51 protein-coding genes (1 of these 51 cut by a window edge) are annotated in these 55444 nt (G+C 73.0%); 22 read left to right on the forward strand and 29 right to left on the reverse strand.

Annotated elements, in window-relative coordinates; all coding sequences use genetic code 11:
• Nucleotides 1-375 precede the first annotated feature (375 nt).
• The 3 genes from allE to WFI16_RS23685 all read right to left on the reverse strand — a co-directional run bounded on the left by allE (nt 376) and on the right by WFI16_RS23685 (nt 2524).
• Entirely contained in the window at nt 376-1176 is an 801-nt protein-coding gene (gene allE / locus WFI16_RS23675; protein WP_419900323.1) for a (S)-ureidoglycine aminohydrolase, read from the reverse strand.
• Nucleotides 1177-1252: 76 nt separating this feature from the next.
• Entirely contained in the window at nt 1253-2116 is an 864-nt protein-coding gene (locus WFI16_RS23680; protein ID WP_419900324.1) for a fumarylacetoacetate hydrolase family protein, read from the reverse strand.
• A 57-nt stretch (nt 2117-2173) separates the two neighbouring features.
• Nucleotides 2174-2524 (reverse strand): winged helix-turn-helix transcriptional regulator, encoded by a 351-nt coding sequence (locus WFI16_RS23685; protein WP_419900325.1) that lies wholly within the window; start codon nt 2522-2524, stop codon nt 2174-2176.
• Between the two features lie 103 nt (nt 2525-2627).
• On the opposite strand from WFI16_RS23685, the gene WFI16_RS23690 reads away from it, so the two are divergent.
• Entirely contained in the window at nt 2628-3641 is a 1014-nt protein-coding gene (locus WFI16_RS23690; protein WP_419900326.1) for a zinc-binding alcohol dehydrogenase family protein, read from the forward strand.
• Between the two features lie 46 nt (nt 3642-3687).
• On the opposite strand, the gene WFI16_RS23695 is transcribed toward WFI16_RS23690, so the two are convergent.
• Nucleotides 3688-4548, reverse strand: coding sequence for an isocitrate lyase/PEP mutase family protein (locus WFI16_RS23695; protein WP_419900327.1), 861 nt, complete (start codon nt 4546-4548; stop codon nt 3688-3690).
• 20 nt (nt 4549-4568) lie between these two features.
• On the reverse strand, nt 4569-5531 hold the full coding sequence (locus tag WFI16_RS23700; RefSeq protein ID WP_419900328.1) for a tripartite tricarboxylate transporter substrate binding protein: 963 nt from the start codon (nt 5529-5531) through the stop codon (nt 4569-4571).
• A 112-nt stretch (nt 5532-5643) separates the two neighbouring features.
• Between WFI16_RS23700 and WFI16_RS23705 the strand changes: the two genes are divergently transcribed.
• The 3 genes from WFI16_RS23705 (at nt 5644) to WFI16_RS23715 (ending at nt 7887) form a co-directional block, all read left to right on the forward strand.
• Nucleotides 5644-6681, forward strand: a complete 1038-nt coding sequence (locus WFI16_RS23705; RefSeq protein WP_419900329.1) for a LacI family DNA-binding transcriptional regulator — start codon at nt 5644-5646, stop codon at nt 6679-6681.
• A gap of 119 nt (nt 6682-6800) precedes the next feature.
• Nucleotides 6801-7631: a MetQ/NlpA family ABC transporter substrate-binding protein gene (locus tag WFI16_RS23710; RefSeq protein ID WP_419900330.1), complete on the forward strand. Its 831-nt coding sequence runs from the start codon at nt 6801-6803 to the stop codon at nt 7629-7631.
• A 28-nt stretch (nt 7632-7659) separates the two neighbouring features.
• Nucleotides 7660-7887, forward strand: a complete 228-nt coding sequence (locus WFI16_RS23715; protein WP_419900331.1) for a carboxymuconolactone decarboxylase family protein — start codon at nt 7660-7662, stop codon at nt 7885-7887.
• A gap of 75 nt (nt 7888-7962) precedes the next feature.
• Here the strand turns inward: WFI16_RS23715 and WFI16_RS23720 are convergent, their stop codons facing one another.
• The 7 genes from WFI16_RS23720 to WFI16_RS23750 all read right to left on the reverse strand — a co-directional run bounded on the left by WFI16_RS23720 (nt 7963) and on the right by WFI16_RS23750 (nt 14922).
• Nucleotides 7963-9042 (reverse strand): c-type cytochrome, encoded by a 1080-nt coding sequence (locus tag WFI16_RS23720; protein WP_419900332.1) that lies wholly within the window; start codon nt 9040-9042, stop codon nt 7963-7965.
• A complete protein-coding gene (locus WFI16_RS23725) occupies nt 9039-9650 on the reverse strand; it encodes a cytochrome c oxidase assembly protein (protein WP_419900333.1) in 612 nt (203 codons plus the stop codon). The genes WFI16_RS23720 and WFI16_RS23725 overlap by 4 nt, the downstream gene beginning before the upstream one ends.
• Complete coding sequence (locus WFI16_RS23730; RefSeq protein ID WP_419900334.1) at nt 9650-10057, reverse strand: hypothetical protein; 408 nt, start codon at nt 10055-10057, stop codon at nt 9650-9652. Before WFI16_RS23730 ends, WFI16_RS23725 begins: the two co-directional genes overlap by 1 nt.
• Nucleotides 10058-10069: 12 nt before the next feature.
• Nucleotides 10070-12583: a cytochrome c oxidase subunit I gene (gene ctaD / locus WFI16_RS23735; RefSeq protein WP_419900335.1), complete on the reverse strand. Its 2514-nt coding sequence runs from the start codon at nt 12581-12583 to the stop codon at nt 10070-10072.
• Nucleotides 12580-13569, reverse strand: coding sequence for a cytochrome c oxidase subunit II (gene coxB, locus WFI16_RS23740; protein ID WP_419900336.1), 990 nt, complete (start codon nt 13567-13569; stop codon nt 12580-12582). The genes ctaD and coxB overlap by 4 nt, the downstream gene beginning before the upstream one ends.
• Nucleotides 13570-13644: 75 nt before the next feature.
• Entirely contained in the window at nt 13645-14223 is a 579-nt protein-coding gene (locus tag WFI16_RS23745; protein WP_419900337.1) for an HD domain-containing protein, read from the reverse strand.
• 3 nt (nt 14224-14226) lie between these two features.
• Nucleotides 14227-14922, reverse strand: a complete 696-nt coding sequence (locus WFI16_RS23750; RefSeq protein WP_419900338.1) for a FadR/GntR family transcriptional regulator — start codon at nt 14920-14922, stop codon at nt 14227-14229.
• A 148-nt stretch (nt 14923-15070) separates the two neighbouring features.
• On the opposite strand from WFI16_RS23750, the gene WFI16_RS23755 reads away from it, so the two are divergent.
• A complete protein-coding gene (locus tag WFI16_RS23755; protein ID WP_419900339.1) occupies nt 15071-16045 on the forward strand; it encodes a Bug family tripartite tricarboxylate transporter substrate binding protein in 975 nt (324 codons plus the stop codon).
• A gap of 12 nt (nt 16046-16057) precedes the next feature.
• Nucleotides 16058-17263 (forward strand): mandelate racemase/muconate lactonizing enzyme family protein, encoded by a 1206-nt coding sequence (locus WFI16_RS23760; protein ID WP_419900340.1) that lies wholly within the window; start codon nt 16058-16060, stop codon nt 17261-17263.
• 1 nt (nt 17264) lies between these two features.
• Here the strand turns inward: WFI16_RS23760 and WFI16_RS23765 are convergent, their stop codons facing one another.
• The 4 genes from WFI16_RS23765 to WFI16_RS23780 all read right to left on the reverse strand — a co-directional run bounded on the left by WFI16_RS23765 (nt 17265) and on the right by WFI16_RS23780 (nt 22889).
• Nucleotides 17265-18251, reverse strand: coding sequence for a Bug family tripartite tricarboxylate transporter substrate binding protein (locus WFI16_RS23765; RefSeq protein WP_419900341.1), 987 nt, complete (start codon nt 18249-18251; stop codon nt 17265-17267).
• Nucleotides 18252-18359: 108 nt separating this feature from the next.
• A complete protein-coding gene (locus tag WFI16_RS23770) occupies nt 18360-19466 on the reverse strand; it encodes a Kelch repeat-containing protein (protein WP_419900342.1) in 1107 nt (368 codons plus the stop codon).
• A 35-nt stretch (nt 19467-19501) separates the two neighbouring features.
• Nucleotides 19502-21658: an HWE histidine kinase domain-containing protein gene (locus WFI16_RS23775; protein ID WP_419900343.1), complete on the reverse strand. Its 2157-nt coding sequence runs from the start codon at nt 21656-21658 to the stop codon at nt 19502-19504.
• A 181-nt stretch (nt 21659-21839) separates the two neighbouring features.
• Entirely contained in the window at nt 21840-22889 is a 1050-nt protein-coding gene (locus WFI16_RS23780; protein WP_419900416.1) for a lipoate--protein ligase family protein, read from the reverse strand.
• Between the two features lie 218 nt (nt 22890-23107).
• Between WFI16_RS23780 and WFI16_RS23785 the strand changes: the two genes are divergently transcribed.
• A complete protein-coding gene (locus WFI16_RS23785) occupies nt 23108-23689 on the forward strand; it encodes a YceI family protein (protein WP_419900344.1) in 582 nt (193 codons plus the stop codon).
• A complete protein-coding gene (locus WFI16_RS23790; RefSeq protein ID WP_419900345.1) occupies nt 23667-24221 on the forward strand; it encodes a cytochrome b in 555 nt (184 codons plus the stop codon). The genes WFI16_RS23785 and WFI16_RS23790 overlap by 23 nt, the downstream gene beginning before the upstream one ends.
• Here the strand turns inward: WFI16_RS23790 and WFI16_RS23795 are convergent.
• From WFI16_RS23795 to WFI16_RS23815, 5 genes are all read right to left on the reverse strand, one after another.
• Complete coding sequence (locus WFI16_RS23795; protein WP_419900346.1) at nt 24218-25714, reverse strand: M81 family metallopeptidase; 1497 nt, start codon at nt 25712-25714, stop codon at nt 24218-24220. The two genes, WFI16_RS23790 and WFI16_RS23795, sit on opposite strands and share 4 nt — an antisense overlap.
• Nucleotides 25715-25729: 15 nt before the next feature.
• Entirely contained in the window at nt 25730-27319 is a 1590-nt protein-coding gene (locus WFI16_RS23800; RefSeq protein WP_419900347.1) for an ABC transporter substrate-binding protein, read from the reverse strand.
• A gap of 78 nt (nt 27320-27397) precedes the next feature.
• Nucleotides 27398-28405 carry an amino acid ABC transporter substrate-binding protein gene (locus tag WFI16_RS23805; protein ID WP_419900348.1) on the reverse strand — a complete coding sequence of 336 codons (1008 nt, stop codon included), beginning with the start codon at nt 28403-28405 and terminating at the stop codon, nt 27398-27400.
• 30 nt (nt 28406-28435) lie between these two features.
• On the reverse strand, nt 28436-29779 hold the full coding sequence (locus tag WFI16_RS23810) for an aspartate aminotransferase family protein (protein ID WP_419900349.1): 1344 nt from the start codon (nt 29777-29779) through the stop codon (nt 28436-28438).
• Nucleotides 29776-30648: a MurR/RpiR family transcriptional regulator gene (locus tag WFI16_RS23815; protein ID WP_419900350.1), complete on the reverse strand. Its 873-nt coding sequence runs from the start codon at nt 30646-30648 to the stop codon at nt 29776-29778. Before WFI16_RS23815 ends, WFI16_RS23810 begins: the two co-directional genes overlap by 4 nt.
• 70 nt (nt 30649-30718) lie before the next feature.
• Here WFI16_RS23815 and WFI16_RS23820 point away from each other — a divergent pair, with 70 nt between their 5' ends.
• Both WFI16_RS23820 and WFI16_RS23825 read left to right on the forward strand, forming a co-directional pair.
• Nucleotides 30719-31351, forward strand: a complete 633-nt coding sequence (locus tag WFI16_RS23820) for an aspartate/glutamate racemase family protein (RefSeq protein WP_419900351.1) — start codon at nt 30719-30721, stop codon at nt 31349-31351.
• Nucleotides 31348-31734: a cupin domain-containing protein gene (locus WFI16_RS23825; protein WP_419900352.1), complete on the forward strand. Its 387-nt coding sequence runs from the start codon at nt 31348-31350 to the stop codon at nt 31732-31734. The genes WFI16_RS23820 and WFI16_RS23825 overlap by 4 nt, the downstream gene beginning before the upstream one ends.
• On the opposite strand, the gene WFI16_RS23830 is transcribed toward WFI16_RS23825, so the two are convergent.
• Complete coding sequence (locus tag WFI16_RS23830; protein ID WP_419900353.1) at nt 31626-32486, reverse strand: AraC family transcriptional regulator; 861 nt, start codon at nt 32484-32486, stop codon at nt 31626-31628. The two genes, WFI16_RS23825 and WFI16_RS23830, sit on opposite strands and share 109 nt — an antisense overlap.
• Before the next feature lie 95 nt (nt 32487-32581).
• Between WFI16_RS23830 and WFI16_RS23835 the strand changes: the two genes are divergently transcribed.
• Nucleotides 32582-33217, forward strand: coding sequence for an MSMEG_1061 family FMN-dependent PPOX-type flavoprotein (locus tag WFI16_RS23835; protein WP_419900354.1), 636 nt, complete (start codon nt 32582-32584; stop codon nt 33215-33217).
• Here the strand turns inward: WFI16_RS23835 and WFI16_RS23840 are convergent.
• Nucleotides 33211-33918: a GntR family transcriptional regulator gene (locus tag WFI16_RS23840; protein ID WP_419900355.1), complete on the reverse strand. Its 708-nt coding sequence runs from the start codon at nt 33916-33918 to the stop codon at nt 33211-33213. The genes WFI16_RS23835 and WFI16_RS23840 overlap by 7 nt on opposite strands.
• 93 nt (nt 33919-34011) lie before the next feature.
• On the opposite strand from WFI16_RS23840, the gene WFI16_RS23845 reads away from it, so the two are divergent.
• Both WFI16_RS23845 and WFI16_RS23850 read left to right on the forward strand, forming a co-directional pair.
• Nucleotides 34012-35160 (forward strand): amidohydrolase, encoded by a 1149-nt coding sequence (locus WFI16_RS23845; protein ID WP_419900356.1) that lies wholly within the window; start codon nt 34012-34014, stop codon nt 35158-35160.
• Between the two features lie 23 nt (nt 35161-35183).
• Entirely contained in the window at nt 35184-36761 is a 1578-nt protein-coding gene (locus tag WFI16_RS23850; RefSeq protein WP_419900357.1) for an ABC transporter substrate-binding protein, read from the forward strand.
• Between the two features lie 19 nt (nt 36762-36780).
• Here WFI16_RS23850 and WFI16_RS23855 read toward each other — a convergent pair whose 3' ends face one another.
• Nucleotides 36781-37521 carry an SDR family NAD(P)-dependent oxidoreductase gene (locus WFI16_RS23855; RefSeq protein WP_419900358.1) on the reverse strand — a complete coding sequence of 247 codons (741 nt, stop codon included), beginning with the start codon at nt 37519-37521 and terminating at the stop codon, nt 36781-36783.
• A gap of 186 nt (nt 37522-37707) precedes the next feature.
• Here WFI16_RS23855 and WFI16_RS23860 point away from each other — a divergent pair, with 186 nt between their 5' ends.
• Nucleotides 37708-38061 carry a hypothetical protein gene (locus WFI16_RS23860; RefSeq protein WP_419900359.1) on the forward strand — a complete coding sequence of 118 codons (354 nt, stop codon included), beginning with the start codon at nt 37708-37710 and terminating at the stop codon, nt 38059-38061.
• Nucleotides 38062-38186: 125 nt separating this feature from the next.
• Here the strand turns inward: WFI16_RS23860 and WFI16_RS23865 are convergent, their stop codons facing one another.
• The gene (locus tag WFI16_RS23865; RefSeq protein WP_419900360.1) at nt 38187-38552 is read right to left on the reverse strand and encodes a response regulator; all 366 of its coding nucleotides are present in this window, start codon (nt 38550-38552) and stop codon (nt 38187-38189) included.
• Between the two features lie 30 nt (nt 38553-38582).
• On the reverse strand, nt 38583-40025 hold the full coding sequence (locus tag WFI16_RS23870) for an ATPase domain-containing protein (protein ID WP_419900361.1): 1443 nt from the start codon (nt 40023-40025) through the stop codon (nt 38583-38585).
• Between the two features lie 292 nt (nt 40026-40317).
• Here WFI16_RS23870 and WFI16_RS23875 point away from each other — a divergent pair, with 292 nt between their 5' ends.
• Complete coding sequence (locus tag WFI16_RS23875; protein ID WP_419900362.1) at nt 40318-42564, forward strand: M48 family metallopeptidase; 2247 nt, start codon at nt 40318-40320, stop codon at nt 42562-42564.
• Nucleotides 42565-42636: 72 nt separating this feature from the next.
• On the opposite strand, the gene WFI16_RS23880 is transcribed toward WFI16_RS23875, so the two are convergent.
• Nucleotides 42637-43983 (reverse strand): dicarboxylate/amino acid:cation symporter, encoded by a 1347-nt coding sequence (locus WFI16_RS23880; RefSeq protein WP_419900363.1) that lies wholly within the window; start codon nt 43981-43983, stop codon nt 42637-42639.
• Between the two features lie 270 nt (nt 43984-44253).
• Between WFI16_RS23880 and WFI16_RS23885 the strand changes: the two genes are divergently transcribed.
• The 7 genes from WFI16_RS23885 to WFI16_RS23915 all read left to right on the forward strand — a co-directional run bounded on the left by WFI16_RS23885 (nt 44254) and on the right by WFI16_RS23915 (nt 54486).
• Nucleotides 44254-46071, forward strand: coding sequence for an ATP-binding protein (locus WFI16_RS23885; RefSeq protein WP_419900364.1), 1818 nt, complete (start codon nt 44254-44256; stop codon nt 46069-46071).
• Nucleotides 46071-47429: a sigma-54-dependent transcriptional regulator gene (locus WFI16_RS23890; protein ID WP_419900365.1), complete on the forward strand. Its 1359-nt coding sequence runs from the start codon at nt 46071-46073 to the stop codon at nt 47427-47429. The genes WFI16_RS23885 and WFI16_RS23890 overlap by 1 nt, the downstream gene beginning before the upstream one ends.
• Before the next feature lie 178 nt (nt 47430-47607).
• Complete coding sequence (locus WFI16_RS23895) at nt 47608-49785, forward strand: DUF3141 domain-containing protein (protein ID WP_419900366.1); 2178 nt, start codon at nt 47608-47610, stop codon at nt 49783-49785.
• On the forward strand, nt 49782-50744 hold the full coding sequence (locus WFI16_RS23900) for a phosphate acetyltransferase (RefSeq protein WP_442970732.1): 963 nt from the start codon (nt 49782-49784) through the stop codon (nt 50742-50744). The genes WFI16_RS23895 and WFI16_RS23900 overlap by 4 nt, the downstream gene beginning before the upstream one ends.
• A complete protein-coding gene (locus WFI16_RS23905) occupies nt 50741-51940 on the forward strand; it encodes an acetate/propionate family kinase (protein ID WP_419900367.1) in 1200 nt (399 codons plus the stop codon). The genes WFI16_RS23900 and WFI16_RS23905 overlap by 4 nt, the downstream gene beginning before the upstream one ends.
• Entirely contained in the window at nt 51934-52716 is a 783-nt protein-coding gene (gene fabI / locus WFI16_RS23910; protein ID WP_419900368.1) for an enoyl-ACP reductase FabI, read from the forward strand. The genes WFI16_RS23905 and fabI overlap by 7 nt, the downstream gene beginning before the upstream one ends.
• Before the next feature lie 48 nt (nt 52717-52764).
• Entirely contained in the window at nt 52765-54486 is a 1722-nt protein-coding gene (locus tag WFI16_RS23915) for a GMC family oxidoreductase (RefSeq protein WP_419900369.1), read from the forward strand.
• Here the strand turns inward: WFI16_RS23915 and WFI16_RS23920 are convergent.
• Nucleotides 54483-55124, reverse strand: coding sequence for a 2-dehydro-3-deoxy-6-phosphogalactonate aldolase (locus tag WFI16_RS23920; protein WP_419900370.1), 642 nt, complete (start codon nt 55122-55124; stop codon nt 54483-54485). The genes WFI16_RS23915 and WFI16_RS23920 overlap by 4 nt on opposite strands.
• Nucleotides 55121-55444: the 3' end of a 2-dehydro-3-deoxygalactonokinase gene (locus WFI16_RS23925; protein ID WP_419900371.1), read on the reverse strand. It continues 645 nt past the right edge of the window; the window shows 324 of its 969 coding nt (coding positions 646-969); its start codon lies off the right edge, out of view — the gene reads right to left on this strand; it ends in the stop codon at nt 55121-55123. The genes WFI16_RS23920 and WFI16_RS23925 overlap by 4 nt, the downstream gene beginning before the upstream one ends.

Below are 55444 nucleotides of genomic sequence, written 5' to 3' on the forward strand. Positions count from 1 at the left end.
ACGACAGCGCTCTGCTCATCACCACCGGCCTCCTCCCGGCCAACAGGGTGAATCAGATTTCCAGCCGCCCGGGAATCCCCGTCCGAGTCAAACAGGTCGGATCATGCTCTAACTCAGCCGCCTCAGCTGAAATCGAAAAACCGGCCTCGGAAGTAGCCTAGGCATCTGCAGGTTGGCGCAGGGGCAGGGGTGGCTGGCTTGTTCTCGATCCTTATCTCGGTAGGTTCCTCAGCGCGCAGCTGCTCACCCTACCGCTCGTTATCGTATAGAAATAAAAATGAACAAAGATAGAGTCAAAGCGAGAAAACATTAATTGTCATGAATCCTAGTGACCTGAGTTGGGGCGAAGTGGCTGGACGACGCGTGAATCCTAAGTCACAGATAAACATCACGATTCATGTCCTTGTAGAGCAGGTAGGCGGCCTCGTCCGGCCCGGTCGGGTAGAATTGCTGCGGGCAGAAGGCGCCCATCCAGATGAAGTCGTCCTGCCAGATCTCGTGCCACTCGGTGCCGAGCAGGTAGAGGCCCTGGCCCTGCAGCATGTAAAGGCCGTGCTCCATGATGTGGGTCTCAACGGCGGGGAAGAAGGTGCCGGGGCCGAACCACATCAGGTTCATCTCGAAGTCGAAGGCCAGGTCGCCGAAGGGCAGCAGGTGCTGGAAGCCGCGGCCCTCCAGCCCGGTGTGGTTGGTGCGCGGCACCTCGCCTGTGTGCGACAGGATCGGCCCCGGCGGCGCCACGCCTTCCAGCGCCTGGTAGCGCTTGCGCAGGCCGAGCACCCGGGCCGGCGCCGCGCCCGCGTTGCGGAGGGTCAGCGGCAGGCCGGGCGGCGCGTAGAGGAAGCCGCCGACATCGACGGTTTTCGGGCCGAGATCGCCGACACTGAGAGAAACCTCGCCGGACAGCACGTAGTAGAAATGCTGGATGCCGGCTTCCGCCACGGGCCGAAGGCTGCCGCCGCCGGGCTCGATCTCCAGGATGAACTGCGCGAAGCGGGCGCCCAGCGCCGGGGCGGCGAGGAAGCGTGCCGCGGTCTTCTCGTAGTTCGGCAGGCGGCTCTTCAGCACGCCCTCGGGCGGCAGGAAGGCGTAGTTCGGCCGCACCACGCCGCGGTTCAGCCCGACCGCGCCCGGCAGCATCCGGCCGGGGGGCAGCTTCAGGGCATGTGGCTGCATCGGGCTTTCTCCATGCTGTGCCGGGGCATGGAAGCATGGCGCGGGGCGGCGCGACAGCCACCCCGTGCGGCCAGGCTCAGGCTTCGTCTTCGACCGAGTTCGACAGGATGCCGATGCCCTCGATCTCGATCTCCACCGTGTCGCCGGGCTGCATGAAGACCGGCGGCTGGCGCGGATAGCCGACGCCGCTCGGCGTGCCGGTGGCGATGACGTCGCCAGGCTCCAGCGTCATCACCTCCGTCAGGATCGCCAGGATCCGCGGCACCGAGAAGATCATGTCGGCGGTGTTGCTGTCCTGCAGCGTGCGGCCGTTGATGCGGCTGCTGATGCGCAGCGCGTTCGGCCCCTGCGGCAGCTCGTCCGGCGTGACGATCTCCGGCCCCAGCCCGCCGGTGCGGTCGAAATTCTTGCCCATGCTCCACTGCGTCGACTTGCGCTGGAAGTCGCGCAGCGAGCCCTCGTTCATGCAGGTATAGCCGGCGACGCAGTCCAGCGCGTCGGCTTCCGTCAGGTGCCGGGCGCGGCGGCCGATGACGATGGCGAGCTCTGCCTCATAGTCGAATTTCTGGCTGGCCTTCGGCCGCAGCAGCGCGCTGCCATGGGCGGCCAGCGAGCTCGGCCCGCGCAGGAAGACCGCCGGATAGTCGGGGATCGGGTTGTTCCCCTCCTTGGCGTGCTCGACATAGTTCAGGCCGATGCAGATGATCTTGCCGGGCCGCGGCACGGCGGGGAGGCGGGTGATGCCGGCCAGCGGGCGGCTCGGGGCGCCGGCCAGTTTTGCGGCCAGGGCCTGGGCGTTGCGCGGCAGGTCCAGCGCCGCCAGCGCCGCGTTCGGCTCGGCCGGCAGGTCCGGCACCAGATCGGCCAGCGCCACCAGCGCCTCGCCCACCCGGGCGCCCCATTGCGCGCGCCCCTCCTGCTCGAAGGCGATCAACCGCATGCCACGTCCCTCCTGGGTTCCCTGCAGGCATTCTTGCCGGAACGCGGGGCAGGTCAATCAGGCGGCGGCGCGGAACAGGCCGATATGCGCGTCGCCCCAGGCTTTCAGCGCGCCGAGGACCGGCTGCAGCGAGCGGCCGAGCGCCGAGAGCTCGTATTCCACCTTGGGCGGCACCTGGGCATAGACGGTGCGGGTGATCAGCCCGTCCTGCTCCAGCTCGCGCAGCTGGTTGGTCAGCATGCGCGGGGTGACGCCGGGCAGGCGGCGGCGCAACTCGCTGAAGCGCATCGTCCCCTCCAGCAGGTGGAACAGGATGACGCATTTCCACTTGCCGTCGATCAGCGCGACCGCGGCCTCGACCGGGCAGCCGGGATTGCAATCCAGCCGGGCATGGCGGGGCTTAGCCAAGGGGGTGGTATCCTTTTCGACACTAGGGGCGGTGCTTGTGCGTATGGACGCTGGCGGTCCCGCCCCTATCTCTGCTCCCGGACGCTGACGAGGAGCAAGAGTCATGAAGGCCATCGGCTACCAGGCGCCCGGCGCCATCACCCGCGAGGACGCGCTGGTCGACATCGAGCTGCCCCGGCCCGAGGCGCGCGGCCGCGACCTGCTGGTGCAGGTGCGCGCCGTCTCGGTGAACCCGGTCGACACCAAGATCCGCCGCAACGCCGCGCCCGAGGCGGGCCAATGGAAGCTGCTGGGCTGGGACGCCGTCGGCACCGTGGTCGCGGCCGGACCGGAAGCCTCGCTGTTCCGGCCAGGCGACCGGGTTGCCTATGCGGGTTCCCTGATCCGCCCCGGCACCAATGCCGAGTTCCACCTGGTCGATGAGCGCATCGTCGGGCACGCGCCAAAAAACCTGTCGGATGCCGAGGCGGCGGCCCTGCCGCTGACCGCCATCACCGCCTGGGAGGCGCTGTTCCACCGGCTGGAGGTGGCCCGCCCGGTGCCGGGGGCGGCGCGCGCCATCCTGATCATCGGCGGCGCCGGCGGCGTCGGCTCGATCGCGGTGCAGCTGGCGCGGCAGCTGACCGACCTGACGGTCATCGCAACGGCCTCCCGCCCCGAGACGCAGGACTGGGTGCGGCAGATGGGCGCGCATCACGTCATCGACCACCGCCAGCCGCTGGCGGCGCAGGTGGCTGGGCTGGGCCTCGGCGCGCCCGCCTTCGTCTTCTCCACCACCGAGACCGGCCAGCATTTGGCCGAGATCGCCGAGCTGATCGCGCCGCAGGGCCGCTTCGGCCTGATCGACGATCCGGAGACGCTCGACGTCAACCGCTTCAAGCGGAAGTCGGTGTCGATCCACTGGGAGCTGATGTTCACCCGGCCGATCTATGAGACCGCCGACATGGCGGAGCAGGGCAGGCTGCTGAACGAGGTGGCGCGGCTGGTCGAGGCCGGCACGCTGCGCACCACGCTGGCGGAGAATTTCGGCACCATCAACGCGGCCAATCTGAAGCGCGCGCATGCGCTGATCGAAAGCGGCAAGGCGCGCGGCAAGATCGTGCTGGAGGGTTTCTGACCTCCATCCTCCCGCGGCGGCGCGCCGCCGCGGGGGAGCAGGATCTTCAGCCCAGGCGGAAGGGCGCGGCGTCGCGGTCGTAATCGCCGTAGCCCAGCAGGGCCGAGAGCTCCGGCGGCGGCAGCGCGCTGTCGGCGGCGACCGCGCCGGCGGCCAGCGCCGCCAGCCCGGCCTTGATGCCGGCCGCGACCGGCGAGAGCATCCCCGTCGGGAAGGTGCCGATCTTCAGCCCGAGCTCGGCGGCGCGCTGCTGCCCCGGCGTCGCGCGCGGGGCGCCCGGCGAGAGCACGGCGAAGGTCGGCTTGCCGCCCGCCGCCTCGACGAAGCCGCGGATCTCGTCCTCATCCGCCGGCGAATCCAGGAACAGGATATCGGCGCCTTCCTCGACGAAGGCCTCGATGCGGGCGCGCGCCTCGTCGAAGCCCTGGGTCGGGCGGCAGTCGGTGCGCGCCAGCACCAGGATGCCGGATTCCTTCGCGGCCTGCACGGCGGCGCGGATCTTCATGCGGGCCTCGTCGCGCGGCAGGCAGGGCTTGCCGGCGGCGGTCAGCGCGCGCGGGGTGATCTTGTCCTCGATCAGCACCGCGGCGGCGCCGGCCCGGCCATAGGCGCGCACCGTGCGCTGCACGTTCATCGCATTGCCATAGCCATGGTCGGCATCCGCCAGGACCAGCAGCTCCGGCGCCGCGCCGCGCACCATGTTGAAGCTGTCGAACATCTCGCCGAAGGAGATCAGGTCGAGATCCGGCCCGCCGAGGCGCGAGGCCGCGACGCAGGAGCCGGAGAGGAAGACGGTGCGGAAGCCGGCGGCCGCCGTCATCTTGGCGCTCAGCCCGTCCCAGACGGCGGGCATGACGACCAGGCCGGGCTCGCCCAGCAGGGCGCGCAGGCGTTCAGGTGCAGACATTCTTTTCAGCTTTCCTCAGGTTATTCGCGCCAGGCCGCGCGCTTCCACAGCTCGCGCAGCTTGGCGTCGTCTTCCAGGAAGACGCGGCGCTGCGTCTCGCCATCCATCACCCGCAGCGGCAGCGACAGCCGCGCCGCCTCGCGGATCCAGCCGGGATCGGCCAGCGCCCCGGCGAAGGCCGCGCGGAAGCGGTCGCGCAGCGCCTCCGGCATGCCGGGCGGGGCGATGACGCCGCGGGTCGAGCCGGCGACGACATCGATGCCCTGCTCGCGGAAGGTCGGGATATCGGCGGCCATCTCCCAGCGCGCCGCGCCGCCCTGGCCGAGCAGCCGCAGCGTGCCCTGCCGCACCAGGCCGAGCCCCTCGCTGACATTGAGCGAGCCGGCAGCGATGTCGCCGGCCAGCACGCCGTTGATGATCGGCGGCGTACCGGCATAGGGGACGTGGGAGAAGCTGGCGCCGGTCGCCTGCTGCAGCGCCAGGATCAGCAGATGGTCGTCGGTGCCGATGCCGGCGCTGCCGATCGCCAGCTGGCCGGGCTTCGCCTTCGCCGCCTCGAGCAGCCCCGCCATGTCGCGCAGCGGCGAGTTGGCGCGGACGAAGAGGGCGCAAGGGTCCTCCACGACATTGGCGATGAAGGTGAAATCCTGCACGCGGTAGCGCACCGCGCGCTCGATCGGCAGGGTGACCAGGTTCGGCGTCTGCGCCACGCCGATGGTGTAGCCATCGGGCTCGGCCAGCGCCACGCTCTCGAAGGCCAGCTGCCCGGAGGCATTGGGGCGGTTGACCACCACCATGGTCGCGTTGCCGAGGCGGGGCGCCACGAAGGGGATGACGGCGCGCGCATAGGTGTCCATGCCGCCGCCGGCCGGCCCCGGGCAGACGATCTGGATCGGCCGCTCCGGCCAGGCGGCGCGGGCGAGGCGGGGGGCGGCGAGCAGGCCGCCGAGGGCGAGCGAAAGCGACCGGCGCCGCAGCGGCATGGCGGTTCCTCCTGTCGGCGCGGTCTGGGCCGGCCTTGGCCGCGATGCTAGTTAGATTGATCCAATGGACGCAATGGCCGATCCGCGCTTTGCTGCCGGAAAGAGGAACGGCATGGCCCCGAGGCATCCCGAGACGCGCCGGCCAACCCTGACCGAGGTGGCCGCCGAGGCCGGCGTCTCGCGCGCCACGGTCTCGCTGGTGCTGCGCGACAGCCCGCTGGTGGCGGCGGCGACGCGCGCCCGCGTCCAGGCGGCGGCCGAGGCGGTGGGCTATCTCTACAACCGCGGCGCCGCCACCCTGCGCGCCGCCCGCACCAAGACCGCCGGGCTGCTGGTCACCGAGATCGACAACCCCTTCTTCGCCGAGCTGGTCGCCGGCGCCGAGGCCGCGCTGGACGCCGCCGGCTACATCGCCTTCCTGGCGGCGACCGGCGATTGCCGCGACCGCCAGGGCCGCGCGCTGCGCCGGCTGCGCGAGCAGCGGGTGGATGGCATCCTGCTCTGCCCGGCGATCGGCACCCGCGCCGAGGAAATCGCCGGCCTCGGCCTGCCCTGCGTGCAGGCGATGCGGCGCACGCCGGGCCTGGCGGGCGACTTCGCCGGCCCGGCCAACCGGGAAGGGGTGGAGGCGCTGGCCGGGCACCTGATCGCCGGCGGCCGCCGGCGCTTCGTCTTCGCCGGCGCCGGGATGCTGCATTCCGGCGTGCGCGAGCGGCTCGACGGGCTGCGCCGCGCGCTGCGCCGGCACGGCCTGCCGCCGCCGGTGCTGCTGCGCGTCCCCGGCACCCGCGCCGGCGGCGAGGCGGTGGCGCGGCTGCTGGCCGACCTGCCGGAACGCCCGGACGCGTTGGTCTGCGTCAATGACGTGCTCGCCTTCGCCGCCATCCCGGCGCTGCAGCGGGCCGGCTGGGAGATCGGCGGCGATCTCGCGGTGACCGGCATCGGCGATGTCGCCGAGGCGGCGACGATCCGCCCGGCGCTGACCACGCTGCGCACCGAGCCGCGCCGCATCGGCGAGACCGCGGTGCGGCTGCTGCTGCGCCGGCTGCAGGACCCCGCCGCCGCCGCCGAGCAGGCGATCCTGCCGACCCGGCTGGTGGTGCGGGAATCCTGCGGCGGGGCCGGAAATTTAGCGATGTCGGATTGTTGAAAATCCGCTCCCAGCGTCGCGACCGGGAAATCCGGATTGAACCTGCGGCAACGACCGCCTAATTTAGGCGACAGACAGCACAAAAATCCACCGATCATGATCGCGAATTTACGCCCGTGATGCCGCTCCGTCCCCCGCCCGGCCCGATGCTCTCGCGCCGCCGCCTGGCTTTCTCCGGCGCGGCCCTCGTCGGGCTGGCCACCGCCGGTATCGCCCGCGCGCAGGAAGCGCCGCTGCGCATCGCACTGGCGACCAGCATCTCGAACCAGGCGATCGAGGCCGCGGCGGCCGAGGCGCGGGCGGCGGGGCTGGCCGTGCGGCTGACCGAATTCGCCGACTGGGTGACGCCGAACCGCAGCGTCGTCTTCGGCGAGCAGGACGCCAACCTGTTCCAGCACCGGCCCTATCTCAGCTTCACCAACCAGCAGGCCGGCTGGAACCTGGTGCCGGTGGCGCCGGCCTATGCCACCGCCTTCGGCCTCTATTCGAAGCGCCACGCGACGCTGGCGGCGCTGCCCGAGGGGGCGCGCATCGGCTATTCCGGCGATGTCATCAACACCGGGCGCTCGCTGATGCTGCTGCGCCAGGCCGGGCTGCTGCGGCTGCGGGACGGCGCCGAGGAGCGGGCGACGCCGGAGGACATCCTCGACAATCCGCGCCGGCTGCGGCTGGTGGCGATCGACGGGCCGCAGATCGCCCGCACGCTGGAGGAGCTCGATGCCGGCGTCACCTATCCGACCTTCGCCCGGCTCGGCGGGCTGGACGCGACGCGCGCGCTGATCCTGGAGAACGACCCGCGCTACACCTTCCATTTCGTCGCGCGGCCGGACCGTGCCGGCGATGCGCGGCTGCTGCGCTTCATCCGCCTCTACCAGCATTCCGACGCGGTGAAGGCGGTGCTGCGCGAGCTCTATGGCGCGCTGGTCTCCTTTCCCGAGCCCACCCTCTGATCGTCACCCCCGCCGCGGAGCCGATGCCATGACCGCCGCCGCCTCGATCGCCCCGCCCGCCGCGGGCGGGCTCAGCAGCAAGACCCGGGCGCTGGTGGCGCTCGCCGCCGGCCAGGCCGCCGGACGGCCGGACCCGGCCGGGATCGACGAGGCCCGCGCCGCCGGCGCGACCCCGGCGGAAATCGCCGAGGCCGCCGGCATCGCCGCCGCGCTGGGCGCCGCGGCGGACGGATTGCCGCTCTGGGAAGAGGGCTGAGCGGGGCGGCAGCCGGTCACGCCAGAGATATTTTTTACATAATTCCCATTATGGGGTCGTAGCCGGCGTCCCGGCTCACGGCGTCACCTCCTGCCGCGCGAACCAGGCGCTGACCGCGCGGGCCTGGGCGGCGGTGAGCCGGTCGCCGATCGGGCGCATCACCGGGTCCTGTCGCTGGCCGTCGCGGAACAGCGCCAGCTGGCCTTCCAGGTAGGCCGCGTGCTGGCCGTCCAGCCGTGGCCAGGCGCTGTTGCGCGCCCGCGCCGCACCGCCATGGCAGGACAGGCAGGCCGGCAGCTGCGCGGCGGGCAGGCCCTCGCGGGCGATGCGGCCGCCTTCTTCCAGAACCTCGGGCGCGACGGTGGCGCCGGCCGGCTGCACCGGCGCCGGCTGCGCCGCGTAATGCCGGGCCAGCGCCTGCAGCGTCGCGTCATCCAGGCCCGCCACCGGCAGGCGCATCAGCGCGCTCGGCCGCGTGCCGCTCCGGAAGTCGCGCAGCGAGGACAGCAGGTAGGCCTCGGACAGGCCAGCCAGGCGCGGGAAGGCGGCGCCATCGCGGCCCAGCCCGTCGCGGTTGTGGCAGCGGGCGCAATCGGACAGCGCCGCCTCCACCCCCTGCCCGCCCTGCGGCAGGCCGGCCCGCTCGCCCTCGGACAGGGCGCGGTAATCGGCGGGCGAGAGACCCGGCAGCGCCTCGAGGAAGGCGACCATGGCCCAGACCTCGTCATGCCGCTCGGGCGCGATCCAGCCGGGCATGCCGGTGTAGCGGACGCCGTGCTGGACGATGCGGAACAGCTCGCGCGGCGCCCAGTCGTCGATGCCCTCGGAGAAATCCGGCGGCGGCGGCGTGCTGTGCCGCATCGCCGGGTTCTGCGGCGCGCCGGGGGCGCCGTGGCAGGGCGCGCAGCCCTCGGCGTAATGGCCGGCGCCGCGGGCCTGCAGCGCGCGGTCGTCGAGCGGCGGCGGCGCCTCGACCAGCAGCGAATAGGTGCGGACCGAGCTGCGCATCGCGCCATGCAGCAGCCAGTCGGTGATCGCCCAGTGGCCGCCGGTCGCGGCGATGTTGAACAGGCCGGAAAACAGGAAGAGCAGAGCGGCGAGGCCAAGACCCACGAGGCCGAGCAGCGCGCGCCGCCAGGTGAGGCGAAGGATCATGCCGGCTTCTCCTCGCGCAGCAGCCGGGCGGCCAGCCAGAGCCCGCCGGCCATGTAGACGGTGCCGCCGACCAGCAGCATGACGACGCCGCCCAGGCTCTGGTCCTCCAGCACGGTCAGGCCCAGGCAGGCCTCGTGGTCGTAGAGCGGGCGCGGCGCCAGGGTCAGCAGCGCGCCGAGCAGCGTCATGTGCATCGAGGTCAGCAGCAGGGCGACGATGCCGCCGGCGCCGCGCGCGCCGCGCTGCTCGGCGGGGCCGATGCTGGCCAGCCAGAGCAGCAGGCCGGCGGCCAGGAAGCTGCCCTGCTCCAGCACGCGCATCCCGAGCGAGGCCGAGGCCGCATTGTGCGGGCCCGGCAGATGCCAGCCCCAGACCGCCAGGAATTCGAGGACCGAGGCGCCGATCGGCCCGGCCAGGCGCGGCCAGCGCAGCGTCACGTCGAAGCGGCCGCCGGACAGGCCGAGGGCCAGCAGCGGCGCGGCGATGGCGACCACCGCCATGTGCCGCAGCATGCCGCCGGTGAAGCTCGGCCCCAGCGCGGCGTGTAGCGGCCCGCCCCAGGCCAGGGCCAGCACGCCGAGGCCCAGCGGCAGCGCCACGTCGCGCATCAGCGGCAGTCCCGGATCAGGAAGGCGGGCAGCGCGATGAAGAGGACGCTGACGAAGCTCAGCGCCGAGAGCAGCAGCGTGGCATAGCCGAGGAAGCGCTGCCGGTCCTCGGGCGTCGCCGCGTCATGCGGCAGGTCATCGAAGCCGCGGCCGATATGGCGCCAGGCCTGGTGCGCACCGACCAGGATCAGCGCCAGCGCCACCAGCGTGCCGAGGCCGACCAGCAGCGGCACCGGGCCGAGCGGCGCGAAGCTCTGCCCGCCCTGTGGCGCGGTCAGGCTGATCTGCCCGGCCTTGGCGCATTGCACCGCGGCGACGACGTAGCAGTAGAGGAAATGCGTGGCCCAGACGGTGGGCGGCATCAGCAGGGTCCAGAGATCGGCGCGCTCGCGCAGGCGGAGAACCATCGGGCGGCCCCCTCAGCTCAGCAGCGGGAAGAGCGCGGTGACCGCCAGCGTCACCGCGCCGGTCAGCGCGGCGAAATGCCAGTAGAGCACCACATTGTGGATATCGATGTCGTAGAGCGTCGTCAGCTTCCCGGCCAGGCTGCGCGCCAGGCAATAGGCCTGCATGATGAAGCCGAGCAGCAGGTGCAGCGCGGCCCAGCCCAGCAGTACCCAGACGGTCGCCGGATAGGCATGGCTGACCGGGTCCAGCCCGGCCTGCCAGGGCGCCCAGAGCATCGCGGCGCCGCTGGCCAGGCCCAGCGCCATGGCGGCCAGCAGCCCGAGCCGCAGTCCCGCCGCGCTGCCAGCGGCATTGCGCGCGCGGGCCCAGAGCATGGCGCCCCAGGCGGCGGCCAGCGTCACCGCCGCGAGGGCCGGCCAGAGCAGGCCGGGCCCCATCGGGCTGCCATCGGGCAGGCGCGGCGGGAAGACCTCGTGGATGGTCCAGAAGTAGAAGAAGCCGAAGACCAGGCTGGCGAAGGCGGTCATGTCGCCGAACATGGTGATGAACATCGCCCACCAGCCGACCGAGCGCGGGCCTGAGACATAGAGCGGCAGGCGCAGGCCGCGGCCGACATCCTTCTCGCCGCGCTCCGGGATCACGGCGGTGCCGCGCCACAGCCAGACCATGATGGCGAAGATGCCGGCGACACCCACCGCCAGCGAGCTCCAGTAGAAATGGAAGGCGGTGCCGATGAAGCTGGTGCCGATCAGCACGGCGCAGGCCATCGGCAGGAAGCTGTTGCCGGGGACGCGCAGGCATTGTTCCGGCCGGGCGTCGAGCACCGAGGTGACCAGGGTCTCGCGCTTGCCCTCCTCGGCGTCGGGCAGGTACCAGCGGCCCTCGGCGACCTCGCGCGGCAGCGCCGGCTGGTCCCAGAGCGGGTAGCGCGAGGAAACCTCGGGCACGCTGCGGATGCCGTAATCGGGCGCCGGCAGCGGGCTGATCCATTCCAGCGTGCCGGACTGCCACGGGTTGCGCGCGGCCGGCGCCCGGCGGCGCACGCCGAGGAACAGGTCGAGGGTGAAGATCAGGACGCCGGCGGCGAAGAGGAAGGCGCCGCAGGTCGAGACCAGGTTCAGCCAGTCCCAGCCGATCCCGGTCGGATAGGTGAAGACGCGCCGCGGCATGCCGCGCATGCCGGTGAAATGCATCGGCAGGAAGGCGATGTTGAAGCCGACGAACATCAGCCAGAAGGCGCGCTTGCCCCAGCGGTCCGACATCGGGCGCCCGAGCACCAGCGGGACATAGTAGTAGGCGCCGGCAAACAGCGGGAACAGCATGCCGCCGCCCAGCACGTAATGCAGATGGGCCACGACGAAATAGGTGTCATGCGCCTGCCAGTCGAAGGGCGCGATCGCCACCATCACGCCGGTCAGCCCGCCGCAGACGAAGATGGCGAGCGAGCCGGCGGCGAACAGCATCGGCACCGACATCACCACGCGGCCGGCCAGCATGGTGGCCAGGAAAACAAAAATCTGCACGCCGGTCGGGATGACAACGGCCTCCGAGGCGGCCGAGAAGAAGCCCAGCGAGATCGCCGGCAGCCCCGTGGTGAACATGTGGTGCACCCAGAGCCCGAAGCTCAGGAAGCCCGTCCCCACGGCGGCCAGCACGATCCAGGAATAGCCGATGATCGGGCGGCGGGCGAAGCTCGGCACCATCATCGCCAGCAGGGCGATGGAGGGCAGGAAGATGATGTAGACCTCCGGATGGCCGAAGATCCAGAACAGGTGCTGCCAGAGCAGCGGGTCGCCGCCGCGCGCCGGGTCGAAGAAGGGCCAGTCCGCCAGCCGCTGCAGCTCGAACAGGATGTCGCCGGCGATCAGCGGCGGGAAGGCGAAGAGGATCATGCCGCCGACGATCAGCACGTACCAGCAGTAGAGCGGCATGGTGTTGATGCGCATGCCGGGGGGGCGGCATTTCAGCACGCCGACGATCAGCTCGACGGCGGCGGCGATCGAGGCGACCTCGATGAAGGACAGGCCGAGCAGCCAGATATCGGCGCCGATCCCGGTCAGCTTCGGGTTGGTGGTCAGCGGCGGATACATGAACCAGCCGCCATCGGGCGCGGCGTTGAAGAAGATCGAGCCGCAGACGAAGACGCCGCCGATCAGGAAGCACCAGTAGCCGAAGGCGGAGAGCCGCGGGAACGGCAGGTCGCGCGCGCCGAGCATGGTCGGCAGCAGCAGGATCGCCACCGCCTCGAAGATCGGCACGGCGAAGAGGAACATCATCGCCGTGCCGTGCAGCGTGAAGAGCTGGTTGTAGCGGCTGGCCGAGACCAGGCCGTTCTCCGGCACCGCCAGCTGGGCGCGGACCAGCAGGGCCAGGACGCCGGCGAAGAGGAAGAAGGCGAAGGCGGTCGCGGTGTACCAGCGGCCGACCTCGGTGTTGTTCACCGCCGACCAGTAGCGCCAGCCGGGCGCCGAGGCCCAGACGCGGCCGAGGCGCTCTTCCTGTTGCGCGCGCAGTTCCTCGCTCATCGCAGGCTCCCCAGCCAGCCGGCGATGGCGGCGGTCTCGTCGGGTGGCAGCATGGCGAAGCCCGGCATGCGGGCGCCCGGCTTGATCTCGCCGACCTCACGGATGAAGCGGTCGATATTGCCGGCATTGTTCTCGAGGATGCCGGCACCCAGGCTGTGGCGGCCGGCCAGATGCGTCAGGTCCGGCCCGATACGCCCGGCGGCGGCGGTGCCGCGCACCGTGTGGCAGGCGGCGCAGCCGCGCGCCAAGAACAGCGATGCCCCCGCATGGCGCGACGGGGCGGCGGGGGCCAGCTCGGCCTGCACCCAGGCCTCGAAGGCCTCGGGCTCCAGCACCTCGACGCTGAAGGCCATCCGCGCGTGCGAGGGGCCGCAGAACTCGGCGCAGACGCCGCGATACTGTCCGACTTTCTCCGGCTCCAGCACCAGGCGGTTGGTGGCGCCGGGGATCATGTCCATCTTGCCGCCCAGCGCCGGGATCCAGAAGGAATGGATCACGTCCTGCGCGGTCAGCTGGAATTCGGCGCGCTGGCCACGCGGCAGGCGGATCTCATTGGCCGTGATGAAGCTGCGGCCGTCCGGCAGGGTGTAGCGCACCCGCCACCAGAACTGCTCGCCCTGGACCTCGACGCGCAAGCCCTCGCCCGGCGCGCGCAGCGCCGGCATCAGGCCGAGGCCGAAGACCAGCAGCGCCGCCAGGATCAGCGTCGGCGTCACCGCGCCGCCCCAGAGGATCAGCCGTGCTGCGCCCTTCTCGGACCAGGGCTGCTGGCGGCGGCGGGCGGCGTAGAGGGCCATGCCCATCATCGCCAGCCAGATCACCGTGCCGGCCACCAGCATCACCCAGAACAGGCGCGCCACCACCCGCGCCTCCTGCCCCGCCGGGTCGAGCGCGGATTGCACGCCGCTGCAGCCCGCCGCCAGCAGCAGCAGCGGCAGAATCGCCAGGCCCCACCCTCGCCCGCTTCGCCCGTCCCGCACCGGCATTCCCCGCTTCCCGCCGCGCCTGAACGCACGGATGCGTGAAGAGTTGCGGGAAATTCATCCGGTGGCCGGCGGCGGTCAGCCCAGCGCGGCGATCGCCCCTGCCAGGTTGCGCCGCGCCACCGCCTCGGCCTCAGGGCCGAGCGCCGCGCTGAGGAAGATCCGCTCGCGCGCCAGGAAACGCTGCAGCACGGCGCGGCGGCCGGCGCGGTACTCGGCCTCCGGCACATGCGCGTATTCGCGGCGGATGGCGGCGTCATAAGCCGCGAAGGCCGCCGCATCGCCGGCCAGGACCGCCAGGTCCAGGTCGAGGAACAGCGCGGCATCGGCGCGCAGCGCGGCATCGCCGTCCGGCAGGCGATGCGTCTCGGTCGCCAGGATCAGCGTCTCGGCCCGGTCCAGCACCGCCGCCTCGCAGCGCCCGTCCAGCAGGCGCCGCATCAGCGCCGCGCTCTGCCGCTCATTGTCGGGCGCGCGCGGATCATAGACGGCATCGTGGAACAGGATGGCGATCTCGAAGGCGCGCGGATCGGCCGGCGCCAGCGACGCCGCCCGCGCCAGCATCGCGGCGATATGCGGCCAGGCGTGATAGGCGCGGCCGGGCTCGGCGTAGCGGGCGCGCAGCTCGGCAAGGATCTCGTCGGGGAGGACGGGCAAGGACTAGCCTCCGAACAGCCGGCGGATGCCGTTCTGCAGATGCTGCTGCATCGCCGCGCGGGCGGCCTCGGCGGCGCCGCGCAGGATGGCCTCGGCGATGCGGCCATGCTCGCGGCGCATCGTGGCGAAGCGCTCGGCATCCGGCATCGGGGCGAGTTCCCGGGTCAGGCGGATGCCGAAGCGGGTCTGCTCGACCAGGGCCTGCATCACCGCTTGGTAGAAGCGGTTACCGCTGGCCTCGGCGACGGCCTGGTGGAACAGGATATCGGCCTCGATCGAGGGGCCGCCGGCCCGCGTCGCGGCCTCCAGCGCCACGCGCGCCGCGGCCAGGCGGTCCAGCGCCGCGGGATCGGCGCGGCGGGCGGCCTCGGCGGCCATGGCGCTCTCCAGCCCGCAGCGGAATTCCAGGAAGGCGCGGACATCGGGGATATTGCCCAGTGGCCCGAAGCGGATCGGCGGCAGCGCCGGCGGCGCCAGGGCGCGGATATAGGAGCCGGAGCCCTTGCGGGATTCGAGCCGGCCCTCGGCACGCAGCCGGGCCAGGGCCTGGCGCAGCACCGGGCGGGAGACCTGGAACCGCGCGGCCAGGGCGTTCTCGCCGGGCAGGCGGCTGCCTTCCGGCAGCGCCTCGGCGCGCAGCCAGGCGGCCAGCCGGTCATAGACGGTGTCGCTCAGCGCGGGGGCCGTGTCGGAGGGCATGAAGCCGTTATGCGGCGGCGCGGCCCTGCCGGGCAAGATGTAAAAAGCTGTTCCTGAAAAACGTCTTTCCGAGAATCTGTTTGACAAATCCCCGCCCCGGCCGAAGCTGCGCCGCAACCCCGCGCAACGGGGAGCGAGGAGAGACGCCATGCCCCAGCCCCGCCGCGGCCCGATCCGCGCCGTCCTGGCCGCTGCCCTGACGCTGCTGGCCCTGCCCGCCGCCGCGCAGATGCCGGAGCGGCCGGTGCGCATCGTCGTGCCCTTCGCCCCTGGCGGCACCAGCGACATCGTCGCGCGGCTGCTGGCGCAGGGCGCCGCGCCGCACCTGCCGGCCGGCGCGGTGGTCGAGAACAAGCCGGGCGCCGCCGGCAATATCGGCACCGCCGAGGTCGCCCGCGCCCAGCCCGACGGCACCACGCTGGTGCAGTGCACGATCGGCACCTGCGCGGCCAATCCGGCGCTCTACCGCAACCCCGGCTACGACCTGGACAGGAGCTTCGCCCCCGTCATCCTGACCGGCGCGGTGCGCAACGTCATGGCGGTGCGCCCGGGCCTGCCGGCGCGCGACCTGGCCGGCGTGCTGGAACTCGCCAAGAAACCGGACGGGCTGAGCTTCGGGTCGTCGGGCGTGGGCGCCTCGAACCATTTGACGCCGGAGCTGCTGCGCGGCCGGCTCGGGCTGCACTGGGTGCATGTGCCCTATCGCGGCAGCGGCCCGGCCATCACCGACCTGATCGGCGGGCGGATCGACGTCTTCTTCGACAACCTGCCCTCGATCCTGCCGCATCTCCGCTCGGGCGCGGTGCGCGCGGTCGCCGCCGTCTCCGCGCAGCGCATCCCCGAGCTGCCCGATGTGCCGACCTTCGCCGAGGCCGGCATCCCCGGCATCGTCATCGACAGCTGGTTCGGCTTCATGGCGCCGGCCGGCACGCCGCCGGCGACCATCGCCCGGCTGAACACGGCCTTCAACAAGGCGCTCGAGGATCCGGTGATCCGCCGCCGGCTGGAGGAGGCCGCGGTGGTGCCGCTGGGCGGCACGCCGGAGCGCATGGCCGAGCATGTCCGCAGCGAATCCGCCCGCTGGGGCGAGGTGATCCGCGCCAACCACATCAGCGGCGAGTGAACGGAAGCAAGCATGTCGACAATCACGGGCCTGCGCACGCTGCGCATCGCCGAGCGGCCGAACCTGATCTGGCTGGAGCTCGAGACCGACGAGGGGCTGACCGGCCTCGGCGAAAGCTTCCGCGGTGCCGAGGCGGTGGAGGCGGTGCTGCATGAGCAGGTCGCACCCTGGCTGCTCGGCCGCGATGCGCGGCGGATCGAGGCGGTGTCGCGGCACCTGATGACGCCCTATCTGGGCTTCCACAGCGCCGGCGCCGAGATCCGCGCCGCCAGCGCCGTCGACCTGGCGCTGTGGGACCTGGCCGGCCAGCGCCACGGCATGCCTGTGCATGAGGCGCTGGGCGGCGCCTGCCGGACGGAGATCCGCGCCTACAACACCTGCGCCGGCTATGCCTACAACACCAGCGGCGTGGCACGGCGCGACATCGGCGCGGGCGACGCGGCGATCGGCCCCTATGACGACCAGGTGGCCTTCATGCGCGATGCCGGGGCGCTGGCCGAAAGCCTTCTGTCCGAGGGCTATGCCGCGATGAAGATCTGGCCCTTCGACGTGCATGCGCCGGCCTCGGGCGGCCACCTGATCACGCTGGAGCAGCTGAAGACCGGCCTGGAGCCGTTCAGGAAGATCCGCGCCGCCGTCGGCGACAAGATCGAAATCATGTGCGAGCTGCACAGCCTCTGGGGCGCCCAGGCGGCCGAGCGGATCTGCCGCGGGCTGGAGGATTACGGCGTCTTCTGGGCGGAGGACCCGCTGAACAAGATGGACGATGCCGGGGCGCTGGCGGCGCTGCGGCGCAGGACCGCGACGCCGCTCTGCGGCAGCGAGACGCTGGCCGGCACCGTCCCCTTCCGGCAGCTGCTGGCGGCGGAGGCGATCGATGTCGTCATGCTCGACCTCGCCTGGTGCGGCGGGCTGACCGAGGGCCGCAAGATCGCGGCGCTGGCGGAAAGCCACGCGAAGCCCCTGGCGCCGCATGACTGCACCGGGCCGGTGACGCTGATGGCCGGGCTGCACCTGGCGCTGCACGCGCCGACCGCGATCTTCCAGGAGGTGGTGCGGGCGACGCTGGCCACCTGGTATCGCGACCTGGTCACCGAGCTGCCAGTGATCCGGATGGGCATGGTGCAGGCGCCGACCGCGCCGGGGCTCGGCACCGCGCTGTCGCCGGCGCTCAGGGCGCGGCCCGACCTGACGGTCAGGGAGAGCCGCGCCAGCTAGCTCAGGGCTGCAGCTGCACCCCGGTCCGCGCCACCACGGCGCGGAATTTCTCTACCTCGCGCGCCATGAAGGCACGGGCATCGGCCGGGGTGTTGGGCTGCTGCCAGGGGGCGACGCCGGTATTGACCAGCTTGTCGCGGAGTGCCGGCTCGGCCAGCGCGTCCTGGATGGCGCGGTTCAGCACGGCGACGATCTCGGCCGGCATGTCGGCCGGGCCGAGGATGACGTTCCAGGTCTGCAGGTCGAAGCCGGGCACGCCACTCTCGGCGAGCGTCGGGATGTCCGGGAAGGTCGGAAACCGCTCCGGCCCGGTCAGCGCCACGCCGCGCACCAGCCCGTCGCGGATCTGCGCCGCCGCCGAGGCCAGCACCGCGACGCCGAACTGCCCCTGCCCCTGGTGGATCGCCTGCACCTGCTGCCCGCCGGAGCGGTAGGCGACATGCACCCAGCGCGTCGCCAGCATCGAGGCCAGCATCTCGGTCGCCAGGTGATTCGGCGTGCCGGCGCCGGAGGAGGCATAGGCATACTTATCGGCCGGCGCGTTGCGCATCAGCTCGGTGAACTGGGCCGCCGTGCGCACGGGGAAGTCGTTGTTGGCGATCAGCACCAGCGGCCCGGTGCCGACCACGGCAATATGGGAAAAATCCTCGACGGGGCGATAGCGGGTGCCGCCGATCAGCGCGCTGGGGGCGATGCCGTGCGAGCCGCTTTCCACCAGCATGATGGTATAGCCATCCGCCGCCTGGCGGCGCAGCCATTCGCTGGCCACCACCCCGGCGGCGCCGGCGCGGTTCTCCACCACGATGCGGCCATTCGGCAGATGCGCCTGCATCCGGTCGGCCAGCAGCCGCGCGGCGATGTCGGTCGAACCGCCGGGGGCATAGCCGGTGACCAGGGTGATCGGCCGGTCGGGAAAGGCAGCGAGCGCCGGCAGAGCGGCCAGCAGGGGGACGCAGGCCAGCAACCCGCGCAGCAGCGGCTTCAACATCCTTGAACCTCCCTCTTTTTTTCCGTCGTGCCGGCCTCGTTGGGCCGGCATCGGGGGGAGGATAGACCGGGGCCGCGCCTGGCGTCGCGGTTTCGTTGCGCGCCGGCGTCAGCCCGGCGTGAAGGCTTCATGGGTGGAGGTCTGGATGCCGCCCCCCACCACCGGCCCACCGCCGGCGACATGGATGCGGCGGCCCAGCGCCACGGCGCCCAGCCCGTGCCGCGGGGTGGGCATCGGCGCATGGCTCTGCCAGGTATCGGTCGCCGGGTCGTAGCTTTCCATCTGGCCGTGCACCGTGCCGGTCAGCACGCCGCCCTCGAAGCGGCCGGTCTCGCCGCCCATCGCCCAGAAGCGGCCGTCCAGCAGCACCAGACCGTGGCCGGAGCGGGTGGTGGGCAGCGGCGCCCGCTCCAGCCAGAGGTCGCGGGCCGGGTCGTAGAAATGGTGCAGCGCCGTGTTGTATTCGAAGGTGTTGAAGCGGCCGCCGACCACATGGATGCCGCCGCCATGCGCCACCACCCCGGCATGGTCGCGCGCGCCGGGCAGCGGGCGGCGCTGCGTCCAGCGGTCGGATTGCGGGTGATAGACCTCGTGCCAGGCGATGCTGGCGCGCTCGCCGGCCGGGTCGGTGGCGCCGCCGATCAGATGCACCTGGCCGCCGAGGACAGCGATGCCCGCCGCCCCGCGCGCCCGCGGCAGCGGCGCGATCGCCGTCCAGCGATCGGCCGCGATATCGTAGAGGAAGGCGCCGTCATGCGCCGCGCGGTTCTGCTCGGTGAAGCCGCCGAGCGCGAAGATCCGGCCGGCATCGGCGACGACGGCCACGTGGTTGGCGCCGCGCGGCAGCGGGGCGAGCAGGCTCCAGCGGTCGGCTTCCGGGTCATAGACATGGTGGTAGGGGCGGTCGACCCGCTGCTCGGCATAGCCGCCGAGGATATGCATCCGCCCCGCCCAGGCGGTGGCCCAGGCCATTTCGCTGCGCGGCATTGGCAGGGCGGCGCGCGCCGCCCAGCTTCCGGGCGGGCCGGGCGGCGCCGGGCTGGCCACGGCGCGCTGCGCCAGCTGGGCGGGCGTCAGGGTGACCGGCCCCTCGCCGCGCAGCGGCGCCATCTGCTCGGGCGGCACCGGAATGCCGTGATGCGGGTGCTGGGCCCGGACCAGGCCGGGCGCGGCCAGCGTCGCCGCCGCTCCGGTAAGCATCAGCCGACGTCGCATGGCATTCCGTTCCTTCCCCGAACGGAACCAGAGTGTCAGGCGCGGGGGCGGCCGTGCAAGGCCAGGACGCGGCCCAGCGCGGTCTGCAGCTCGCGCGGGTCGACCGGCTTGCGCAGCATGCCGGCGGCCAGCGCCAGCCGTTCCTCCGGCAGCTCGGCATAGCCGGTCAGGTAGATCACCGGCACGCCGCGCCCGGCCAGCAGCTCGGCCACGGGGAAGCTGTCGCGGCCGTTCAGGTTGACGTCGACCAGCGCCAGATCGAAGGGCTCGGTCGCCTCCAGCACGCGCTTCAGCGCGGCATCCAGCCCGGTCGCCGGGCCGACCACGCGGCAGCCGAACTGCACCAGCATGGCGGTCAGCGCGGCGCCGATCATCGGCTCGTCCTCCACCACCAGGATGCGCGCGCCCTGCAGCAGGGCGCCGCGGCCGCTGGCCGGCGGCGGCGCCGGGCGCGGCGCGGCGCCGGGCTCGGCGGATTGCCAGGGCAGCTCGAAGCGGCTGGCCGGCAGGGTCAGGCGGGTGGTCAGGCCGGCCGGCTCCCAGGCATGGCCGATCTGGCCTTCCAGCTGGTCGGTCACGGCGGAATCGATCACCCGCCGGCCGAGGCCCTTCCGCGCCGGCGCGCCGGCCAGCGCCGGGCCGCCGCGCTCCTGCCAGGTCAGCAGCAGCCCGCCCTCCGGCCGCGGCGCCCAGCGCAGGGTGACGGCGCCGCCCGGCCGCGACAGCGCGCCATGCGCGACCGCATTGACCGCCAGCTCGTGCAGCGCGACGGCCAGCGGCTGGACGGCGGTCGGCGCCAGCAGCACCGAGGGGCCGGCCAGGTCGATGGCCGCCTCGGGGCCGCAGACCGCCAACTCGCCGAGCGCCAGGTCGCGCAGCGAGACCAGGCCCCAGCCCTCCCGCGCCAGCAGCTGGTGGGCGCGGGCCAGGGCGGCGATGCGGCCATCGACGGCGGCGGCGAAGCGCTCCGGGTCCTGCTTCGGCGTCAGCCGGATGATCGCCTGGATGGTGAACAGCACGTTCTTGGCGCGGTGGTCGATCTCGCGCGACAGCTGGTGCAGCCGCTCCTCCGCCTGCTGCCGGGCGGTGACGTCGTGCACCACGCCCATGAAGCGGCCCTGCGCGCCGTCGCCGGTCAGCGAGCCATAGGCCTCGAGCCAGCGCGGCTCGCCGTCGCGGCGCAGGATGCGGTGCAGGCTGCGGAAGCGGGCGCCGTTGCGATGCGCGCCGAACCAGCCCTCCTTCACCGCCGCCAGGTCCTTGGGATGCACCAGGGCCAGCCAGTCCTCGACATGGCCGAGCAGCCCCGGGGTCGGCGGCAGGCCGAGCAGGTCGAAGAGCCGCGGCGTCCAGCGCATCTCGCCACTGCCGATGTCGAGGTCCCAGCTGGCCATGCCGGCGCCCTCGAGCGCCAGCTGCAGCTTGGCCTCGGCCGCCTTCAGCGCGGCCTCGGCGGCGCGCAGCCGGGTCAGGTCGCGGAAGCGCACCGTGGCGCCGCCGGCGGTCGGCGCCAGGCCCAGCAGCACGTCGCCGCCGAAGGGCGGCAGCACCGCCTCCAGCCGCCGCGGCTGCTGCTGCGCCAGGACTTCCGCCAGCGCCGCCGACAGCGCGGAATCCGCCAGCGAGGGGAACAGGGCGAGGAAGGGCTGGCCCGACACCGCCTCGGCCGGGCGGCGCCAGGCCGCCAGGGCCGCCGGATTGGCGAAGCGCAGCACGCCCCCGGCATCGAGCGCGAAGACGCCGTCATCCAGCCCCTCCAGCAGCGCGGCCTCGCGGCGCAGCTGGTCGACCAGAGCCTGGGCGGCGGTGACGGCATCGATCATGCCGCGCGCCGCCTCGACCCGGATGGCGGGTGCCGGCGGCGGCGGCGGCGCGGCCGCGCCCTCGGGCGGCGCTGCCGCGGCGGGCGCGGGCCCGCGCGGCGCCGCGCGGACATCGAGCAGCACGGCGGCCAGCCCGCCGGCCGCCAGGGTCATCAGCCCGGTGAAGCCGGCATAGAGGAAGGGCCCAGCGGCGCCGGCCAGCGCCGGGGCGGTGGCCACGCCGCGCGCCTGCAGCCCGAGCAGGAAGCCGGCGACGGCGCCCGGCGCGGCGGCGGCGGCCAGGGTCGCCAGCAGCCGGCGACGGCGCGCCTGCCGCGGCGGTGCGGCCGGGTCGGCAAGCTCAGACGGCGTCTCGGTCGGGCGCGGCATGGCGCTGCTATTGGCGGTCTTTTTACTTTCGCGCAACGCAAGCGGAGGCTTGAGAAAGGCCGCGCACCGCCGCACGCGAGATCGTGATGCTGCGCCGCAGCGTGGCGCTGGCACCCGGCGCCGGCCGCACAACCGGCGGTCGTGCCGGCCTGCTCCGGCACAATTTCGGTGGCGCGGCGGCTCAGGGGATGTGGCGCAGCCAGGCCTCGGTCGCGAACTTGCTGGCGGCCAGTTCCTCGGCGGCGGCGTATTCCTCGGGCGTGATGGCGCCGGCGACGCCGCCATGCATCTGCACGAAGGTCTCGCGCATGCGGCGGATGATCTCGGCCCGCGGCAGGCCGGTCTGGCTCTTCAGCGGATCGACCCGCTTCTGGGCGCTGGTGGTGCCCTTGTCGCTCAGCTTCTCGCGGCCGATGCGCAGCACCTTGACCATCTTCTCGGCGTCCATGTCATAGGCCATGGTCACATGATGCAGCACGGTGCCGCGCGAGAAACGCTTCTGCGCCGCGCCGCCGATCTTGCCCTTGCTGCTGCTGATGTCGTTCAGCGGCTTGTAGAAGGCATCGATGCCGAGCGAGATCAGCGCCTTCAGCACCCAGTCGTCGAGGAAGGCATAGCTGTCGGCGAAGTTCATGTCGCGCACCAGCTCGCCGGGGGCATAGAGCGAATAGGTCACCGCGCTGCCGGGCTCGACCAGCATGGCGCCGCCGCCGGTGACGCGGCGCACCGTCTCGACGCCCATCGCGGCGGCCGCCTCCAGGTCCACCTCGTTGCGCAGCGACTGGAAGTTGCCGATGATGATGGCCGGCCGCTCCCACTCCCAGAAGCGCAGCGTCGGCGCGCGGCGGCCGGCGGCGACCTCGCGCGCCAGCACCTCGTCGAGCGCCAGGTGCATCGCCGGCGTCTGCGGCGGCGCCTCGATGATCTGCCATTCGAAGTCGCGCCAGGTCATGCTGCGGCCGAGCGCCCGGCGCACGGCGATGGCGACCGCCTCCGGGCTGAAGCCGATCATCGCCGCCTCCGGACGCAGCCCGCCGCGCACGGCGGCGGCGATGGCGGCGGCATCGGCCTCGGCGGGCAGCCCCTCCAGAGCAGCGCGGATATCGGCCAGCGCCTCCTCCGGCTCCAGGAAGAAGTCGCCGGCGACCTGCACATCGGCCAGCCGGCCGTCGCGCTCCTCGAGGTCGACCACCACCAGCTTGCCGCCCGGCACCTTGTACTCGCCATGCATCACGCCGGTCCTCCTGCGCCCCTTGCCGCCGGCAACCTGCGTCAGCGGCGGCGGAAAGGAAAGGCCCGCCCGGCGGGCGGCGCCGGCCGGGTGAAATCGCCGCCATGCGGTGGCGGCGGTCTTCCCTGGCCCTGGCCGCCGCCCAGCTAACAGCGGAGCCGCCGCTTGCCGCGCCGGCTGGAGCGAGGGCGATGCGCATGGCGAGATTCAGGAAGGCAGTGGCATGGCTCGCGGTCCTGCTGCCGCTGCTGGCGGGGACGGCACGGGCGGGCACGGTCTATGACTTTGACCAGCGGCACGGGCGGGTGAATTTCGCCGTCGGCGTGCTCGGCATGTTCGACGTGAAGGGCAGCTTCGACCGCTTCACCGGGCGGCTCGACCTCGACCTGGCGCAGCCCGAGCGCAGCAGCGTCAGCGTCGAGTTCCGCACCGATTCGGTCAGCCTGCCGGCGCCGGACCAGGCGGCGCTGCTGCGCTCGGCCGACTACCTGGACGCGGCGCGCCACCCGCTCGGCCGCTTCACCAGCACGGCGATCACCGCGCTGTCGCCGACGCGCTACCGGCTGGAGGGCGAGGTCGAGCTGCGCGGGGTGCGCCAGCCGCTGCGCTTCGAGGCCGAGCTGCGCGACCGCCATGTCGACACGGCGCGCGGCATCGAGGTGGCCGACCTGGTGCTGAGCGGCGCCGTGCTGCGCTCGGCCTTCGGCATGGTGGCGGACCGGCCGCTGCTGTCGGACACCGTGCAGCTGTCGATCCTGATGCATCTGGAAGTGCCGCATGCCCCGCCACCCGCTCCCTGACGGCTGGAGCCGCGCGCAGCGCCGGCTGCACGCCGCCATCGCCCTGCTGGTGCTGGCGGCGCTGGCCATGGCGCCGGTGATGGTCGGGCTCGGCTATGACCGGCTGCTGCTGAAATTCCTGCTCTACCAGGCGCATAAATCGGTCGGGCTGCTGGTGCTTCTGCTGGCGGCGGCGCTGCTGCTGCTGCATGCGGCGCGCGGCCGGCCGGCGCCCGAGGCCGGGCTGCCCGCCTGGCAGCGCCATGCCTCGACCGCGATGCATGCGGCGCTGTTCGCGCTGCTGCTGGCGATGCCGGTGCTGGGCTACCTGACCGCGGCCTCGGCGCCGATCGCTATCCCGACCTTCTTCCTCGGCCTGATCCCGGTGCCGCACCTGCTGGCGCCCGATGCGGCGCGCTTCGCCTGGCTGGGCGGGCTGCATGAATGGGCCGGCTGGTCGCTGGCGCTGCTGGTCGCCGGCCATGCCGGGATGGCGATCCGCCACCACCTCCAGGGCCGGCCGACCCTGCGGCGGATGTGGCGCGGCGGCTAGACGGGCGGCAGGCCCCCGCCGCGGCGCGCCGCCTCGCTGAACGGGAAGATCCGGGCGCGGTCGAGCTGGCGATAGGGCAGCGTGGTCAGGTCGGCCGGCCCCCAGTCGGGGGTGTCGACGATCAGGATGGCCTCGGCCAGCGGCTCGTAGACGGCACGGAAATGCGTCTTCGAGCGCAGCACGATGATGCGGTAGTCGAGGGTGCGCAGGCCGAACTGGATGAACAGGTCCTCGTCCACCGTCAGCGTCGGCCGGCTGACCAGGCTGACCATCAGCCCGCCGACATCGAGCACGGCGGCCAGGCCGAGCTTCACCAGCCGGCCCTGCATATAAGGGCCGGTGGTGTGGTACTCTTTTTCCCCCGCGAAGAGCACGCGGCCGGTGATGCGCACCGGGCCGCCGGCGCGCGGCGAGGAATGGCCGCCGACCTCGAGGGTGACGGTGGCGCCCTGCCCGGCCGCGGCGGCCTCGGCGGCGGCGCGCGGATCCCAGAGATAGGGAACGGCGGCGCCGGTGACGCCGCGTTCCAGCAGGGCGCGCAGCAGATAGGTGCTGTCGTTGCAACGGTCGGCATGCTCCAGCAGGACGACCGGGCGGGTGGCGGTGCTGGCCAGGGCGATGGCGCGGTCGACGCCCTCCTCCAGGCCGAGCACCAGCCCGTCATGCAGAAGCTCGTGGCGCGTGTCGTGGATGCGTCGCGTCAGGGCGGCGACGGCGCGTTCCGCCCGTCCGGCATCGTCCGAGACGGCGAGGACGGAAAACCCGCCATTCGGCACGTCGGCATAGGAGAAGCCGGCGAAGACGGAGACGTCGAGATAGCCCGGCGCGTCTTCCGCCATGGCGACGGACTCCGAAACGATCCCGGCGAGCGGGGCGAGGCCGGTGGCGCTGAAGATGCTGGGCACCATGACGCCCGGCTTGTCGAAGGCCATCGCCGGGCGCAGCCCGTCCCGCAGCATGCGCAGCAGGCAGCGCGCCGCCCGCGCCCCGGTCGCGCCGGTGTCGGTGTGCGGCGAATAATGGTAGCCGAAGAGGGCGTCGGCCAGTTCGACGATGTGGCGGTCGAGATTGGCGTGATAGTCGAGGGCGACGACGACGGGGATGTCGCGGCCGACCACGGCGCGCACCCGCTCGACGATCTCGCGGTCGGGATCGAGGCGGGTCGGCGTGGTCATCGCGCCATGCAGCGCCAGCAGCACGCCATCCACCGGCCCGGCCTGCTGCAGTTCCGCGACGATGCGGTCGGCATAATGGAGAAAAGCCTCGTCGGAGGCCGGGCCGGCGGCGCCGCCATCGGCGAAGACCATCGGCAGGATCTCGGCGCCTGCCTCCTCCAGCACCGCGATGAAGCCGCCGCAGAGCGTGTTGGTGCCGCGGAAGCGGGCGAGCAGCTCTGACCCGGCGGCCTCGATGGCGCGGAATTCCTCCAGCGTGGTCAGCACGGAAAGAAAACTGACCGATTCCTGCATGAGGCCGCCGATGGCGATGCGCATGACGGGCAGACCCTTTCAGCCGCGGCGGATGTTCCAGGGAAAGGCGGCCGGGCCCGGCAGCAGGCCGGCGAGATCGGCGCGCAGGGCGGTCTTCTGCTGGAACTGGCCGAGCGGCACCACCGGCGCCTGCTCGAAGGCCTCGCGCTGGATGGCGTCGAACAGGCGCTGCTGTTCCTCGTCGCTGGCGGCCTCCAGCCAGTCACGGGTCAGCGTCTCGATCGCCGGGCTGTCGAACCAGCCGAACCAGCCGGCGGCACCCTGGCCGCGGATATTGGTGTTCAGCGCCGGATTGGCGATCGAGCTGCTCTTCCAGGTGGTGTGGAAGATGTTCCAGCCGCCCTTCCCCGCCGGCTCGCGCGAGCTGCGGCGCTGCACGACCGAGCCCCAGTCCATCACCTGCAGATCGACCTTCATGCCGAGCCGGCGCAGCAGCTCCGCCGTCACCTCGCCGAAGGGCGCGACCGAGGCCAGGTCGCTCGGGCTCAGGATCACCACGGTCTCGCCCTGGTAGCCGGCCTCCTGCACCGCCTGGCGGAGCCGCGCCATGTCCTTGACGCCGCTCATCGCGCCGCTGCCGATGTCGCGCACGAAGGGCAGGCCGGGCGGGAACATCGAATAGGCGTTGTTCCAGGCGCGCGCGTCATTGCCGGTGATCAGCGCCATGTAGTCGCCCTGGATCACCGCCTGCAGCACGACGCGCCGCAGCGCCGCCTTGTCGAAGGGCGGCACCAGCGTGTTGAAGCGCAGGAAGCCCATGAAGCCGAGCGGGTCGTAGGACTGCACGCGGATCCGGCGGTCGCGCTCCAGCAGCGGCACCAGGTCGGCATCGGCGAATTCCCACCAGTCGACCTCGCCCGCCTGCAGCGCGCCGGCGGCGGTCGCGGCATCCGGCAGGATGGTCCATTCCAGCCGCTCGAAATGCGCCCGCTTGCCGCCGCCATTCAGCACCGCCGGCTCGGCGCGCGGGCGGTAGCCGTCGAAGCGCGCATAGGCGACGCGGGCGCCGGAGACGAATTCATCGGCCAGGAAGCGATAGGGGCCGGAGCCCACCATCTCGGGCACCGGCTTGTAGGGATCGGTGCGCGCCAGCCGCTCGGGCATGATGAAGGCCGGGATCGGCCCGACGAAGGCGAGCGCCGCCAGCAGCCGCGGGAATTTCCGGGTCAGGCGGATGACGATGTCGCGGTCATTCGGCGCTTCCCAGGCGGCGACGGCGGCGCCCAGCGTCTGGCCGAAGGTGTCGCGCCTCGCCCAGCGCGCCAGGCTGGCCGCGGCATCCACCGCGCGCACCGGCGTGCCGTCATGGAACAGCAGCCCCTCGCGCAGGCGGATGGTCCAGCGCAGCCCGTCCTCCGAGACCGTGTGGCCCTCGGCCATCTGCGGCGTCGGCTGGAACCGCGCATCGACGCCATAGAGCGTGTCGAAGACGGCATAGCCATGGTTCAGCGTCACCCCCGCCGTGGTCAGCACCGGATCGAGCACCGCCAGGCTGGCCTGCGGCACGAAGCGCAGCGTGCTGCCGCGGCGGTCCTGGGCCAGCGCCGGCCGGGCGAGCGGTGCCAGCGGCAGCAGGGCGGCGGCGTGGAGAAGCGGGCGACGCTGCATCGGAGGCGCTCCTGGGCGGGATGGCGGGCACGCTCGGTGTCGCCGGCAGCGCGGGGCTGCCGGCGACGGGTCGGAGGCTTAGCGGAAGGGAACGGCGTACATCAGCCCGCCGCGGTTCCACAGCCCGTTCAGCCCGCGCTGCAGCTTCAGCGGGCTGTTGGCGCCGACATTGCGCTCGAAGATCTCGCCGTAATTGCCGACCGCCTTCACCGCCTGCAGCATCCAGTCATTCGACAGGCCGAGCCGGCTGCCGAACTCGCCCGAGCTGCCCAGCAGGCGCTGCGCCACCGGGTTGGCGCCCTTCGCCTCGGCCTCGGCATTGGCCGCCGTCACGCCGGCCTCCTCGGCCTCGACCAGGCCGTAATGCAGCCAGGCGACGATGTTCGACCACTGGTCGTCACCATTGCGGGTGAAGGGGCCGAGCGGCTCCTTCGAGATGGTCTCGGCCAGCACCATGTAGGCGGCCGGGTTCGGCGCGACCGAGATGGCGCCGGCCAGCGCCGAGGCGTCCTGCGTCATGGCGTCGCAGCGGCCGGCGAAGAAGGCCTGGTACATGGTGTCCGGCCGCTCGAAGACCACCGGCTGCAGGGTGATCTTGTTGGCGCGCGCGAAGTCGCCGAGCGTCACCTCATGCGTCGTGCCCTGCGCCACGCAGACCGAGGCGCCATTGAGGTCGGTGACCTTGGTGACGCCGGCGTCGCGCTTCACCGCGAAGCCCTGGCCGTCATAGAAGTTCACCGGCCCCATGCGCAGGCCGATGCTGGTGGCGCGCAGGAAGGTCTGGGTGGAATTGCGCATCAGCACGTCCACCTCGCCCGACTGCAGCGCGGTGAAGCGGTTCTGCGCGGTCAGACCGACGAAGCGCAGCTTGGTCGGGTCGCCCAGCACGGCGGCGGCGATGGCGCGGCAGTAATCGGCATCGATGCCGCGATACTGGCCCTGGCTGTCCGGCAGCGAGAAGCCGGAGAAGCCGGTGCTGACGCCGCAGACCAGCTGGCCGCGCTGCTTCACCGTGTCGAGGGTGGCGGCCGAGGCGGCCGTGGCGCCGGCGAGCAGCAGCCCGGCGGCGAGGAGGATTTTTTTCATGACAGGCGTCCCGGTAGGTGTCGAAGGCATTCAGGCCAGCGCGGCGTCGACGGCATCGCCCAGCCGCTCGACGATCAAGCCGATCTCGGCGGCACTGACAATGTAGGGCGGCGCCAGCAGCACATGGTCGCCGGCCCGGCCATCGGCGGTGCCGCCGCCCGGATAGCAGGCCAGGCCGCGGGCGAAGCTTTCCTTCTTGATGCGCTGGTGCAGGCCGCGCGCCGGGTCGAAGGGCGCGCGGCTGTCCCGGTCGGCGACCAGCTCGATGGCGCGGAACAGGCCGCGGCCGCGGATGTCGCCGACATGGGGATGGTCGCCGAAGCGTTCCTCCAGCCGCTGCTGCAGCAGCGCGCCCATCGCCTTGACATTGTCGAGCAGCGCCTCCTCGCGGATGACGTGCTGCACCGCCAGCGCGGCGGCGGCGGCGATCGGATGCGCCAGATAGGTATGGCCGTGCTGGAAGGCGCCCGAGCCCTGCTCCACCGCATCGGCGACGCGGCCGGCGACCAGCACCGCGCCGATCGCCTGGTAGCCGCCGCCGAGGCCCTTGGCGATCGCCTGCAGATCGGGTGCGACGCCCTCCTGCTCCCAGGCATGGCGGGTGCCGCTGCGGCCCATGCCGGACATCACCTCGTCGAGGATCAGCAGCGCGCCATGCCGGTCGCAGACCTCGCGCACCGCGCGGAAATAGCCGGCGGGCGCCGGCACGCAGCCGGCGGTGGCGCCGACCAGTGTTTCCGCCACGAAGGCCGCGACGGTGTCGGGACCGAGCCGCTGGAACTCTTCTTCCAGCTCGGCGGCGAGGCGCGCGGTGAAGCCCGCCTCGTCCTCGTCGGCGCGCTGCTCGCGATAGGCAAAAGCGGGAGAAACATGGCTGAAGGCCTCGGTCAGCAGCGGCGCATAGGGCGCGCGCCGCGCCGCATTGCCGCCGGCCGCCAGCGCGCCCAGCGTGTTGCCGTGGTAGCTCTGCCGCCGCGCGATGAATCGTGTCCGGTTCGGCTGGCCGATTTCGAGGAAGTACTGGCGGGCGAGCTTCAGCGAGGCCTCGACCGCCTCCGAGCCGCCGGAGACGAAATAGGCCAGCGCCAGCCCGCCGGGCTCCTGGCCGACCAGCTCCTCCGCCAGCGCCTCGGCCGGCGCATTGGAGAAGAAGCCGGTATGCGCGTAGCACAGCCGGTCGGCCTGGCGCTTGATCGCCTCGACGATGCGCGGATGCTGGTGGCCCAGGCAGGAGACGGCGGCGCCGCCCGAGGCGTCGAGCACCGCGCGCCCGCCCTGCTCGATCAGCCAGACGCCATGCCCGCCCACCGCCAGCGGCGGCGTCACGCGCGAGGAACGATGCAGCAGGCGGCTGCGGTTGGCCACGGCACTCATGCGGGGAAGTCCTTGTCGGGAAGGTATTCGGCCAGGGCGGCCAGCCGCGCCTCGGTCTCGCGCAGGCGGACCAGCGCGGCCTCGCCGCCCAGGGCGAAGGTCTCGGCCGCCAGCGCCTGGGCGATCGCCAGGGCGCCGGTCAGGCTGGGGAAGAAGCCGGGGCCGGCGGCGGCGTCGAAGCGCAGCAGATGCGCCGCCCCCTCGGCGATCGGCGCCTGCGGGGAATCGGCGATGGCGATCATCGTGCAGCCGCTGGCCTGGGCCATGCGCGCGGTCAGCACGACCGAGCGCGAATACGGCGCGAAGCTGACCAGCACCACGGCATCGCCCGGCCGCAGCGCGCCGATGTCGAGATCCTCCGGCACCGCGCCGCCGACCAGCCGCACGCCATCCGGGCGGAACAGCCGCAGCTGGTAGTGCAGCAGCTGCGCCACACCGCGGCAGGAGCGGAAGCCGGCGACCCAGATGCGCGGCGCCGCGTGCAGGGCGGCTGCGGCGGCGGCGATGGCCTGCGGCGCCGCCTGCGCCAGCCCGGCGGCATCGGCGGCCAGCATCTCGGCCGCCAGGCCGCGCGGTGCCGGGCGGGCGCCGACCCGGCCGGAGAAGGGCGTCCCGCCGCCATCGCGGCGCAGCTCGATCAGCGCGTCGCGCAGCGCCTCCCAGCCGGCATAGCCCAGCGCCTGGGCCAGCCGCGTGAAGGTCGCCGGATGCGTGCCCGCCGCCGCCGCCAGGTCGCGCATCGAGCGGGTGACGGCGTCGAAATCATGCCGGGCCAGGAAGCGCCCGGCCGCCTGCAGCCGCGGCGGCAGCCCGGGCAGGGCGCGGCGCAGGGCCTCGATCGGCGTCTCGGCGTCAGGGGGGCGCGGCATGGAACGAACGTTGCAGGATTCGCCCAGCCATGCAACAGCTGTTGCACCGACGTCGCCAGGAGGCCCGAGAATGCGGATTGCCCTGATCCACGCGCTGCGCCATTCGCCGCCGCCCATCGAGGCCGCCTTCGCCCGGCTCTGGCCGGAGGCACGGCTGATGAACCTGCTGGATGACAGCCTCTCGGCCGACCTGGCGCGCGACGGCGCGCTGACCCCGGTGATGACCGAGCGCTTCCTGGCGCTGGCGCGCTATGCGGTGGGCACCGGGGTGCAGGGCATCCTGTTCACCTGCTCGGCCTTCGGCCCCTGCATCGAGGCGGTGCAGCGCGAGTTTGCCGACATCCCCGTGCTCAAGCCGAACGAGGCGATGATCGAGGAGGCGGCGGCCGCCGGCACGCGCATCGGCCTGCTGGCCAGCTTCGCGCCGACGCTGCAGTCGATGCCGCCGGAATTTCCTGGCGGCATCACGCTGGAGACCCGCGTCGCCGAGGGCGCGCTGGAGGCGCTGAACCGCGGCGACGGCGCCGGGCATGACCGGCTGGCGGCGGAGGCGGCGCGGGCGCTGGCCGGCTGCGATGCCATCGCCCTGGCGCAGTTCAGCCTGGCCTCCGCCGCCCCACTGGTGGCCGAGGCCACCGGCAGGCCGGTGCTGACCACGCCGGACAGCGCCGTGCGCAAGCTGCGCGGCCTGCTGCGGGCGTGACCGACCCGGCGCCCCGCTTCGGGCGTCTCGGCGAGGGCGGCGCCCGCCCGGCGCCCGGGGCCGAGGCCTTCCTCGACCTGCTGGCCGGTCCGGGCGGCGCGCGCGTGGAGCGGATCCTGTCGCGCGGCGCGGCCAGCCCGCCGGGCTTCTGGTACGCGCAGGACTGGGACGAATTCGTTTTCGTGGTCGCCGGCGCGGCCACACTCGGCTTTCCCGACGGCACCGAGAAAAAGCTGGCGGCCGGCGACTACGCCATCCTGCCCGCCGGCTGCCGTCACCGCGTCGCCTGGACCGATCCCGACCGGGAGACGCTCTGGCTGGCGGTGCACATGCCGCCGTCCGGCTCATCGCCCGCTGCCTCCGCCTCCGGCGGCGCCGCGTGATAGGCATGCGGCGTGCGGCCGAAGCTGCGGCGGAACAGCGTGATGAAGAAGCTGACATTGCTGTAGCCGAGATCGAGCGCCACGCTGGTCACCGAGGCGCCCTCGGCCAGCCGCTCCAGCGCGCGCAGCAGCCGCAGCCGCTGCACCCATTCGGTGAAGCTGAAGCCGGTCTCCTGCACGAAGCGGCGGCTCAGGCTGCGCGGCGCGATGCCGGCCCAGGCCGCCCAGTCCTCCATCCTCTGCCGCGCCGCCGGATCGGCGGCCAGGGCCTGGGCGATGCGCAGCAGCCGGGCATCCTGCGGCATCGGCAGGCCGAAGGGCGCGGCCGGCGCCTGGGCGATCTCGTCGAGGATGACCGCCGCCAGATGCGCCCGCGCCCCCTCGGGCGGCGCCTGCTCCCATTCGGCGGCACGCAGCGCGGCGGCCTGCAGCAGCGGCGAGACGCGGATGATGCGCAGGCCTGACGGCAGGGCGGCGCAGGCGGCCTCGGCGACATAGAGGCTCCAGCCGCGATAATCGCCATGCGACCGCACCGCATGCGGCAGGTGCGGCGGCAGCCAGACGGCATGGGCGGCGGGGACGCACCAGCTGCCCGCCGCGGTGCCGATGGTGACCAGCCCGCGGTCGCAGCCCAGCAGCTGCCCCTTGGCGTGGTGGTGCATGGGCGTCACCCGCGCCGCGCCATGGCCGCCGGCGGCCGCGGCCAGCAGCGCCTCGCCCTCGATGGCGCGCCGCAGCTTTTCCCTCAGCATGGCGCCATCCGGCTATCCTCTGGCGCCAGCCGCCAAGCGCGGGCCCGCGCGGTCATCCTATCGTCGCTTCCGGTGCCACAGGAAGGGATGCCGCCATGGATGCCAGCTGGACGCAGGAGGCCTGGGCGGCCGCGCCCGCCGATCTCGCGACGCTCTACGCGCCGCCGGACCCCCGCATCCTGAACAACGTCAAGCCCGCGCTGACGCCCTTCCACGCCGACTACCTGCGGCTCGCCACCTTCTTCGTGCTGGCCACCGGTCGCGAGGGCGGGCTCGACGCCTCGCCGCGCGGCGGGCCGCCGGGCTTCGTCCGCCTGCTCGACAGCCGGACCCTGGCCTTCGCCGACTGGAGCGGCAACAACCGCATCGAATCGGCGCGCAACCTGGCCGAGGATGCGCGGCTGGGCATGCTCTTCCTCTTTCCCGGCCTCGAGGTCTTCCTGCGCATCAACGGCCGCGGCCGGCTCTCCACCGCGCCGGCGCTGCTGGCGCTGCTGGAGGAGGAGGGGCATGCGCCGAAGGCCGCCACGCTGGTCGCCGTCGACGAGGTGCTGTTCCATTGTGGCAAGGCGGTGAACCGCGCCCGGCTGTGGGAACCGGAGTCCATCATCGACCGCGCGCGCCTCCCCAGCATGGGCCAGGTCTCGGCCGGGCTGAACAACCTGCCGCCGGCGGCGGCGGCGGCGATCGACGCGCGCTACGACCATGCGATGAAACACGACCTCTATTGAGCCACGGCCAGGGCCGGGCGGCGGCGGGCCTGGTTGGCCGGCGCCGGCCCGGCGAAGCGCGGCGGCAGGTCGGCCAGCCAATGCGCGGTGTCCTCCTCCAGCACGGCGCGCGCCGTCGCCGTGTCGCCGGCGATCATCGCCGTCCAGAAGCGCTGCTGCACGCCGAGGATCCAGGCCTGGCGCGCGCCGCTGTCGGGCACCGGCACCACCGCGCCGATGATCGCGAACCTGCGGTAGAGCGCCGCCATCAGCTCGGCCAGGAAGCGGTTCTGCAGGCTGGCGCAGACCTCCAGGCGGAAACGCAGCAGCGCCTCGGTGAAGCCGATGCGGTCGGGGCGCGCGGTCGCCCGCAGCGCCGCCAGGAAGTCGCGGCGGCGGTCAGCCGGGCAATGCGCCGCCAGATCCTCGATCAGCGCCCGTTCCAGCCAGGTCTTGGCGGCGTAGATGCCGCGGATCTCCTCCGGCGTGAAGCGGACCACGAAGAAGCCGAGGCGCGGCCGGCTGACCAGCACCCCCTCCCCCTCCAGCGCCCGCGCCGCCTCGCGCAGCGGCCCGCGGCTGATGCCGAAGCTCTCGGCCAGCGCCACCTCGTTCAGCCGGTCGCCGGGGCGCAGCGCGCCCTGGTGGATCAGCCGCATCAGCCCGAGCCGGGCGGCGCCCGCCAGGCTGGTCGCGGTCAGCGGAGTGGCGGCGGCGTGCATGGCGCCTCGCTAGCCCCTCCCGCGCCGCCTGGTCAACTGTTGACACTTCACCGGGCGCATGGCTCGCTGACCGCCGCCGATGGAGTGCCCCGCGTGAGCCTGAGCCGCCAGGATCTTTTCGACATCGCCGCCTGGCGGCAGGCGCTGCATAGGCGGCCGGAGCTGTCGGGCGCCGAGGCCGGGACGGCGGCGATGGCGGCCGAGGCCCTGCGCGCGGCCGGCGCGGCCGAAGTGATCTCCGGCCTCGGCGGCCATGGCGTCGCCGGCCTGTTCCCCGGCGCTGCCCCCGGCCCCACCGTGCTGTTCCGCGCCGAGCTGGACGGGCTGCCGATCCTGGAAGCCTCCGGCGTGCCGCATGCCTCCGAGATCGCCGGCCGCGCCCATGCCTGCGGCCATGACGGCCACATGGCGATCCTGGCCGGGCTGGCCCGCGCGCTCGGCCGCCGCCCGCCGGCGCGTGGCCGCGCCGTGCTGCTGTTCCAGCCGGCCGAGGAGGATGGCAGCGGCGCCGCCGCCGTCATCGCCGATCCGCGCTTCGCCGCCCTGGCCCCGGACCTGGCCTTCGCCTGCCACAACATGCCGGGCCTGCCGCTCGGCACGGCCTCGATCGCCGCGGGGCCGGCGAACTGCGCCTCGGCCGGGATGCGGATCGTGCTGGCCGGGCGCACCGCGCATGCCTCGGCACCGGAGACCGGCACCTCGCCGATGCCGGCGCTGGCCCGGCTGATGCCGGGGCTGACGGCGCTGGGCCGCGGCGGGCCGCTCGATGCCGGCTTCTCGCTGGTCACCGTCACCCATGCCAGCCTGGGCGAGGCCTGTTTCGGCGTGGCGCCGGGTCAGGCCGAGCTGTGGTGCACGCTGCGCACCCTGACCGACGACCGCATGGCGGCGCTGCGCAGCGCCGCCGAGGCCCTGGCGCGCGAGGCCGCCGAGGCGGCCGGGCTGGCGCTCGCCATCGCGTATCGCGACGTCTTCGGCCATTGCGACAATGCGCCCGAGGCCACCTCCGCGTGGCGGCGCGCGCTCGACGCCGAGGGCGTGCCGCATGGCACCGCGCTCTTCCCGATGCGCGCCTCGGAGGATTTCGGCCGCTTCGGCCGCCTCGCCCCCGCCGCCATGGTGCTGCTCGGCGCCGGCGAGGACGGCCCGGCGCTGCACAACCCGGAATACGACTATCCCGACGCGCTGACCGAGACCGGCGCCCGCCTGTTCATCCGCCTGGCCCGCGACCTGCTGGGCTGAGCCCCTCCGCGAAGGAGCCTCGCATGACCGCCCTTCCCCGCCGCCTGCTGCTCGGCGCCGCCCTGGTCCCCACCCTGTCCGGCCTGCGGGCCGCCCGCGCGCAGGAGGCCGTGCTGGACATGGCCGTCGCCGCGCCGCCCAGCTCGGTCGATCCGCATTTCTACACGCTGACGCCGAACATGGCGCTCGCCGCGCATCTGTTCGACACGCTGATCCGGCGCGACCCGCAGGGGCGGATGGTGCCGGGCCTGGCGGAGAGCTGGAAGCGGCTGGACGACAGCCGTTGGGAATTCGCGCTGCGCCGCGGCGTGCGCTTCCACAACGGCGAGGAATTCTCGGCGCGCGACGTGGCCTATACGCTGGAGCGGGTGCCGAAGGTGGTGAACAGCCCCGGCTCCTTCAACGTCTATACCAGGGCGATCACCCGGGTGGAGGTGGTGGACAGCCATACAATCCGCTTCCACACCCAGGGCCTCTATCCGCTGCTGCCGGGCGACCTGTCGCAGGTCTCGATCCTCTGGCACGGGCTGGGCGAGAACCCCTCGACCGGCGACTTCAACAACGGCCGCAACGCCATCGGCACCGGGCCCTTCCGCCTGGTCGCCTTCCGCTCCGGCGACCGGGTGGAGATGCTCCGCAACGACGACTATTGGGGCGAGCGGCCGGTCTGGTCGAAGGTGGTCTATCGCATCATCCCGAACAACGGCGCCCGTGTCGCGGCGCTGCAGGCGGGCGACGTCGCCTTCATCGACAATGTGCCGACCTCCGACCGCGCCCGGCTGCGCGGCGAGACGCGGCTGCGGCTGTCGGAGGTGACCAGCCTGCGCTCGGTCTATCTGCGCACCGATTTCCGCACCGAATCCCCCTATGTCTCCGGCCCGAACGGCGAGCCGATCCGCAACCCGATGACCGATCTGCGCGTCCGCCGGGCGCTGTCGGTCGCCATCAACCGCGCCGGCATCGCCGAGCGCATCATGTCCGGCGCGGCGACACCGACCGGCCAGATGATGCCCGAGGGCAGCTATGGCCATGTCCCCGATATTCCCGTCCCCGCCTTCGATGTCGACGCCGCCAAGGCGCTGCTGGCCGAGGCGGGGCTGGCGGACGGCTTCACCGTGACGCTGCTGGCCTCGAACGACCGCTACATCAACGACGCGCAGATCGCCCAGAGCATCGGCCAGATGTGGTCGCGCATCGGCGTGAAGACCAATGTCGAGACCATGCCCTTCGCCGTGGTGGCGCAGCGCGGCGCGCGGCAGGACACCAGCATCTCGATGGGCGGCTGGGCCAATTCGGCGGGCGAGCCCTCGGCAGGCCTGCGCGGGCTGTTCGGCACCCGCGACATGCAGCGCGGCTGGGGCACGGTGAACAACACCGGCTTCTCCAACGCCGATTACGACCGCGTCCTCGGCGAGGCCCTCACCACGGCCGACGACGCGGCGCGGGAGAAGAAGTTCCAGGAGGCGACGCGCATCGCGGTGCGCGAGGCCGCCTGGATCCCGCTGCACATCCAGAAATGCACCTGGGGCATGAAGCAGGGCCTGGTCCACACGCCGCGCGCCGACGAGATGACGCTGGCGATGGACATCCGCCCCGCCTGACCGGCGGGCGGCGCTGAGCTCAGGTCTCGGCGCCGCCATTCACCTGCAGCATCTGGCCGTTGACATAGGCGCCGGACTCGCCGGCCAGCATCCGCACCACGGCGGCGACCTCGGCCGGCGTGCCCATCCGGCCCGAGGGCACTTTGGCGACATAGGCCTGGCGCGGGCCGGGCGCGGCCGGGTCCTCGTCATCGGCGGCGATCGGGCCGGGCGAGACGGCGTTCACCGTGATCCCCTGGCGGGCGAATTCCTTGGCCAGCGCCTTGGTCAGGCCCCAGGCGCCGTGCTTGGCGACCGAGACCGGCGCGCGCCCGGCATAGCCATGGATGGCGTTCATGCCGGTGAAGTTGACGATGCGGCCCCAGCCGCGCGCCACCATGCCGGGCAGCACCGCCTGCGACAGCCAGACCGCCGCCTCGAGATCCACCGCCATGACCCGCGCCCAGTCGGCCGGCGTGATGTCGAGGAACTTCTGGGCCGGGCGCAGCGCGGCATTGTTCACCAGCACGTCGACCCGGCCGAAGGCCTCCAGGGCCGCCGCGGCCAGCGCAGCGCAGGCCTCCGGGCTGCCGATATCGGCCATGGCGACCAGCGCGCGGGCGCCGAGCCGCTCCGCCTCGGCCGCGACCGCCGCGGCGGCGGCGCGGTCGCTCGACCCGTTGACCACCACGTCGAAGCCGTCCTGCGCCAGGCCGAGCACCACCGCCCGCCCGATATTCCGCCCCGCGCCGGTGACCAGCGCCACCTTCCGATCCGCCATGCCGCGTCCTCCGCTGTTGCCGGAAGCCTGCACGCCAGGGAGGGCGCCGGCAAGCCTGCCGCCCAGAGGCCCGGGCCGGAGGCGCGGCCCCCGCCGCAACCCGCGCCGTGGGCGCGCGTCTATCCAGGATGGTGCCGGGATTATGCCCCGAGGGGCCCGGCGCAGCCTGCCATGGAGGTGCTTCCGATGCGTGTCCCCGCCCTTGCCTTCGCCGCCGTACTGCTGGCCGGCCCGGTCCTCGCCCAGACCAGCCCGGGACAGGGGAGCGGCTCGGCCGGCCAGTCGACCACCCAGCCCGCGGCGCCCGGCCAGGGCAATGGCTCCGATCCCGGCGGCAGCAATCCCGGCGGCTTCGGCCCGGCCGGCAGTCCGCGCGGCAACGGCCAGCGCGTCGACAGCGAGTTCAGCCGCTTCCGGGTCGATGCGCAGGGCCGGGCGCCGCTGCTGGCACCCGCCGGCAGCCTCGAAGCCGGGCGCCCCGCCCCCAGCCAGCCGCCGGCCGAGGTGCCGCCGAACCCCTGGCTGCAGCGCGGCGGCTGAGCCGCCGGACCCCAGGCTGCAAGGCGGCGGCTGCGCCGCCGATCCCCTGTCTGCAGGGCGGCGGCTGCGTCGCCGCCGGGCCGTCCGGCGCGCGGCCCTGGTGGCCCGCGCCTGGCGGGCGCCGCCTAGCCGGGGCGGCCGACCAGCCCGATGACGCAGGCCACCACCTCGGCCACCCGGAACGGCTTGTCGAAGACGGCCGAGAAAAGCGGGCCGTTGCGCCGGGCGATCTCGGCCTGGGCGCCACTCAGCAGGATGATCGGCAGCGCGGCGCCCTCGGGCCGCAAGCGGATCGCCTGCGCCAGCTCCAGGCCGTTCATCACCGGCATCATGAAGTCGGTGATCACCAGCACCGGCCGGTCGCGCTGGAAGACGTCGAGCGCCTTGCGTCCGTTGCTGGCGCGCACGACCGCGAAGCCCTCATCCTCCAGCGCGAAGGCCAGGACGTCGCCGATCAGGAACTCGTCGTCGACCACCAGGATGGTTGTCATGCTTGCGATCCGCCCCGAACGCTGTCGCGCTCAGCCTCCTGGCTGCGGGGCACTGGCCCCCAGATGGACCGATCCGACATTCTCGAAATGCCGGTTGAGGCGCAGGCCGGTGGGCGTGATCACCAGTTCGCGCAGGCTGGGCTCGTAGGGCCAGTCGCGCACCTTCACCACCGAGAGGACGCGGCGCAGCTCGGAGCGCACCTCGGTGAACCGCAGCACGAAGAGATTGTCGAACAGGCTGGACAGCTCGAGCGCCGGGGCCTGTGCGTTGGCATCGAACAGATCGCGGATCTCCCAGGTCGCCAGGGCGGTGACGCCCAACACCCGCATCTCCTGCAGCAGCGCGGTGAAGAACTCCACATGCCGCTGCGGGTTGACGGAAGAACGCGCGATGCCGCCCAGGCTGTCGATCAACACCCGGCGTGCGCCGCTGCGCTTCACCGCGTCGAGCAGGCGGTAGCCGAGCGGATCGAGCATCCGCTCGGTGGTCGGCTGCCACAGCATCTGCAGCGCGCCGCTGTCCAGCTTCTCGGCCAGCGGCAGGCCGAGCGCCGCGCCCTTGTGGCGGAGGCGCGGCTCGGTCTCGTAGAAGCCGAAGATCAGGCCGGGCTGCGCCGCCGTGGACTGCGCCATGAAATGCAGGCCGAGCGTCGTCTTGCCGCTGCCGGAGGGGCCGACCAGCAGGCTGATCGAGGCCGGCTGCAGCCCGCCGCCGATCATCGCGTCGAGATCGGCGACGCCCGAGGAGAGCGGCGGCAGGGCCGGGTCGTGCTCCGCCGCGCCCTGGCCCAGCATGGCCTCCAGCCGCGGATAGACGACGATGCCGCGCTGGGTGATCTCCATCTCGTGCAGCCCGGGCACGGCGCCGCTGCCGCGGGTCTTGCGCAGGTGCAGCCGGCGGCTGGCGCGCACCCCGGTCAGCTCCTCGGTCAGCTCGACGACGCCATCGACCATGGTGTGCTCGGGGCTGGAATCATCCAGCCGCGCGCTGGTCAGGAACAGCACGGTGCAGCCGGCGAAGGCGGCGTGGCCCTGCAGCTCGGCGATGAACTTCTTGGTGTCGAGCGCGCTGCCCGCCCGCGAGCGCGCGTTCAGCACGCCATCGACCACCAGGACCGAGGCCTTCTGCCGGCCGATCTCGCGCCGCAGCAGCTTGACCACCTCGTCGAGGCCCTCGCTCTCCAGCGTGTCGAAGGCGCTGACATACTGGATCTCGTTGCCGATGCGCTGGCGATCGAAGAAGCTCAGCGTCGACAGGAACTGCAGCAGCCGCTCATGCGACTCCGAGAGCAGCGTGGCGAAGAGCACGCGGCCGCCCTGCGCCGCATGGTGGAAGGCGATCTGGCTGGCCAAGATGGTCTTGCCCGAGCCCGGGCGCCCCTGGATCATGTAGGAGGCGCCGGCGACCAGGCCGCCCTTCAGCAGCGCGTCCAGGCCCTCGATGCCGCTTTGCAGCCTGGGAAGGTGTTGCAAGATGTGACGGAGCCTCGGGCGTGGAGAAGGGGGCGCGGACCGGTCCGGCCGGTCGCGCCGTCCTTCCTGCACTGAATGCGCCGCCGGGTCAAAGGGCGCATCACGCCTGCGGCATCGCTGCCCCCCGCCTCCCGCGCTCTCTCACCTTGCCGTGGGTTGCCTGGCCCGAGGCCGGCCAGGCCCGCGCTGTCACACGCGGTTGAAGCCGGGCCGCCTGGACAAGGCCCCGCCGGCGGCCTCCTTGATCGGGATCGGACGGAATAGATCCCCGGCGAGGAAAGGGCGCGGCACGATGTCGGCAGAGGATCAGACGGCGGATCAGGCGGCGGCGCGCGCCGCGCGGCGGGGCGGCTGGCGGCGCGGGCTGCGGCTGGTGGCGCTGACCGTGCTGCTGCCGCTCGGCTTCGCCGGGATCGGCGCCTGGCAGGAGCAGCGCATCACCGCCACGGCGCAGGAGACGGCGGCCCAGCTCGCCAGCCTGGAACGCGCCGAGGCCGAGCTGCGCGCCCTGGCGCAGAAATCACCGCAGACCCGGGTGCGCATCGCCGAGCGGCTGCAGACCGCGCCGGTGGCCGCCACCATGGTCGCCGGCCGGGTGGAGGATCTGCGCGGCGTGCAGGAGGTGACGGAGATCCGCGCCCGGCTGCCGCTCTGGACCATGCTGGCGGGCGGGCTGGCGGCGGCGCTGGGCGCGGCCGGCCTGCTGGCGGCGGTGCTGATCGGGCGGCTCGGCCGCGCCTCGCGCCAGGCGCTGCTGTCGGGCTTCGAGCTGGTCCGCCGCATCCTGCCGGTGCAGATGGCGGCGCAGATCCTGCTGCTGACCGCGGCCGCCCTGCTGGCGCTGGGCTTCGAGACCGCCGGGCTGTGGCATGCCGGCAAGCTGAGCCAGGGCGACATCAAGCTGATGGCGATCGCGCTGTTCCTCGGCCTCGGCGCGCTGGTGGTGCTGGGCCAGGCGCTGCGGCAGCTGCGCGCCGCCTGGCGGCTGTTCACCCCCGACCCGCTGGAGGTGCTGGGTCGCCGGCTGGACCGCGCCGCCGCCCCCGGCCTCTGGACACGGATCGACAAGCTGGCCGCCGCCGCCGGCGCGACGCCCCCCGACCACCTGGTGGTCGGCCTGACCGAGGGCTTCTTCGTCACCTCCAGCGACATCGCCCTGCAGCCGACGCAGGAGAAGCTGGCGGGCCGCACGCTCTATTTGCCGCTGCCGCAGCTGGCGATGCTGGACGCGGCCGAGAGCGGCGCCATCATCGGCCACGAGCTCGGCCACTTCACCGGCGAGGACACCGACTATTCGCGCCGCTTCGTCCCCATCCATGCCGGGGTGCTGCGCAGCCTGGAGGCGGTCGCGGCCAGCGAGGGCGGCAACGGGCTGAACGCCATCCTGACCCGGCCGGCGCTGCTGCTCGGCGCCTTCTTCCTGCGGCAGTTCGACCATGCGGTGCATCACTGGAGCCGCTTGCGCGAATTCGCCGCCGATGCGGTGGGCGCCCGCGTCACCTCGGCGCCGGCCGCCGCCAGCGCGCTGCTGCGCAGCAGCGCCATCGCGCCGCGCATCCACGAGGTGCTGGTCGCCGCCCGCGACGAGCCGGGCGAGCGCGGCACCCGCGACCTGCTGGCCGAGATGCTGGCGGCGGCGGCGGAGCGCGGGCTGGACGACCCCTCGCGCCACCTGGAGGACCGCCAGCCGCACCCGACCGACACGCATCCGCCGGACAGCCAGCGGCTGGCCTCGCTCGGCCAGGCGGTGACGCCGGCGCTGCTGGCCCGCGCCACCCGGCCGGTCGCCGCCGCCGAGGCCGGGCTGGAGCACGCCTTCGCCGATGCGCCGGCGCTGATGCGCCAGCTCTCCGACGACCTGATCGAGCGGCTGCGCAGCCAGCACGCGGCGGTGGCCCAGGCGCTGCAGGAGGCCGCCGGCGCGGTGCGGCAGGAGCGGCTGCTCTATCCCAACACCCGGCTGCAGGGCTTCCTGCTGGGCGGCGTCGGCGTGTTCTTCGCCCTGGGCGCGCTGGCCTGCACCGCCATCTGGCTCGGGCTGTTCGGGCTGCACAGCGGGGATCGCGCGGTGCCGGTGGCGGGTGTGGCGCTGGTCATCCTGGCGGCGCTGATGTTCTTCGCCGGCTGGCTGCAGGTGCGCCGCGCCCGCCGCCCCTTCCTGCGGCTGGCGCCGGACGGCTTCGGCGTGCCGGACGGGCCGGAGATCCCCTGGCTGCATGTCGCCGATCTCGGCTTCAGCATGGCCAATGGCCGGCTGCGCAGCAATTTCCTGATCCGCCCGCGGCTGCCGCTGCCGCCGAAGCTGGGGCATGGCATGAAGCTTGGCAGCCGCAACGGGCTGCGCGAGGTGGCGCTGCACAGCTACGCCGCCAAGGGGCTGAAGCCGCAGGAATACGCCGATCTGGTGGTGACCTACTGGCGCGCCGCCCAGGCCCGCGCCGAGCTGGCCGAGCGCGCCGCCCGCGCCGCCGAGGCGGAGGCCGCGGCCGCCGGGGAGGACGCGGACAGCACCATCAACCTGACGCCCAGCCCGGGCTGAGCCCCCTGACGCAGCAGGGGGCGGAGGCTCGCGCCCCCGCCCCCCGTTCCGGGCGCCAGGAACCGGCCAGACTTACTCGGCCGGCTGCATCACCAGATCGCCGCCGAGCTCCGGGTCGCGCAGCGGGATCGGGTTGCCGGCCATGGCGGCGTCCAGGCGCTCCTTGTCCAGCTCGCCTTCCCAGCGGGCGACGACGATGGTGGCGACCGCATTGCCGACCAGGTTGGTCAGCGCCCGGCACTCCGACATGAAGCGGTCGATGCCGAGGATCAGCGCCATGCCGGCCACGGGGACCGAGGGCACCACGGAGAGCGTGGCGGCCAACGTGATGAAGCCGGCGCCGGTGATCCCGGCGGCACCCTTCGACGACAGCATGGCGACCAGCAGCAGCAGCACCTGGTCCCAGAGCGACAGCTCGATATTGCAGGCCTGGGCGATGAACAGCGCCGCCATCGTCATGTAGATGTTGGTGCCGTCCAGGTTGAAGCTGTAGCCGGTGGGCACCACCAGCCCGACCACCGACTTGCGGGCGCCGGCGCGCTCCATCTTCTCCATCAGCGTCGGCAGCGCCGCTTCCGACGACGAGGTGCCGAGCACCAGCAGCAGCTCCTCCTTGATGTAGCGGATCAGCGCCAGGATGCTGAAGCCGTTGTAGCGGGCGACGGCGCCGAGCACGACCAGCACGAAGAGCAGCGAGGTCAGGTAGAAGGTGCCGATCAGCATCGCCAGGTTGGCGATCGAGCCGATGCCGTACTTGCCGATGGTGAAGGCCATGGCGCCGAAGGCGCCGACGGGCGCCGCCTTCATCAGGATGCCGACCAGCCTGAACATGCCGGCCGAGGCCGAGTGGAACACCCGCATCAGCGGCTCGGCCTTGTCGCCCACCGCGGCCAGCGCCAGGCCGAGCAGCACCGAGAAGAACAGCACCTGCAGGATGTCGCCCGAGGCGAAGGCGCTGACCGGCGAGGCCGGGATGACGTTCATCAGGAAGCCGGTGATGGTCGTCTCATGCGCCTTGGCGGCATAGCCGGAGACGGCCGCGGCATCGAGCGTCGCCGGGTTGATGTTCAGCCCGGCGCCCGGGCGGATGACATTGCCGGTGACCAGGCCGATGATCAGCGCCAGGGTCGAGAAGACCAGGAAGTAGAGCATCGCCTTGCCGGCGACGCGGCCCACCTTGCCCAGGTCGCGAACCCCCGCGATGCCGGTGACGACCGTCAGAAAAATGACCGGGGCGATGACCATCTTCACCAGCTTGATGAAGGCATCGCCCAGCGGCTTCATGTCGGCGCCGGTCTGCGGGTAGAAATGCCCAAGCAGGATGCCGATGGTGATGGCGAAGAGCACCTGGACATAGAGGTGCTGGTAGAATTTCTGCGGCGCCGGCGGCCGGGCCGCGGCAAGGTCGAGGGAAGCCATGGATCTTCCTCCAGCTGCTTCGCCGCGGACCCTCGAGGGATTTGTCCCTTCGGGACCCGGGCGGTTGGTTCGGGGCGACGCCGCGGCGCCGTGTGACCCTTCCCCTATGGCAAGCCGGATGCCACAAGCCGGCCCGGCCGGAAGGATTTTTAAGTCTTTGGTCTTATACATGTTTGCGGTGCAGCATAACGGGTGGACGGCACCGGCCTGTGCGGATTCCGGCACAGGCCCCGCGGCCGCCGTGCGGCTTTCCGCCCGGATGGTGGGCGCTTGACCCGGCGCTGGCAGCGGCTCGGCCTCGGGCTGGCGGCGCTCGCCCTGCTGGCCGGGCTGGACCGCGCCGCCGACCTGCTGGCCACCCGCCAGGTCCTGGCCGAGCTGGAAACCGCCGCCCGCGCCACTGCCGGCCTGCATGGCGCGGTGCTGCGCGCCGAGATCGAGAAGCAGCGCAGCCTGCCGGTCATCCTGGCGCAGGATCCCGACCTGGTGCGGGCGCTGCGCGACCCGACGCCGGCGCGGCTCGAGGCGCTGAACCGCAAGCTCGAGCGGCTGGCGGCGGCGACCCGCACCGGCGTGCTCTACGCCCTGAACCCGGACGGCCTGGCGGTGGCCGCCAGCAACTGGCAACTGCCAGAAAGCTTCGTCGGCAGCGACTATGCCTTCCGCCCCTATTTCAGCGAGGCCTGGGCCGGCCGGCCGGCCGAGCATTTCGCCCTCGGCACCGTCAGCCACCGGCCCGGCCTCTATCTCTCGCGCCGGGTGGAGGATGCCGCCGGCCCGGTCGGCGTCATCGTCGTCAAGGCCGAGTTCGACGAGCTGGAGGAAAGCTGGGCGAAGCTGCCCGAGCCGGTGCTGGCGGCCGATGCGCGCGGCATCGTCACCGTCACCAGCATCCCCGACTGGCATTTCCGCGCGACGCTGCCGTTGACGCCGGCGCAGCGGCAGGACATCCGCGCCAGCCTGCAATTCGGCGACCAGCCGCTGCGCGACCTGGCCTTCGACGCGGTGCCGGCGACCCGGCCGCCCTGGCCCGGCCTGGCGCCGCTGCTGCGGCCGCAGGACGGGCCGCGCGGCCCCTGGCTGATGGTCGAGGAGCCGGTGCCCGGCATCGCCTGGCGCCTGTCGCTGCTGGCGCCGCTGCGCCCGGCGCTGGAGCCCGCCCGCGCCGCCGCGCGGCTGGCCGCCCTGCTGCTCGGCCTGCTCGGCATCTTCCTGGTGGCGATCGCCCGCCGCCGCCACCGCCGCATCACCGAGGGCCGTGCCCGCGACGCGGCGCGGCGTGAGGCGCTGGAGGCCGAGGTCGGGCTGCGCACCGCCGAGCTGCGCGCCGCCAATGACGGGCTGCGCGCCGAGGCGGAGGAGCGCCGCCGCGCCGAGGCCGCCGTGCACCGCATGCGCGACGAGCTCGGCCAGGCCAACCGCCTCGCCGTGCTCGGCCAGATCACCGCCAGCGTGGCGCATGAGATCAACCAGCCGCTGGCCGCCATCCGCACCTTCGCCGACAATGCGTCTCTTCTGGTCACCCGCGGGGAAGCGCCCGCGGCAGCGAAAGCCCTCGCCACCATCGCCGGGCTGACCGAGCGGATCGGCGCCATCACCGCCGGGCTGCGCGGCTTCGCCCGCAAATCCACCGGCGAGACCCGCCCCGAGCCGATCCGCGGCGCCATCGACGGTGCCCTGCTGCTGCTCGGCCACCGGCTGCGCCAGCACGGCATCGCGGTCTCGGTCACGGTGGAGGGCGAGCCGGCGGTGCGCGCCGAGCGCGTCCGGCTGGAGCAGATCCTGGTCAACCTGGTGCAGAATGCCATCGAGGCGCTGGGCGAGCGGACCGACGGCCGCATCGCCATCGCCGCCACGGCCGCTGGCGGCCGCGTCCGCGTCGCGGTGCGCGACAACGGCCCCGGCCTCGACGCGGCGGTGCGGGCGGCATTGTTCATGCCCTTCACCACCACCAAATCGGCGGGGCTCGGGCTCGGCCTGGTGATCTCCCGCCAGATCGCCGCCGACCTGGGCGGCACGTTGGCGGCGCCGGAAACGCCGCCGGGGGATGGCGCGCTGTTCGTGCTGGAGCTGGAGCAGGCCGAGTGATGCAGGACGTGCCGCAGACCGACGTGCTCTTCGTCGACGACGACGCCATGCTGCGCGAGGCCAATCTGCAGAGCTTCGCGCTGGCCGGGCTCAGGGCCGAGGCGGCGCCCTCGGCGGCGCGCGCCCTGGAGCGGATCGGCGACGACTTCCCCGGCGTCGTCGTCAGCGACATCCGCATGCCCGGCATGGACGGGCTGGCGCTGTTCGAGCGGCTGCGCGCCCGCGACCCCGACCTGCCGGTGATCCTGATCACCGGCCATGGCGACATCCCGATGGCGGTCGAGGCGCTGCGCCAGGGCGCCTACCACTTCCTGCCCAAGCCCTATGCCGCCGAGGCGCTGCTCGGCCCGCTGCGCCACGCGCTGGAGAAGCGCCGGCTGGTGCTGGAGAACCGCCGCCTGGCCCGCGCGCTCGCCATGGCGGATGCCGACGAGCCGCTGCAGGGCCATGCGCCGGCCACCGCCCGGCTGCGCGCCCTGCTGCGGCAGATCGCCGAGACCGATGTCGACGTGCTGATCGAGGGCGAGACCGGCGCCGGCAAGGATGTCGCCGCCCTGGCGCTGCACCGCGCCAGCCGCCGCGCCCACCGGCCCTTCGTGGCGCTGAACTGCGGCGCCCTGCCGGAGACGGTGATGGAGAGCGAGCTGTTCGGCCACGAGGCCGGCGCCTTCACCGGGGCGCAGAAGCGCCGCATCGGCCGCCTCGAGCATGCCGATGGCGGCACCCTCTTCCTCGACGAGATCGAGGCGATGCCGCCGGCCATGCAGGTCAAGCTGCTGCGGGTGCTGGAGAGCCGCGAGATCGCGCCGCTCGGCACCAACGAGATCCGCCGCCTCGACCTGCGCGTGGTCGCCGCCACCAAGCAGCCGCTGCCCGAGCTGGTCCGCCAGGGCCGCTTCCGCGAGGACCTCTACTACCGCCTGCACGTCGTCACCCTGCGCGTGCCGCCGCTGCGCGACCGCCGCGAGGATGTCTTCCTGTTGTTCGGCCAGTTTGTCGAGCGGGCGGCGAAGCGCTTCGGCCGGCCGGTGCCGCCGCTCGACGCGGCCACCCACCGCTACCTCGCGGAGCACGACTGGCCGGGCAATATCCGCGAGCTCGCGCATTTCGCCGAGCGCGCCGCCCTCGGCCTCGCCGTCCTGCCGGAGCCGCCCCCCGGCCCTGCCGCCGCCGTGGAGGCCGGCAGCCTGCCCGAACGCGTCGATGCCTTCGAGGCCCGCCTGCTGCGCGAGGCGCTGACCGCGGCCCAGGGCGATGTCCGCACCGCGCTGGAGGCGCTGCAGATCCCCCGCAAGACCTTCTACGACAAGCTGAAGCGCCACGGGCTCGAGGCGCAGGACTTCCGCCCCGGCCGCTAGAGCGGGCCGGAGGGCGCGCGGCCGGCGCGTCACGCAGAATTCACGCGCCCGCCCGGCCCAGCATTTCCGGCATCCCGGCGGCGCCGGCCCGGCCGCGCGGCGGCCCCTGGGCTTGACCCGGCTTTTTGCACTGCAATAGGGTCGCTCCGCGCCCCCCCTCGCAGCGACAGGATGGCCCATGTCCGGCACCCTCGCTTCGGCCCCTCTCCTCTGGGCCCAACCCTGGCTGGACGGCGCCGCCTATGCGCTCGATTCCTGGCAGCGCGGCATCCTCTTCCTCGACACGCTGCGCCAGCGCGGCAACCAGCTGGCGGCGGAGCGGCAGAAAGCCGCGCCGCATGTGCTGAGCTTCGAGGGCGCGCTGGTGCTGGACGGCCGCAGCCTGCCGCGCCCGGTCAATTACGGGCTGATCCGCATCACGCCGCCCGCCGGCAGCGTGATCGACGACCGCAAGCGGCCCTTCGTCGTGGTCGATCCGCGCGCCGGCCACGGCCCGGGCATCGGCGGCTTCAAGCCGGACAGCGAGATCGGCGTGGCGCTGCGCGCCGGCCATCCCTGCTACTTCATCGGCTTCCTGCCCGAGCCGGTGCCCGGCCAGACGGTCGAGGACGTGATGCGCGCCGAGCAGGCCTTCCTCGAGGCCGTCGCCGCCGCCCATCCGCAGGCCGATGGCCGGCCGGTGGCGATCGGCAACTGCCAGGCCGGCTGGCAGCTCGCCATGGCCGCCGCCACCCGGCCGGAGCTGTTCGGGCCGCTGATCCTGGCCGGCACGCCGCTCTCCTACTGGGCGGGCGAGCCGGGCCGCAACCCGATGCGCTATGCCGGCGGGCTGCTCGGCGGCAGCTGGCTGACGGCGCTGGCCGGCGATCTCGGCCATGGCCGCTTCGACGGCGCCTGGCTGGTGCAGAATTTCGAGCAGCTGAACCCGGCCAACACGCTGTGGGGCAAGCCCTACGCGCTCTACGACCGCATCGACACCGAGCCGGACCGCTATCTCGGCTTCGAGCGCTGGTGGACGCATCACGTGCTGACCGAGGCCGGCGAGATGCAGGAGATCGTCGACCGGCTGTTCATCGGCAACCGCCTGGCCACCGCCGAGCTGACCACGCGCGAGGGCGAGCGCATCGACCTGCGCGCCATTACCGGGCCCATCCTGGTCTTCTGCTCGGAGGGCGACAACATCACCCCGCCGGCCCAGGCGCTCGGCTGGATCACCGATCTCTACGACAGCGTCGACGACATCCGCGCCGCCGGCCAGACCATCGTCTACATGATCCATCCGAGCATCGGCCATCTCGGCATCTTCGTCTCCGGCAGCATCGCCCGGCGCGAGCACGAGGAATTCGCCTCCAACATCGACTTCATCGACATCCTGCCGCCCGGCCTCTACGAGGCGGAGATCCTGGAGGGCAGCGGCCCGGGCGGCCATCTGCTGCGCTTCGCCGCGCGCGAGATCGCCGAGCTGCGCGCCATCACCCGCCCCGACCCGGCGGAGGAGCGCGCCTTCGCCACCGTCCGCCGCGTCTCCGAGATCAATCTCGGCCTCTACCGCCAGCTGCTGCAGCCCTGGCTGCGCGCCACGGTGACCGCGCCGCTGGCCGAAGCGCTGCGCCAGCTGCAGCCGCTGCGCGCCCAATACGCCTTCTTCTCGGACGGCAATCCGGCGGTCGCCGCCCTGGCGCCGCTGGCCGAGGCGGTGCGGCAGACCCGCCGCCCGGCCTCCGACGACAATCCCTGGCGCCAATCCGAGCATGCCGCCGCCGCCTGGATCGAGGCCGGGCTGATGCTGGCCGGCGCGCTGCGCGACCATGCCCAGGAGGCGACGTTCCACGCCCTCTACCGGCAGCCGCTGCTGCAGGCGCTGGTCGGCCTGGGGGCCGATGACGCGCCGGTGCGCCGCCGCCCGGCCCTGGAGCCCGAGCAGCAGGCCTTCCGCGCCGCCCGGATCCGCGACCTGCGGGCGCGCCTGGCCGAGGGTGGGCCGCGCGCCGCCTTCCTGCGCCTGGTCGCCGATATCGGCCTGGCGGAGCGCCGCGCCGACGAGCGCAGCTTCGCCGTGCTGCGCGCCCTCTGGCACCACCATGGCGGCGAAGATCTTTCCCGCTTCAAGGCGCTGCTGCGGGAACAGGTCCTGATGCTGCGCCTCGACCGCGAGGCGGCGCTGGCGGCGCTGCCCGCCCTGCTCGGCGACCTGCCGCCACAGGGCCTGCCCGCCTTCGCCGAGGCGCTGCGCCAGGTGGCGACCGCCGCGCCGCTGCACCCCGCCGCCGCGGCGCGCCTGGCCGAGGCCGAGGCGCGGCTGGCCCGGCTCGGCGCGGCGCTGGCCCCGCCGGCTTCCCAGGAGACCTCGCCATGACCGAGCCGCTGCCCGGCCGCGCCGCCAAGGCGCATCCGCATTACGACGCGCTGATCGCCCGCTGCGCCGGCGTCGCGCCGCTGGCCTGCGCCGTGGTGCATCCCTGCGACGCCGCCGCCATGACCGGCGTCGCCGAGGCGCATCGCCAAGGCCTGATCGATCCCATCCTGGTCGGCCCGGCCGGCAAGATCCGCGCGGCGGCGGCGGGGATCGGCCTCGACATCGCTGCCTTCGCCCTGGTCGAGACGCCGCACAGCCATGCCGCCGCCGAGGCCGCGGTGCGGCTGGTGCGCGAGGACCGCGCGCATCTGCTGATGAAGGGCAGCCTGCACACCGATGAGCTGATGCATGCCGTCGTCGCCCGCGAGGGCGGGCTGCGCACCGAGCGCCGCATCAGCCATGTCTTCATCATGGACGTCCCCGACCACCCGCGGCCGCTGTTCATCACCGACGCCGCCATCAACATCGCCCCCGACCTGGCGACCAAGGCCGATATCATCGCCAATGCCATCGACCTGCATCACGGGCTGGGGCTCGGCATCCCGCGCGTCGCCATCCTCTCGGCGATGGAGACGGTGAGCCCGAAGCTGCCCGGCACCATCGAGGCCGCGGCGCTCTGCAAGATGGCCGATCGCGGGCAGATCCAGGGCGGCATCCTCGACGGGCCGCTGGCGCTGGACAATGCGGTCAGCCCGGAGGCTGCGCGCATCAAGGGCATCCGTTCCGAGGTCGCCGGCCGGGCGCAGATCCTCGTCGTCCCCGATCTCGAGGCGGGCAACATGCTGGCCAAGAACCTGACCTTCCTGGCCGGGGCGGATGCCGCCGGCATCGTGCTCGGCGCCCGCGTGCCGATCGTGCTGACCAGCCGCGCCGATTCGACGCGCAGCCGGCTGGCCTCGGCGGCGGTCGCCCTGCTCTATGCCCGGCACCTGCTGCAGACGCGGCCCGTCCCGGCATGACGGGCGAGACCATCCTGGTGCTGAATGCCGGCAGCTCCAGCCTGAAATTCCAGCTCTATGACGTCGGCGCCGGCGACACGCTGTCGCGCCGCTTCAAGGGGCTGATCGGCGGCATCGGCACGCCGCATGGCCGGCTGCGCGTGGTCGACGGCGCCGATGCCGTGCTGGCCGACGAGCGCCCCGACCCGTCGCTTCTGGCCGATGTCGAGGCGGCGCAGGCGCTGCTCGGCGACTGGTTCCTGGCGCATGCCGGCGCGCCGCCCAGCGCCGTCGGCCACCGCGTCGTGCATGGCGGCACCGAATTCACCGCGCCCGTCCGCGTCGATGCGGCGATGCTGGCGCGGCTGGAGGCGCTGACCCCGCTGGCGCCGCTGCACCAGCCGGCCAATCTGGCGCCGATCCGCACGATCCTGGCGCGCCGCCCCGAGCTGCCGCAGGTCGCCTGCTTCGACACCGCCTTCCATCGCCGCCACGGGCCGCTGGCGGAACGCTTCGCCATCCCGGAGGCGCTCTACGCCCGCGGCATCCGCCGCTACGGCTTCCACGGCCTGTCCTATGAATACATCGCCGGCCATCTCGGCGATCTCGACCCGTCGCTGCCGTCGGCGCGCGTCGTCGTGCTGCATCTGGGCAGCGGCATGTCGGCCTGCGCCCTGCAGGACGTGCAGAGCATCGACAGCAGCATGGGATTCACCGCGCTCGACGGGCTGCCGATGGGCACGCGGCCGGGCGCGCTCGATCCCGGCGTGGTTCTCTACCTCGCCGAGCAGGGCATGGCGCCCGCCGCCATCGAGCACCTGCTGTATCACGAGTGCGGGCTGAAGGGCCTGTCGGGGATCAGCGGCGATGTCCGCGACCTGCTGGGCAGCGACAGCCCGGCGGCGCAGCTGGCCCTCGACTACCTGGCCTATCGCGCCGCCGGCACCATCGCCCAGCTGGGCAGCGCCATGGGCGGGCTGGACGCGGTGGTCTTCACCGCCGGCGTCGGCGAGAATGCCGCGCCAATCCGTGCCGCCATCGCCAGGCGCTGCGCCTGGCTGGGCCTGACGCTGGACGATGCCCGCAACGACGCGCAGGGCCCGCGCCTCAGCGCCGAGGGCAGCCGCGTCTCCGCCTGGGTGCTGCCGACCAACGAGGAACGCATGATCGCCCGCCACACCCTCGACCTGCTGCGCGGGCGGAAGACGGCATGGTGACCCCCCTCGCCCTGCCCAGCCTGGAGGGCAAGCGCGGCCTGGTCACCGGCATCGCCAACGACCAGTCGATCGCCTGGGGCTGCGCCCGCGCCTTCCGCCGCCTGGGCGCCGAGCTCGCCGTCACCTACCTCAACGACAAGGCGCGGCCTTACGTCGAGCCTCTGGCAGCGGAGGTGGAAGCCTCTTTGCTGATGCCGTTGGATCTCCGCATCGACGGCCAGCTCGAGGCCGTTTTCGCGGCACTCGACGAAAAATGGGGGAAGCTGGACTTCCTGCTGCATTCCATCGCCTTCGCGCCGCGCGACGATCTGCAGGGCCGCGTCACCGACTGCTCGCGCGACGGCTTCCTGCAGGCGATGGACATTTCCTGCTGGTCCTTCATCCGCATGGCCAAGCTGGCCGAGCCCCTGATGCGCGACGGCGGCGCGCTGTTCTGCATGAGCTATTACGGCGCCTCGATGGTGGTCGAGCACTACAACATGATGGGCCCGGTCAAGGCCGCGCTGGAATCCGCCACCCGCTATCTGGCGACCGAGCTTGGCCCGCAGGGCATCCGGGTGCATGCCATCTCGCCCGGGCCGCTGAAGACCCGCGCCGCGTCCGGCCTGCCCGAGTTCGACGCGCTGCTGGCCCGCGCCGAGGCCAAGGCGCCGGCCCGCGCTTTGGTCTCGATCGAGGATGTCGGCCTCGCCACCGCCTATCTGGCGACCGATGCGGCGAAGCTGATCACCGGCCAGACCCTGTTCATCGACGGCGGCTACCACATCGTCGATTGAGCGGGGCTCCCCCGCGGCCTAGCCTGGCGGCCTGGAGGAGAGACCGCGATGTCCGCTGCGCCGATCCGGGGTGACTACGACACCCTCATCCTGGGTGGCGGCTCGGCCGGCTGCGTGCTGGCGGCGCGGCTGTCGGAGGATCCGTCGCGCCGCGTGCTGCTGGTCGAGGCCGGGCGCGACCTGCGCCCCGGCGCGGTGCCGGCCGCCATCGCCTCGCCCTATCCCGGCCGCGCCTATTTCGACCCGGACAACACCTGGCCCGGCCTGCGCGCCCGCATGGGCCGCGCGCCCGGCAATGCCGGCCAGGCCACCATCCGCCCCTATGAGCAGGCGCGGCTGCTGGGCGGCGGCTCCTCGATCAACGGCATCGGCGCCAATCGCGGCGCGCCGTCGGATTATGCCGAATGGGAGGCGATGGGCGCCACCGGCTGGGGTTTTTCGGATGTCCTGCCGTATTTCCGCAAGCTGGAGACCGATCTCGACCACGGCGATGACGGGCGGCTGCATGGCGGCGACGGGCCCTTGCCGATCCAGCGCATTCCCCGCCCCCTGCATTCCGGCTTCGCCCGCGCCGCGGAAGCCGCGATGCGGGCGCAGGGCTTCGCCGCCCATGACGACCAGAACGGCGTCTGGCAGGACGGCGTCTTCCCGATCGCCGTCAACCTGGACCGCGAAGGCGCCCGCGCCTCGGTGGCCACCGCCTATCTGACCGAGGCGGTGCGCGCCCGGCCGAACCTCTCGGTCTGGACCGGCGCCACCGTGCTGCGCATCACCTTCGAGGGACAGCGCGCCACCGGCGCCCTGCTGCGCCGCGACGGCGCCGAGGGGGTGGTGCGCGCGAAGCTGGTGATCCTTTCGGCCGGCGCGCTGCATTCGCCGGCGGTGCTGCTGCGCAGCGGCATCGGCCCGGGCGCCGCGCTGCAGGGGCTGGGCATCGCCCCCGTCGCCGCCCGCGCCGGCGTCGGGCGCAACCTGCTGGAGCATCCCTCGATCGGCCTCTCCGCCTTCATCGCGCCGCCGGCGCGGCTGGCGGCGGGCGAGCGCTACCACATCCAGTCGATCCTGCGCTGGTCCTCCGGCATGGAGGGGGTGGCGGCGGGCGACATGCACATGGCGGTCAATACCCGCTCCGGCTGGCATGCGGTGGGCCACCGCATCGCCACGCTGTTCTCCTGGGTGAACAAGTCCTATTCCCAGGGCCGCGTGACGCTGGCCGCGCCGGATGCCGACACCCCGCCCGATATCGACTTCAACCTGCTGTCGGACGAGCGCGACCTGACTCGGCTCGCCCAGGCTTTTCTTCTCGCCGCGCGCCTGCTGGAGGCGCCCGAACTGTCCGGCGTCGTGGTCGAGAAATTCCCCTCCACCTATTCGGAGGACGTGAAAAAACTGCTGCGCCCGACGCGGCGCAACGGGCTGCTGACGGCGCTGGCCGGGCCGCTGATGGACCGCAGCGCGCTGGTGCGCCGCCGCATCCTCGGCCTGGCGCAGCAGGGCATCGCGCCGCTGGACAGGCTCTGCGCCGAGCCCGCCACGCTGGAGCGGCACCTGCGCCAGCATGTCGGCGGCGTCTGGCATCCCTGCGGCACCTGCCGCATGGGCGCGGCCGACGACCCGATGGCGGTCTGCGACGCCGAGGGCCGCGTCATCGGCGTCGAGGGGCTACGGGTCGCCGACGCCTCGATCATGCCGAGCATCCCCTGCGCCAACCTGAACATCCCGGTGATCATGATCGCCGAGAAGCTGGCCGACGCGGTGAGGCGGGCCTAGCCGGCCTTCCAGGCGGCGACGAAGCTTTCCGCATTCGCCGCCAGCGTGGCCAGCACCATGCCTGGCTTGTACAGCGCCGAACCCAGCCCGAAGCCGGCGACGCCCGCCGCGCGGAACGGCGCCATGCTGCTGGGCGAGATGCCGCCAACCGGCAGCAGCCGGGTCCCCTTCGGCAGCACCGCCAGCATCGCCTTGACCACCGGCGGCCCGACCATCTCCGCCGGGAAGATCTTCAGCGCCACCGCCCCGGCGGCCAGGGCGGCAAAGGCCTCGGTCGGCGTGGCGACGCCGGGGATGCAGAGCAGGCCGGCCTGCGCCGCGGCGCCGATCACCGCCGTATCGGCATGCGGCATCACCACCAGCTCCGCGCCGATTTTCTTCAACGTCTCGACATCGGAGACCCGGAGCACGGTGCCGGCGCCGACCAGCGCCTCATCCGGCAGCGCCGCGCGGATGGCGGCGATGCTGGCGAAGGGATCGGGCGAGTTCAGCGGCACCTCGATCAGCCGGAAGCCGGCGGCATAGAGCGCCTCGGCCGCCGGCACCGCCTCGGCCGGCGTCAGGCCGCGCAGGATGGCGACCAGCGGCAGCCGCGCCATCGCCGCCTCCAGCCGGGCGAGCAAAGCGGGGTCGGTCATGGCGTCATCCCTCGTGCCGTGGCCAGCAGGCCGGCGGCCCGGGCGAAGTGGAACAGCCCGGCCGGCGCGGTATTGCCCAGCCGTCGCGGCGGCGCCGCGCCCAGCGCCGCCAGGGCGGTGGCATAGCAGTCGCACAGCGCCGGCTCGCCGATCAGCGCCAGCGGCGTGTCGCGCCCGGCCGCGGCCAGGCCGGAGACCAGCTCATGCCCGATCAGCAGGCCGGAGAGGAAATCCTTCAGCACCGCCGGCGCCAGCTGCCTGGTCAGGCCGAGGCTGCGGGCGGCGAAGATCTGCCGGGTCAGGTCGCCGGGATGGCTGTC

The sequence above is a fragment of the Roseomonas sp. USHLN139 genome (assembly GCF_037145735.1).
GTDB lineage: Bacteria > Pseudomonadota > Alphaproteobacteria > Acetobacterales > Acetobacteraceae > Pseudoroseomonas.

Coding starts and splice junctions, on each gene's coding strand:
- allE (WP_419900323.1), bottom strand. CDS start 1,176: ATGCAGCCACATGCCCTGAAGCTGCCCCCCGGCCGGATGCTGCCGGGC.
- WFI16_RS23680 (WP_419900324.1), bottom strand. CDS start 2,116: ATGCGGTTGATCGCCTTCGAGCAGGAGGGGCGCGCGCAATGGGGCGCC.
- WFI16_RS23690 (WP_419900326.1), top strand. CDS start 2,628: ATGAAGGCCATCGGCTACCAGGCGCCCGGCGCCATCACCCGCGAGGAC.
- WFI16_RS23695 (WP_419900327.1), bottom strand. CDS start 4,548: ATGTCTGCACCTGAACGCCTGCGCGCCCTGCTGGGCGAGCCCGGCCTG.
- WFI16_RS23700 (WP_419900328.1), bottom strand. CDS start 5,531: ATGCCGCTGCGGCGCCGGTCGCTTTCGCTCGCCCTCGGCGGCCTGCTC.
- WFI16_RS23705 (WP_419900329.1), top strand. CDS start 5,644: ATGGCCCCGAGGCATCCCGAGACGCGCCGGCCAACCCTGACCGAGGTG.
- WFI16_RS23710 (WP_419900330.1), top strand. CDS start 6,801: ATGCCGCTCCGTCCCCCGCCCGGCCCGATGCTCTCGCGCCGCCGCCTG.
- WFI16_RS23715 (WP_419900331.1), top strand. CDS start 7,660: ATGACCGCCGCCGCCTCGATCGCCCCGCCCGCCGCGGGCGGGCTCAGC.
- WFI16_RS23720 (WP_419900332.1), bottom strand. CDS start 9,042: ATGATCCTTCGCCTCACCTGGCGGCGCGCGCTGCTCGGCCTCGTGGGT.
- WFI16_RS23725 (WP_419900333.1), bottom strand. CDS start 9,650: ATGCGCGACGTGGCGCTGCCGCTGGGCCTCGGCGTGCTGGCCCTGGCC.
- WFI16_RS23730 (WP_419900334.1), bottom strand. CDS start 10,057: ATGGTTCTCCGCCTGCGCGAGCGCGCCGATCTCTGGACCCTGCTGATG.
- ctaD (WP_419900335.1), bottom strand. CDS start 12,583: ATGAGCGAGGAACTGCGCGCGCAACAGGAAGAGCGCCTCGGCCGCGTC.
- coxB (WP_419900336.1), bottom strand. CDS start 13,569: ATGCCGGTGCGGGACGGGCGAAGCGGGCGAGGGTGGGGCCTGGCGATT.
- WFI16_RS23750 (WP_419900338.1), bottom strand. CDS start 14,922: ATGCCCTCCGACACGGCCCCCGCGCTGAGCGACACCGTCTATGACCGG.
- WFI16_RS23755 (WP_419900339.1), top strand. CDS start 15,071: ATGCCCCAGCCCCGCCGCGGCCCGATCCGCGCCGTCCTGGCCGCTGCC.
- WFI16_RS23760 (WP_419900340.1), top strand. CDS start 16,058: ATGTCGACAATCACGGGCCTGCGCACGCTGCGCATCGCCGAGCGGCCG.
- WFI16_RS23765 (WP_419900341.1), bottom strand. CDS start 18,251: ATGTTGAAGCCGCTGCTGCGCGGGTTGCTGGCCTGCGTCCCCCTGCTG.
- WFI16_RS23770 (WP_419900342.1), bottom strand. CDS start 19,466: ATGCGACGTCGGCTGATGCTTACCGGAGCGGCGGCGACGCTGGCCGCG.
- WFI16_RS23775 (WP_419900343.1), bottom strand. CDS start 21,658: ATGCCGCGCCCGACCGAGACGCCGTCTGAGCTTGCCGACCCGGCCGCA.
- WFI16_RS23780 (WP_419900416.1), bottom strand. CDS start 22,889: ATGCATGGCGAGTACAAGGTGCCGGGCGGCAAGCTGGTGGTGGTCGAC.
- WFI16_RS23790 (WP_419900345.1), top strand. CDS start 23,667: ATGCCCCGCCACCCGCTCCCTGACGGCTGGAGCCGCGCGCAGCGCCGG.
- WFI16_RS23795 (WP_419900346.1), bottom strand. CDS start 25,714: ATGCGCATCGCCATCGGCGGCCTCATGCAGGAATCGGTCAGTTTTCTT.
- WFI16_RS23800 (WP_419900347.1), bottom strand. CDS start 27,319: ATGCAGCGTCGCCCGCTTCTCCACGCCGCCGCCCTGCTGCCGCTGGCA.
- WFI16_RS23805 (WP_419900348.1), bottom strand. CDS start 28,405: ATGAAAAAAATCCTCCTCGCCGCCGGGCTGCTGCTCGCCGGCGCCACG.
- WFI16_RS23810 (WP_419900349.1), bottom strand. CDS start 29,779: ATGAGTGCCGTGGCCAACCGCAGCCGCCTGCTGCATCGTTCCTCGCGC.
- WFI16_RS23815 (WP_419900350.1), bottom strand. CDS start 30,648: ATGCCGCGCCCCCCTGACGCCGAGACGCCGATCGAGGCCCTGCGCCGC.
- WFI16_RS23820 (WP_419900351.1), top strand. CDS start 30,719: ATGCGGATTGCCCTGATCCACGCGCTGCGCCATTCGCCGCCGCCCATC.
- WFI16_RS23830 (WP_419900353.1), bottom strand. CDS start 32,486: ATGCTGAGGGAAAAGCTGCGGCGCGCCATCGAGGGCGAGGCGCTGCTG.
- WFI16_RS23835 (WP_419900354.1), top strand. CDS start 32,582: ATGGATGCCAGCTGGACGCAGGAGGCCTGGGCGGCCGCGCCCGCCGAT.
- WFI16_RS23840 (WP_419900355.1), bottom strand. CDS start 33,918: ATGCACGCCGCCGCCACTCCGCTGACCGCGACCAGCCTGGCGGGCGCC.
- WFI16_RS23850 (WP_419900357.1), top strand. CDS start 35,184: ATGACCGCCCTTCCCCGCCGCCTGCTGCTCGGCGCCGCCCTGGTCCCC.
- WFI16_RS23855 (WP_419900358.1), bottom strand. CDS start 37,521: ATGGCGGATCGGAAGGTGGCGCTGGTCACCGGCGCGGGGCGGAATATC.
- WFI16_RS23860 (WP_419900359.1), top strand. CDS start 37,708: ATGCGTGTCCCCGCCCTTGCCTTCGCCGCCGTACTGCTGGCCGGCCCG.
- WFI16_RS23865 (WP_419900360.1), bottom strand. CDS start 38,552: ATGACAACCATCCTGGTGGTCGACGACGAGTTCCTGATCGGCGACGTC.
- WFI16_RS23875 (WP_419900362.1), top strand. CDS start 40,318: ATGTCGGCAGAGGATCAGACGGCGGATCAGGCGGCGGCGCGCGCCGCG.
- WFI16_RS23880 (WP_419900363.1), bottom strand. CDS start 43,983: ATGGCTTCCCTCGACCTTGCCGCGGCCCGGCCGCCGGCGCCGCAGAAA.
- WFI16_RS23890 (WP_419900365.1), top strand. CDS start 46,071: ATGCAGGACGTGCCGCAGACCGACGTGCTCTTCGTCGACGACGACGCC.
- WFI16_RS23895 (WP_419900366.1), top strand. CDS start 47,608: ATGTCCGGCACCCTCGCTTCGGCCCCTCTCCTCTGGGCCCAACCCTGG.
- WFI16_RS23900 (WP_442970732.1), top strand. CDS start 49,782: ATGACCGAGCCGCTGCCCGGCCGCGCCGCCAAGGCGCATCCGCATTAC.
- WFI16_RS23905 (WP_419900367.1), top strand. CDS start 50,741: ATGACGGGCGAGACCATCCTGGTGCTGAATGCCGGCAGCTCCAGCCTG.
- fabI (WP_419900368.1), top strand. CDS start 51,934: ATGGTGACCCCCCTCGCCCTGCCCAGCCTGGAGGGCAAGCGCGGCCTG.
- WFI16_RS23915 (WP_419900369.1), top strand. CDS start 52,765: ATGTCCGCTGCGCCGATCCGGGGTGACTACGACACCCTCATCCTGGGT.
- WFI16_RS23920 (WP_419900370.1), bottom strand. CDS start 55,124: ATGACCGACCCCGCTTTGCTCGCCCGGCTGGAGGCGGCGATGGCGCGG.